We start from the raw sequence: 57,351 nt of genomic DNA, 5'->3' as shown, positions 1-57,351 counted from the left end.
ACCGGCACGGTCAAAGTCACCAGCAATCGCAAAGCCGTACAGCATCTGAGCGGCGGCACCGTGGAGGCCATTCTTGTTCGCGAAGGCGATGCAGTGAAAAAAGGCCAGGAGGTGGTCCGTCTCGACTCGCTGCGTGCCGTTGCCGAACAGGGTGCGGTCAGCGCCCAGTACATCGTCAGCAAGACGGTGGAAAACCGCCTGGAAGCGGAACGTGACGGCCGCGATGTAGTGAACTACGATCCCGAATTGCTCAAGCGCTTCGGGAATGACCACCGCCTGGTGGCCGCCATGAATCTGCAACAACGTCTGCTGGACACCCGGCGCGCCGGCCTCGCTGGCGAAATCAGCATCCTGCAGGAAAACCTCGCGGCGTCGGCGGTGCAGCTCAAGGGACTGCAGCAGGTCTATGGCTCCCGCGCCTCGCAGATCAACTTCCTCAACCAGGAACTAAAAGGCACCCGCGTGCTGGCGGCCGAAGGCTATGTGCCGCGCAACCGTCTGCTTGAACTCGAACGCAGCAATGCCGACCTCTCCGCCGGCCAGGCCGAGAACCTCAATAACATCGCTCGCATACGTAGCCAGACCACCGAAATCAAGCTGCGCATCCTGCAGCGCCAGCACGATTACCAGAAGGAAGTCGAATCGCAGCTCACCGACACCGCCAAGGAAAACACCACCCTGGCCGACCGCTTGCGTGCGCTGGACTATGAAGTGGCCCACACGGTGATTCGCTCGCCGATCGATGGCATCGTCCAGTCCCTGAGCATTGCGACCATCGGCGGGATCATTCAGCCCGGTTTCAAAATCATGGAAATCGTTCCGGACAACGAACCGCTGCAGGTCGACGCGATGATTCCCGTGCAGGCGATCGACAAGATGGTCCCCGGCCTGGCCGTAGACATTGCCTTCCCGGCCTTCAACCATGCCCAGACGCCGAACATACCCGGTCGCGTGAAAACCGTTTCCGCCGACCGCCTGCTCGACGAGGAAAGCAAGGAACCGTTCTACCTGGCTCAGGTAGAAGTCACGCCCGATGGCATGAGCCTTCTTGGCAGCAATCACATTCGTCCCGGCATGCCCGCCAGCGTCACCATCAAGACGGGCGAGCGCAACATGATGAGCTATCTACTCAAACCGATGCTCGAACGTGTCGACAGCTCCTTCAAGGAACAATGAAATGGACCGTCATTGCCTGATCTTCTGCCTGCTAGCGCTGTCCCTCCCGGCCAGCGCCATGGACCTCAAACAAGCCTGGGATCTGTTGCAGTACCAGGGCCCCGTCTATCGCGCCGCCGTGCATGAAAAAGAGGCCGGCCTGGAAAACCGCGCCATCGGCCAGGCCGGCCTGCTACCGCAGATCAGTGCCTCGGCCTACGACAACAAGGTCAATGGCACCCAGCGCCAGAGCGGCGTCGAAAGGGATCTCGACTACGACTCCAAGGGCGCTAACGTGCGCTTGCGCCAGCCGCTGTTCAACAAACAGAAAATGGCCGAGTACCGCCAAGGTAAACAGCGTGCCGACTACAGCGTCGCGGTGTTCGATGCCAAGAGTCAGGACGCCGCGGTACGCCTCGCCGAAAGCTATTTCGACGTGCTTTTGGCCAGCGAAACCATCGTCCTCGCCAAGTCCAAGCTGAGCGCCTTCGATGAGCAACTCGCCTCGGCGAAACGGCGCATGGAGCTGGGGGCCGGCACCGTCACCGACATCGACGAGTCGGTCGCTCGCCGCGACCTCGCCGCGGTTGAGCTGATCGAAGCGCAGGACAACCTGGTCAATGCGCGCCGCAAGCTTGAGGAGTACATCGGAGAAACCCCCGAATCCCTGACCACCTTGCGTCCGAGCTTCAATACGCCACCGCTGCTACCGAGCAACCTGCAGGACTGGTTGGTCAAAGCCCAGAGCGACAGCCCGCTGATCCATGCGCGCCGTCATAGCAGCGACCTCGCCGAAGAAGAAGTAAAGCGCGCCAGGGCCGGCCACTGGCCGACACTGGATTTCGTTGCCGGCTACACCGCGGGCGATAGCCAATCAATCTCCGAGCTCAATCAACGCAACCGCTACGGCTCAATCGGGCTGGAAGTAAACTTCCCGTTGTACAACGGTGGTGGCACCAGCGCGTTGACACGCCAGGCGAGTGCCAATAGCTATAAGGCCCTGGACGAACTCGACGCCACGCGCCAGGAAGTCATCTCAGGCACCACTCGTGAGTATCGCGGCGTACAGAGCGGCGCCACACGTATTCAAGCGCTGGAAAGGGCAGTGGAGTCCAACGAACGCTCGCTGACTTCGACACGCAAAGGCTTCAAAGAAGGAGGCACCAGCACCAACTCGGATGTCCTCAATGCCGAAGAGCTGCTCTTCGTTGCGCGCCACGATCTGTTCGAGGCCAAGCTGCGCTACTTGATGTCACGCCTGCGTCTGGCCTCTTCGGTGGGCAGTCTGGGCGACGACGATATCGACCACATCAACGACTACCTCGGCCCGGAACTGTTGGTCACCAACTGACTTTCCCAAACTCAGCATGAGACCCGGGAAGTCATTTCCGGGCTCTACCTGCAGACTCCCTCTCAACCCATCCTGGTGGGGAGGTGATATGCAAGGCGCTCAGGGTTACTACAATGACAACTACTTCCTTCCCTTCTTCTCTCGATTGAGTGATTTAGAAAAACAGAAGTATTACGCAAGATTCGAAGCTACAGATGAATGGATAGAAAGCCTGAATTTGACGTACGGCGATGAGTGAATCTGACGTGTTCAAGTCTGCTCCGCAGCCCAGCGGGAGCAAGCTCCCTCGCCACAGGAACGGTGTCAGTCTTGAGATTTGCGCGGCTAACAAGTGCTGAATACCAGACACAAAAAAGCCCACTGACCGTTACCGGGTCAGTGGGCTTTTCGATTACGCCTCTAGTTACAGAGCCATATCACGAGCAGCATTTGCCTTCGGCGCCTTAGGCGCTTCAGCCGGAGCAGCAGCCGGGGCCACCGCCGGACCCATCACCGGCGGCGGAGTCAGCTGCAACACCTTGGCGGTGTAAGCCCACTCCTGTGCAACCTTTTCAGGGCTGCCATTGAGCTGAGTGCCATAACTCGGCACGATCTGATGCAGCTTTTCCTGCCAGGCAGGCGTTGCAACCTTGTCCTTGAACACTTTCTGCAGCACGGTCAGCATGATCGGTGCAGCCGTCGAAGCGCCCGGCGATGCGCCCAGCAAACCAGCGATGGTGCCGTCTGCGGAAGCAACGATTTCAGTACCCAACTTCAGCACGCCACCGGCAGCTTCATCACGCTTGATGATTTGCACGCGCTGGCCGGCTTGCCACAGGCGCCAGTCTTCTGCCTTGGCGTTCGGGAAGTATTCTTTCAGGGCGTTGAGGCGGTCTTCGTCAGACAGCATCAGTTGACCAGCAAGGTACTCGACCAGCGGGTATTCCTTGATGCCGACTTTGGTCATCGGCCACACGTTGTGCGTGGTGGTGGTGGTCAGCAGGTCCAGGTACGAGCCTTCTTTCAGGAACTTGGTGCTGAAGGTCGCGAATGGGCCAAACAGGATGACGCGCTTGCCGTCCAGGACACGGGTGTCCAGGTGCGGAACCGACATTGGCGGTGCGCCAACGGAGGCTTTGCCGTAGGCCTTGGCCAAGTGTTGTTCGGCCAGGGTCGGGTTTTCGGTGACGAGGAACGAGCCGCCTACCGGGAAGCCTGCGTATTCCTTGGCTTCAGGAATGCCCGACTTCTGCAGCAGGTGCAGTGCACCGCCGCCCGCGCCAATGAACACGAACTTGGCGTCGGTTTCGGATTTGCTGCCGTCTTTCAGGTTTTTGTAGCTGACGCGCCAGCTGCCGTCGTCGTTCTTGGTGATGTCCTGCACTTCGCTGGACAGTTTCAAGTCGAATTTTGGCGTGGTTTGCAGGTGCGCAACAAACTGGCGGGTGATCTCGCCGAAGTTGACGTCGGTGCCGATCGGGCTCCAGGTGGCCGCGACTTTCTGGTTCGGGTCACGCCCTTCCATCATCAGCGGAACCCACTTCTTGATCACAGCCGGGTCTTCGGAGTACTGCATGCCGGCGAACAGCGGGCTCGCTTGCAGGGCTTCGTAACGCTTTTTCAGGAACTTGATGTTGTCATCGCCCCACACAAAGCTCATGTGCGGCGTGGAGTTGATGAACGAACGCGGGTTTTTCAGCACGCCTTGCTGAACTTGCCAGGCCCAGAACTGACGGGAGATCTGGAAGGCTTCGTTGATTTCAACGGCTTTCGGGATCTGAACGTTGCCCTTGTCGTCTTCCGGGGTGTAGTTCAGCTCGGCCAGCGCGGAGTGACCGGTACCGGCGTTGTTCCAGCCATTGGAGCTTTCCAGGGCGACGCCGTCGAGGCGCTCGATCATTTCCATCGAAGTGCCGGGTTCCAGCTCATTGAGCCAAACACCCAGGGTCGCGCTCATGATGCCGCCGCCGATCAGCAGCACATCGACTTTCTTTGCCTCTTCCGCGTGAACGGACGTGATCCCCATCGACAAAGCCAGCCCCAGCAGGGCCGTGTTCATTTTTTTAAACATGTGTAGCACCTATGATAAAACGCCATCCGCCCTTCCATCTTCACCTACGAGCCCCTGTTTACGGCATTCAGGCAGGATGTCGTGGGTTCTCGCACATGACGATTGGAGGGTGGGCACACAAGGCCGACGTGTCTCCATCGACCTCAGTTTATATGTCCCTACTGAACTGACTTTTTATCATTATTGGCTTCAGCTACTTGAGCGACAGTGATTCTGTTGGCGCGTCTCAAGGACGCGCAAACTGAATAGGTCAAAGCAAGTTAAGGCGAAGAATATCACGACCGGACAAACCCGCGCGTCTGTTCCCGACTTGATAGTCCGGGCACGGGCGTCGGGTCCACTATACTGATCCTGATTTTTCTCGATGAGCCGGTGAGGAGCAGTCATGAGCGACAAAGACGATTTGCGCAAATATTCCTCCCAAGTGGTCGACGGCGTGGAGCGCGCGCCCGGCCGCGCGATGCTGCGGGCCGTGGGTTTCACGGACGAGGACTTCAAAAAGCCGCAGATCGGCATCGCCTCCACATGGGCAATGGTCACGCCCTGCAACATGCACATCGACAAGCTGGCCATTGAAGCCGAAAAAGGCGCGAATGCTGCCGGCGCCAAGGGCGTCATTTTCAACACCATCACCATTTCCGACGGCATCGCCAACGGCACCGAAGGCATGAAGTACTCGCTGGTGTCGCGTGAAGTGATCGCCGATTCCATTGAAGTCGTGGCCGGCTGCGAAGGCTTTGACGGCCTGGTGACCGTGGGCGGTTGTGACAAGAACATGCCGGGCTGCCTGATCGGCATGGCGCGGCTGAATCGCCCGTCCATTTTCGTCTATGGCGGCACCATCCGGCCGGGCGCCGGCCACACCGATATCATCTCCGTGTTCGAGGCTGTGGGTCAGCACGCGCGCGGGGATATCAGCGAGATTCAGGTCAAACAAATCGAGGAAGTGGCGATTCCAGGCCCTGGTTCCTGCGGCGGCATGTACACGGCCAACACTATGGCTTCCGCGATTGAGGCGCTGGGCATGAGCCTGCCCGGTTCCAGCTCTCAGGACGCCGTCGGCAGCGACAAGGCTTCGGACAGTTTTCGCGCCGGTCAGCAGGTCATGGAGCTGCTCAAACGAGACATCAAACCGCGCGACATCATGACCCGCAAGGCCTTTGAAAATGCGATTCGGGTGGTGATCGCCCTCGCCGGCTCGACCAATGCCGTGCTGCACCTTCTGGCCATGGCGCATGCCGTGGATGTCGAGCTGACGCTGGATGATTTCGTCGAGCTGGGCAAGGTGTCCCCGGTGGTGGCCGACCTGCGCCCCAGCGGCAAATACATGATGAGTGAACTGGTGGCCATCGGCGGCATCCAGCCGCTGATGAAGCGCATGCTCGCCGCCGGCATGTTGCATGGCGATGCGCTGACGGTCACCGGCAAAACGCTGGCCGAAAACCTGGAAAACGTGCCCGACTACCCCGAGGGTCAGGACGTGATCCTGCCCTTCGACCAGCCGATCAAAAAAGACTCGCATTTGGTGGTGCTGCGCGGCAACCTTTCGCCCACCGGCGCCGTGGCCAAGATCACCGGCAAGGAAGGCCTGCGCTTCGAAGGCACGGCGCGTGTGTATCACGGCGAGGAAGGTGCACTGGCGGGCATTCTCAACGGCGAAGTCAAGGCCGGCGATGTGATCGTGATCCGCTACGAAGGCCCCAAGGGAGGGCCCGGCATGCGTGAAATGCTTTCGCCAACGTCGGCGGTCATGGGCAAGGGGTTGGGCAAGGACGTTGCGCTCATCACCGACGGCCGCTTCTCCGGCGGTTCACATGGGTTCGTGGTGGGGCATATCACGCCCGAAGCCTTTGATGGCGGACCGATCGCGCTGATCGAAGACGGCGACAAGATCACCATCGATGCCGAAACCCGGCAGATTACGGTCGATGTCTCCGACGCCGATCTGGCCGAGCGCAAAACCCGCTGGGCGCGCCCGGAATCCAAGTACAAACGCGGGGTGCTGGCCAAATACGCGAAGACCGTGTCCAGCGCCTCGGAAGGCGCCGTCACGGATAAATACCTCTAACGCCTCAAAGCCGAAACCGATCCACCGACTGCGAGAGTTTGCCCGCCAGGGTGGACAGTTCGTCAGTGGTGGTGGCGGTCCGGCCAATGACTTTGCTGTTGCCTTCGGACATGCCGGCAATCATTTCGACCTGATGGGCGATTTCATTGCTGGCCAGGCTCTGCTCACCGATGGTGCGGGTAATGTCATTGACCAGCTGAGTGGTGTTCAGCGTGGCGTCGAGGATTTCGCGGATGGCGCGCTCGACGTCGGCGGTCACGGCCATGCCCTTGTCGACCTGCGCCACACCCGCCTCCATGCTGGTCACCGCCTCGCGGGTGCTTTGCTGGATGCGTGAAACCATCGTGGCAATTTCCTGGGTTGAGGCGCTGGTGCGTCCCGCCAGGCTCCGTACCTCGTCGGCCACCACGGCAAAACCACGCCCTTGCTCACCGGCGCGAGCGGCTTCGATCGCGGCGTTGAGCGCCAGCAGGTTGGTTTGATCGGCGATGCCCTTGATCACCTGGATGATGCTGAAAATCCCCTCGGACTCCTTGTCCAGCGTGCGGATCACCTGGGCCGATTGCTGCGCCGAACGCGCAATACCGTCCATGTCGTTGACCACCTGATGGATCACCCGACCGCCATCCTTGGCCAGTGCCTCGGCCTGATTGGCCATGTTCAGCGCCCGCTCGGCATGCCGGGTAATTTCCTCGATGCTCGCGGTCATTTCGCTGGCTGCCGCCGCCATGGTGCTGGCTGCTACGCTTTGCTGCTGGCTGCTACCGGCCACTTCGTGACAGCCACTGCTCAATTGCTCGCTCATGCCACTCACGCCGTGGGCGTTGCTGCGCACGACTTCGATCATGCCGCGCAGGTCGCGCTGCATGGTCGCCAGGCTGCGAATCAGTGCGCTGGCTTCGTCCTTCTGAGTGGGCTCGACAATCGGTTCGCTCAGGTTGCCATGGGCGATGCTGTTGGCGATGCGGCTGGCGGTCTGCAACGGCCCCATGATGCTCAGAATCACCCAGCGGCCCTGGGCGAGCAGCAATAACAGGCTGGCAATGAGTACACTGCCAAGGGTGAAGTTGGCGTTGCTGATGACTTTTTGAGTGCCGGCGCTGGTCTGTTGGGTGTTGGTTTCGATCAGTTCACTGAGGGCGGCCATCTGGTCTTCCAGCTGGCTGAACGCAGTATTGAAGGTGCCCAGATCTTTTTGAGCAGCCTCCGGATTTTCCAGCGCCAGCCCGACAATCCGTTCGGCTGTGCTGATGTAGGTATCGAGGCTTGGCTTGATCTTGTTCAGGCCCGCTTTAAGGGTGTCGTTGACCGGCAGCTTGAGGTTTTCACCGAGCATGTCACGAAAATGCGCCGCATGTTCCTCGATGGAACTGCGCACCTCGGCTTTGCTGCTGGTGCTTTTGCCCAAGCCAACCACCATCGCGGACAGCACGTCGGCGCGTAACGCGTCGTGCATCATGTCGGCTTCAAGGTGATTACGCAGCGCGGTCATACTGACCTCGTTGTCATTCACCGCTGCAGCCATCTGGGTGTTTCCCAGATAACTGACCAGGCTCATGATCAACGCGGTGAGCAGGCCGGTGCCAATCAGCAGAATCAAACGTAATTTTATGGACACTCTGTGGATCCTCTCTCGGCACGTTTGTCAGTTGCGTAATGCCAACTGCGGATTGGTTTGCTGAAGAGGCTATCGGCTGGCGCGAGCGGTTATTTAAGCGAATTTCCATACGCGCATGTCTTTACGACATGCGGTATGTCTTGCTGGTTTTGATTGCGCCCAGATCAAGCAGCAGAGAAGAAGTATCGCGTGATGCACCCGCCAATCAACGTTGCAGACAGACCTCCACCCACCAGCCCCTCCACCGTTTTTGACGGACTCACCAGCGGCGCGACCTTGTGCTTGCTGAAGAGCTTCCCAAACACGTACTGCAACACGTCACTCAACTGGACGACGAACACCAGGTAGAACAGCAAAAGTGCGTTTTGCCCCGTGAATCCTTCCAGATCCAACAGCAACAGCGCTGGCGCATGGCTGATGCAGTAAATGCAGATCATCACGCCCCACTGGATCTTAGCGGTCCTTTCCAGGAAGGCGTCAACGTCCTGACTCAGCACCGCAATCGCCGGTAGCAGCAGGAACGAATACACCGGAATCAGCAGCGTGAACATCGAATACCAGTGAGTACCGATCAGCATGTATTGCAGCGGGATCAGGATGAAAAACGCCGAAAACAGGGCGTTATGGTCACCTAGCCTGGTCGGCGTCAGAGTGATGAACTCCCTGAGCGCGAACAGTGCACACGGAATGCAGGGTGCGTGGCGGTCATGTCTGCCGATTCAAACTGCAGCCAGTCGTAGAAAAGGCCAGCGAGCCTGATAACTCCTGGCCTTCTGCTCGAACAGATCAGGCTGATGGTTGACCGGATTGATACGTAAAAGTCCTTCTTCGACATCGCTCAAACCGTAAGGCGCATACACCTCACCTGTCACTACATCCAGACCGATACACGTCCCCGCTATCAAATACCGATCAATGCCACCCTTTGCCGACTGAAGCTTGGGATAAGCCCTGCCAAATCGCTGACCGTACCAAAGGTGAACCCTTGCCTGGTTCTTGATTTCGATGTTCACGTCGAGGTCGTGAAAGAGCTTCCGGGCTGCAATGATGACTTCGTTCTCGGCCTCCCACGACACGTCTTCATCAAAGTAGAAAACGTCGTAATCCTTGATGCCCCACGCGGCGGGAAGCCCGGCTTGATGATTCCAGACTGCCTGAAAAAGGCAGCCCGCCGTCAACAGGCATTGGCTCAGGCCAAGTGAAGGCAAGCGCCGGGCAATCTCGGCGTTTACCGGATTGGCCATCGCGATCTCAATCAACGTGTCAGCGGTTAACGTCATGCTATCTCCGTGTGGTGCATCAAATCCCGGGGGCTGACGATACATTAAAGCCGCGTGACGGAAGGCCGAACACTTGGGTTTCACTCAACTCGGCAGACCGCTACAGTGACGCGACCGACACCTGAGAAACGATGAACATGGATGGACTCCACCAAGGAAGTTGCCTCTGCGGCGCAGTAAAATATCGTGTGACCGCCGAGCTGAAAGCGGTTACCCATTGCCATTGCCATTGCAGCAAATGTCGCAAGGGCCACGGGGCAGCGTTCGCAACGTATGCAAGCGCGCCCAGGTCAGCGATTACGATCATCGCGGGCGAAACGCTGAAAACCTATCACTCGTCTGAAGGCGTCGCCCGACAGTTCTGTGGCGACTGCGGCTCTTCGCTGTTCTGGTCTGATTCCAAGGGCGCATTTTCGGAGTGGATGTCAGTGGCGATAGGCACGCTGGATACGCCGTTTTTGAGTGAGAAACAGAAACACGTATGCGTCGATTCAAAAGCACCGTGGTATGCAATCGAAGATCAGTGGCCAAGGACGGGGTGAGCGCTTCAACCAATCAGCTCAGGGGTTACCTGTGGGGCCTGAACACGACCAGGGTGTTGGGCATGGCTGATTGGAAGGAGTTGGACCGCCGTGTTGCTGAATCGTGGTTATGATCAATACGGCGAAGCTAAATTCACTGATGGGAGGGACCGTACTATGACGACGCGGACTGAAACTGCCATTCTGGCCGGTGGTTGCTTCTGGGGCATGCAGGATTTGCTGAGACGTTACCCCGGCGTGGTGTCCACGCGGGTAGGCTACTCGGGCGGTGATGTGCCCAACGCGACTTACCGCAACCATGGCACGCACGCGGAAGCGATCGAGATCGTGTTCGATCCGGACCAGATCACCTATCGTCAGATCCTCGAGTTTTTCTTCCAGATCCACGACCCGACGACGAAGAATCGTCAGGGTAACGATGTGGGTATGAGCTACCGCTCGGCGCTCTTCTATCTCGACGACGAACAAAAACTGGTGGCCGCGGACACCGTGGCCGACGCTGATGCATCCGGCCTCTGGCCCGACAAGGTCGTCACTGAAATCCTGGCCGCGGGCCCGTTCTGGGAAGCAGAGCCGGAACATCAGGACTACCTCGAACACTATCCCAGCGGCTACACCTGCCATTTCATTCGACCAGATTGGAAACTGCCCAAACGAGGGTGATGGTGAGGTCAAAAGCGGTCCCGCCGGCGGCTGTCGGCGAGATCGTTTCTGCCCCGGGTGATTTGTAACGCTCTGTATTTTCGTTGGCGATCTTACACAGCGATACATACCCCCCCGGATCAGGACACATACGCAGTACATGAAGGTGAAAAAGTGGGTGGCGTCGCAAACCTGATGTTCTCCGATGAACCCAGGCTAAAGAGCCCAACACCCAAGCAGGAGCCACCTCATGTTCAATGAAATCGATACCGTGCTTTATACCGGCAAGACCCACACGACCGGAGGCCGTAATGGCGAGTCGCGAAGCGACGATGGACGTTTGGACGTCAAGCTTTCCGCCCCGGGTTCGTCAGGGAGTGGCACCAATCCCGAACAGCTGCTGGCGGCAGGTTGGTCGGCGTGTTTCATCGGTGCAATGGGTAAGGCGGCCGCCGCATTAAAGGTGACCCTGCCGACCGACGTCGCCGTCGATGCCGAAGTGGACCTGGGCAAGACCGAAGACGCCTTCTTCCTGCAGGCGCGCCTCAATGTAAGCCTTCCGGGCCTGGACCCTGCTGTCGCACGGGCGGTGGTGGATGGCGCCCACCAGCGGTGCCCCTACTCCAAAGCGACCCGTGGCAACATCGACGTCACGATCAATCTGGTTTAACCAGAACACCCAGTGCGGCCTGCCTTCCCGGCAGGCTGTGCTGGCAATTGCTGCAAGCCGCTCAATCGTCCTCATGCAACTTGATACCGCGGGCGTGAAGCAGATGCGGGACCACCAACACCAGCAGCGTTAGCGCAAGGAACGAGGCTGCAATGGGTTGCGTCACAAACACCAGCCAGTCTCCCTCACTGATGGACAAGGCGTTGCGCAGCTGCTTCTCAGCCATCGGCCCGAGCAGCATGCCGACGATCACGGGCGCGACGGGAAAATCGAAACGACGCATCAATACCCCGCCCCAACCAATTGCCAGCATCAGCAACAGATCGAAGGAAGAATGGCGCATGCCGTACACGCCGATGGTGGCAAACACCAGAATGCCGGCGTTCAGGTACGGCCGGGGAATCTGCAGGAGCTTGACCCAAAGGCCCACCAACGGGAGGTTCAACACCAACAGGATCACGTTGCCGATATACAGCGAGGCCACCAGGGTCCAAACCAACTCCCCCGACGTCTGGAAGAGCATCGGACCCGGTTGCAGGTTGTAGTTCTGGAACGCGGCCAACAGAATCGCCGCAGTGGCGGACGTCGGTATGCCAAGCGTCAGCAGCGGTACCAAAGAACCCGTCGCGCTCGCGTTGTTGGCCGCCTCGGGACCGGCAACCCCCTCAATCGCGCCTTCGCCCTTGCTGCCAGCAAACTCTTTCGGGTATTTGCTCAGTTTGCGTTCCGCCGAATAGGACAGGAACGTCGGAATTTCAGCGCCACCGGCCGGAATCGAGCCAAATGGAAAACCGATCAACGTACCCCGTAGCCAGGCGGGAACCGATCGTTTCCAGTCAGAGCGCGTCATCCACAACGACGTCAAGCGGTGCTGACCGGTCGATTCTTCCTTTTGATAAAGCAAGCTGTACAAGGCCTCGCCTACCGCAAACAACCCGACCGCCACGAGCACGACTTCGATGCCATCAACCAACTCCGGCACCCCCAAGGTGTAGCGGGCAATGCCCGAGGTCGCATCCAGGCCGATCAAGCCGATGGTCAGCCCAATCCCGAGCGAGACAAAACCGCGCAGCATCGAAGCGCCGAGTACCGCAGACACCGTTGTGAAGGACAACACCAGAATCGCGAAATACTCGGCAGGACCAAACTTGAGCGCCAGCGTGGCAACAATAGGGGCAAACAACGTCAGGAACACCGTCGCGATGGTGCCGGCCACAAATGAGCCTATCGCGGCCGTTGCCAAGGCCGGTCCTGCCCGACCGTTGCGGGCCATGAGATTGCCTTCCAGGGCCGTGACCATGGAGGACGATTCACCGGGCGTATTGAGCAGGATCGAGGTGGTGGAGCCGCCAAACTGCGCGCCGTAATAGATACCGGCGAACATGATCAAGGCTCCCGTAGGATCGACCTTGGCGGTAATCGGCAGCAGCAGCGCAACGGTCAGCGCCGGTCCAATACCTGGCAGGACACCAATGGCGGTGCCGAGCAAACAGCCGATAAAGCCCCACATCAAATTGATCGGTGTCAGCGCAGCGGAAAAACCAATGGCCAGGTTCGCGAGAGTTTCCACCTTGTTTACCTCCTTCGGCCCGGGTCAGATCCAGGCGTTGACAAGGGGCGGCAGGGAAACCCCTAGCCCGGCGTTGAACAGCCAGTAAATCGGTAGGGTCAAGGCAATGCCGATGGCGAGGTCGCGCACCGGACGGCGACTGCCAAACCCCCGTGCCGAACAGGCGAACAGCAGCGCCGCCGCCAAGACGAACCCGATGAGGTTGATCAGCACGGCCACCCCCACAAGCCCCGCAGTTACCCAGGCCGCACCAAGTTTGCCGCCGGGTAGCGCTTTGGCCGATTCGTCGCTGTGGTCTGCCAACTCGTGGAAACCACCGGTGACTGCCTGATAACACAGCAACAGACCGACGCCCCCCAGGAACACCGCGACGGCGTACGGATAGACGTGGGCCCCCAGGATGACGAACCCCATTTCGGGAGGAAACCGAAATGCGCCGAACGCCAACACTGCGCTGATGGCAATCACTGCGGCGCCGATCGCCAGTTGTGTCGGCACTATTGCGCGAGGCTGGGTCATTTCGAAATCAGCCCGACTTCGACCAGCATCGCACGCAGCCGAACGTGCTCTTCGTCGACGAATTTGCCGAACTCATCGCCGGTCAGGATATTGGGTGACCATTTGTTGGTGTCGATATTTTCTTTCCAGACTTTGCTGTTGGTAGCGGCCACGACCGCATCGGTCACTGCTTTGCGCTGCTCAGGCGTGAGATTCGCGGCACCGTAAACACCACGCCAATTGCCGATTGTCACGTCGTAGCCTTTCTCCTTGAGGGTCGGTGCATCGATGCCTTCAATGCGTTCGGGCGCGCCGATGGCGAGTACACGAAACTGGCCGTTCCTGATGTATTGGCCAAGCTCGGCATAACCACCGGTGATCACCTTGATCTGCCCGCCCAAGGCCTGAGCAACGACTTCACCCCCACCCGCGAAGGCGACGTAATTCACCTTGTTGACCGGGACACCCATTTTTGCGGCCAATTCGGCAATGCCGATGTGATCGATCGACCCCTTGGAACCACCGCCCCAGGAAATACTGGTCGGCTTGTCTTTGAAGACTTTCAGCAAGTCCTCCAGGGTTTTGAACTCGGATTCCTTGCGGACGGCAATCACGTTGTATTCGGTAAACAGCCGGGCAATCGGCGTCACGTCCTTCAAGGTAATTTGCGGCTTGTTCTGTTCAATGGCAGCGACCATGATCGCGCCGACAACGAGCAGCGCATCCGGATCGCCCTTGGTGCTGTTGGCGAACTGCGCAAGCCCCAGCGTCCCCCCTGCTCCGCCCTTGTTCTCGAAGGTAGTGGATTTGGCCACCTTGGCCTCGATCAGGGCTTTGCCCAAGACCCTGGCGGTCTGGTCATAACCGCCACCCACAGAACCTGGGGCCATGAACTTGACGGTGTCCAGCGCAAAGGCCGGTGTCGCGAGCGCGGCGGCGGTAATGGCCGTAGCGATGCAGCGGCTGAATCGACGGAACAAAGCGGACATGAGTTGTCTCCCGATTGCATTGTTTTTATAGGTGCCGGGTGAACGTCGATCAGGGAGAAAACCCTGCTCAATGAACATTGGCCTGCGGATAAGCGTAGGCCATGGTTAGGGAGACGGCATTGAACGAATTCGCTATCGTCATTCGACTATAGAACCGGACCCGCTCGGAACCAGGAAGGTAAATACATGGCCAACACTCATGCCGATGACCGCAGCAGCGCGTGGTCGGTGTTTCTCATCTTCCTGCGCCTTGGGCTGACCTCATTCGGTGGGCCCATTGCGCACCTGGGCTACTTCCGCGATGAGTTCGTCACACGACGGCGCTGGCTGACTGAGCGCAGCTATGCGGATCTGGTCGCGCTCTGTCAATTTCTGCCAGGGCCGGCAAGCAGTCAGGTCGGCATCGCGCTAGGCCTGTCTCGGGCGGGATACCGCGGGGCGCTGGCCGCCTGGACGGGCTTCACGCTGCCTTCGGCCGTTGCCCTGATCCTGTTTGCACTGGGCATTTCCCAATACGGCGCTGCCCTCGCGCCCGGCGCACTGCATGGCCTCAAAGTGGTGGCCGTCGCGGTGGTTGCGCAAGCGGTCTGGGGCATGGCGCGCAACCTGTGCACGGACGTGCTGCGAGTCTCCATCATGGTGATGGCGGCCTGCGTCGCCCTGCTTGAACCGTCCGCCTGGGGACAGGTCAGCGTGATTGCCGCCGCGGGCTTAGCCGGCCTTCTGTTGTTCAAACCCGATCAGAGTGCCGAGCACGATCCACTGCCGATCACGATCAGCCCCCGGGCCGGGGCGTTGTGGTTGTCGCTGTTCCTGGCATTGCTGGTTGGCCTGCCGCTCTTGACCGAACTGCTGCCCAATCAAACCGTGGCGATGGTGGATGCCTTCTACCGGTCCGGCTCACTGGTGTTCGGTGGGGGGCACGTCGTTTTGCCACTGCTGCAAGCTGAGGTGGTGCCGTCCGGCTGGGTCAGCAACGAAACCTTCTTGGCCGGGTATGGCGCCGCGCAGGCCGTACCCGGCCCCTTGTTCACGTTCGCCGCGTTCCTCGGCGCGTCGATGAACCTCGCCCCGTCGGGCTGGATCGGCGGCATAATTTGCTTGCTGGCGATCTTCACGCCGTCCTTTCTGTTGATCGTGGGAGCCTTGCCTTTTTGGGAACGGTTGCGCCGCAGTTTGCGCACACGGGCCGCACTGGCCGGCGTGAATGCAGCGGTGGTCGGCCTGCTGTTGGCCGCGCTGTATCAGCCTGTCTGGACCAGCGCCATTTTCAAGCCGCAAGACTTCGGTTTGGCACTGGTCGCCCTGGTTGCACTGATGTTCTGGAAACTCCCACCGTGGCTGGTGGTTGTCGGCTGCGGGGTCGCGGGGTGGCTGTTGAGTGTCATGTTGTGAGTAACGATCTATTCTAAAAAACCTCAGTGGTTAAAAGTACGTCAGGACTCACGCTGATCAATGATCGGCAACAGGAGACTTGTCATGAAAGGCATGCTCGGCAGCATTGGATTGTCACTGTTACTGGCTGCAACGGCGGCGTTCGCGCATCACGGCTGGAGTGAATACGACTCCAGCAATACCCTGCAGTTGAACGGCACGATAGAAGAATCCGGTTACTCCCATCCGCACGGCTTCGTGCGTCTCAAAACACAAGACAAAACCTGGAACGTCGTCCTGGCACCGCCCTCGCGCATGGAGAACCGCGGCCTTTCCCGGGACATGCTGAGTGTGGGTAACACGGCCAGCGTGGTCGGCTATCAGAATCGAAACAAACCCGATGAAATGCGCGCCGAACGCATCACCGTCGGCGACAAAACCACAGAGTTGCGGTGATGCAGGCCATCGATGCCAGCGCAGGATCGAGTCCGGACAGCTGGCTGGACTGGGTGGGCGACTCGCAGCTTGGCGCGGCAATGCGCGGCGACCTGTGGCTGTATCCGATGGTCGAGGTGGTTCACATCATTGGATTTGTAGTGCTTGTCGGCTCTGTCGTGATGTTCGATCTGCGGGTGCTCGGGCTGTCGAAAGAAATTGCGGTGACGGCCCTGGCTCGCCACCTCCTGACCTGGTCCATCCTGGCCCTGCTGTTGATCGTGCCCGCCGGGCTGATGATGTTTTCAGCCCATCCCCATGACTTCGCATCGAATGACATCTTCATCTTGAAGCTATGCCTGATCGCTACTGCGGGGCTCAATGCTGCTCTGTTCCACATCGGGGTATACCGCTCGGTCACCCAGTGGAACACGGGCACTGCGACGCCTGGAATCGCAAAAATCCAGGCGCTGCTTTCGATTGGGTTATGGGTCAGCGTGGTGATGTGCGGTCGGCTATTGGCGTACACCTGATCATCAGGTATTGGTTTTCAACTTGGTCCACAGGCGAGTAGTCAACCGTGCGATGGCCGCGGGGAGTTCCTCTACGGTAAACAACTTGTCCAGCACACGTGTCGGCGGGTAAATCGCCAGATCCTGCTTCACGGCCGGAACAACATACTGATCCGCCGCAAGGTTGGGGTTGGCGTAATGGATGCTGTTGCTGATGTTGGCAATGACCTGCGGCGTCAGCAGGTAGTTCATGTAGGCGTAGCCATTCTTCTCGTGCGGCGCACTCTTGGGCATGACCACCATGTCGAACCACAGGGTGGAACCTTCGTCAGGGATCGAATAGGCGATGTCGATACCGTTGTTGGCTTCCTTGGCGGTGGCGGCCGCTTGCACGACGTCGCCATTGAAACCGATCACGGCGCAGACATTGCCGTTCGCCAGGTCGCTGATGTACTTGGAGGCGTGGAAATACTGGACGTAAGGCCTGATTTTGAGCAGCGCCTGCTCGGCTTTCGGTGCAACGCCCGAACCATTGCAGCCGGCCACCGCAAACACACCTTCGTCGACCTTGGCGAAATACGGTTGCCCGGTGCGCGAAGCGCTCAAGTGCCCGGTCCAGGTGTATTGAATGTCCTGCTCGTTCAAGAACGGGAAACGTCGTTGCAAGCCGAGCACATGGTGTTTGCGACGATGCAAAAGCTCACTGTTGGATAAATCCCGAGAACGGTATTCCGCCGTGTTGCGGATCATCACGCGGCGGTCCGGGGTCAGTCGCACCGTGGCACCCAGTGGCCGGGTGGACAGCACGCCCCAAGGCTCAACGGCGCCGATCGACTTGAACTCCGCATCGCTGAGTGGTCGTGTGAGGCTGGCGCTGAGTTCCATCGGGAACGTCCCGCTGTCCTCTATCCCTGAGCGCGGGATGAACGCGTTCAGGCACACCAGGACTTGCCTGGCCTCGATGCTTCCATCGGTGCCATTGGCGCGAATACGCCCTTTGCCCAACCGCTCCAGGCCGGTGATATCGGTGTCCTCAAAGAGGGTTACCGTGTCCGGCAGCGTATCCAGCAGGCCCTTGACGTATTTCGCGGGTTGCAGCAGTGCGTTGCCATTGCCGCACCAGATCGCGGCCCGATAATGCTCGGTGCCCAGTTTTTTGCTCAGCGGTTCACCTTCCAGAAAGTGCGCAGAGGCGCCGACAGCGCGTAGTGTTGCCAGTTTCGCCGCGACATCGGTCAACTTGCCGGGATCGTTGACGGCGAATAAGTAGCCCGATTCCCTGAATTCACATTCGATGCCCAGACGAGCGATGCGTCGGCGCACTTCGTCACTGGCGGCACGGGAAATCAAGGTATCAACTTCAAAACCGGCAAACCCCGGGTTGCCGATCAGCTCATCCTTGACCGGATGTTCGTGACCCACCACGAAGCCTGAATTGCGCGCCGAAGCCCCCTGTGCGGCCCGTTGTCTGTCGACAATCACGATCCGCGCCTGAGGGTGCATTTCAGCAAGTGTGTGAGCGGCACACAGCCCGGTGATACCGGCACCGACAATCAGCCAATCGGCTTTTTGCGTGCCTTTGAGAGCATCGCGAGCGGGTGAACTTCCCGCCTGCGCAATCCAGCCACATACATTGGTCATGCATCACCTCATCTGCCCGTCGTTCTGCAAGCACCGCACATGACGTCATCGCATGGGTATTTCCGGCTGGCGCTGGCTAGAGCTAAAATCTATAAGGCCTGTAGTGATACAACCAACGTTATAAAATCATCGAGCTATTCAGAAAACGCATGGATAAAATTCACCACGCTCCTTCTCTCCAGGCCTTGCAGGCGCTGGTCGAGGTCGCAGGCTCGGGCAGCTTCACGCAAGCGGCGCAAAAGCTGTGTCTGACCCAAAGCGCAGTGAGCCGAAAAATCCAGCAGTTGGAGAGCCACTTCGACTTGCCGATGTTCGTGAGGAATAGCCGTAGTGTTCGACTCACACCGGAAGGCGAACAGGTGCTTGGGACCGCTCGAAGTATTCTGGCGCAACTGAAAACACTGGAAGATCGGCTGGCACCGCAGAAACGCCCTTTTCGGATACGCATGCATGTGTCGCTGGCGGTTCGATGGTTGCTGCCAAAGTTGAGCGAGTTTTATCGAAGTCATCCGCAGGTTTCGCTGTCGATCGAAACCGTGGCCACGGAAGTGGTGGAGCCAGCCATCGACAGCGACGCCTACATTCTCTATCTGCCCGAGCCGTCCAGCGATTCTGACTGCCTGACCTTGTTCGAGGAAGCGCTGGTGCCGGTGTGCGCCCCCGGCCTGGGCAGCACTACCCAGCCGTTGGAGTCGGTGGCAGATCTGGTGCGTTTCCCGCTGCTGCATCGCTCGGCGGACAAGCATGACTGGGTCCAGTGGCTGCAAGCCAACGGTGGCAAGTCGCTGGAGGACTACCGCCACATCCCCTTCAACCTCGACGAGTTGGCGCTCGATGCCGCGGCGCGAGGGCTGGGGGTCGCCATGACTGACCTGACCCTGGCAGGCGAATCACTTGAGCGAGGCGCGCTCGTCGTTCCGTTCGGCCACCCCTTGAAGACCCGCGGCATTTACGCGTTGAACCTGCAACCTTCCGCCGCCGCTCATCCAGCCTGCTCGCTGATCATGCAGTGGTTCGCCCAACAGGCCGAACAGCAAGCCAGAGAAGTTTGACCACTAGGTTCCGCGCCCCAACCCTTCTGTCGCATTGGCAAAAGCCGCGCTCGCCGCTTGAACCAGCTTGCGCCATTCAACGCTGCTGATGAGTCCGGTGCGTTCCATCTCATCGGCGGCCTTGAGCAGTTCGTCGTACTGCTCTTCAGCATCCATCCGGATTTCGGGCTCTTTCAGGAGCTGATACCAGGCCGCCAGGGCTTCCCTCTTTTGATCATCACTCATGCTCAAACTCCCAAAGACAGTCTTCGTTTGGAAGTTTTCTCATGGGTGGCCGTTCCTCGATTCCGACGTACGGCAGTCATACAAACACGCGAGCCGTGCATTACAAACTTGTCATTGAGTTGTCAGCGTAGCCAGCACCCTCACTTCCTCTGCCTGATCGCCGGGTCATCCGAAAGTCAACTCATTGGTTTACGTCGCGGCCCGAGCACCGGACGCTGGCGAGGACTTCGTCGCGCTGTCGGCCAAAACCCGCGAACGCTCGGCCCACTCCAATGGCCTGGGCCTGTCGATCGTGGCGACAATCATGCAGCTGAAGCATTACGTGCTTTGAGCTGTTCTTAGCTGCGCGGCAATTGGATGAGTAAGGTCGGATTAGGGTGGGATGCGGTACTTACCGGCACCCACTGATCGTTCCCACTCCGCGTGGGACCGATCAGAGCGCGATTCAGGTACAGCCACACTTGTGGCGAGGGGCTTGCTCCGGGTTTTTTACCTTTTCTGCGCTTTCGACCTGTTCAGGTGGATCTAAAATCTACTTCATCTGAAATGGCAAAAAACACCACCCCCCTTGAGCAGTTTTGGCATAGGCCAATAACGTTGCCGACTCTAGACTCGCCCTACAATAAACGTACTGAAACACAATCGAATCCAGGACTGTTCCAGGGGAATCCGCATGAATCCATCCGACATTTTTGTTATCAGCGCCGTCCGCTCGGCCATCGGCAGCTTTGGCGGTTCGCTCAAAGATGTGCCGCCCATTCAATTGGCGACTGACGTTTGCCGCGCCGCCATTGAACGATCAGGGCTGGCACCTGAACACATCGGTCACGTGGTGATGGGTCATGTGATCCCGACGGAAGCACGTGACGCCTACATTTCTCGTGCCGTGGCGATGAATGCCGGCCTGCCGAAAGAGACGCCCGCCTTCAACGTCAACCGCCTCTGCGGTTCTGGTTTGCAGGCCATTGTCAGCGCCGCGCAAAGTTTGATGTTGGGTGATGCAGGTGCTGCATTGGCCGGTGGCGTCGAGTCCATGAGCCGCGGCGCTTATCTGTTGCCGCAGGCACGCTGGGGCGCACGGATGGGTGATATGCAAGCCATCGACTACATGCTCGGTGCTCTGCACGATCCGTTTGCCGGTTTCCATATGGGGATCACCGCGGAAAATATCGCCGAACGCTATGGCATCACTCGCCAGGCCCAGGATGAACTGGCGCAGGTCAGCCAACAACGGGCTGCCCGGGCAATTGCCGAAGGCCGGTTCATCGGGCAGATCGTGCCGATCGAGGTCCCGTCCCGAAAAGGTACCGTGACATTTGCGACGGACGAGCATGTCCGTGCAGATGTCAGTGCCGAGCAATTGGGCAAGATGAAACCTGCATTCAAAAAAGACGGCAGCGTCACCGCCGGCAACGCGTCGGGACTGAATGATGGTGCCGGGGCACTGATCATGGCCACAGGTCAGATGGTTCGCGGGCAAGGCCTCAAGCCCATCGCCCGACTGGTTGGTTATGCCCATGCCGGTGTCGAGCCTGAACTGATGGGGCTGGGTCCGATTCCGGCCACCCGGCTGGTACTCAAACGCGCGGGTCTGACAGTCGCCGATCTGGATGTGATCGAGTCGAACGAGGCTTTCGCCGCTCAGGCGTGTGCCGTGGCGCAGGAACTGGGCTTCGACCCGGAGAAGGTCAATCCGAACGGTTCGGGGATTTCGCTGGGCCACCCGGTCGGCGCGACCGGCGCGATCATTGCCACCAAAGCCATTCATGAACTGCACCGTGTTCAGGGTCGCTATGCCTTGGCGACGATGTGCATCGGCGGCGGCCAAGGCATCGCCGTGTTGTTCGAACGCGTCTGATCGACCCAAACGCTGACGGCGCCCATTGCGGGCGCCGTCTCGATCGCTGCGCGTCCAGCCTCTCTGCGAACAATCCCGACTACTGACAGAGCACTGATGGCAGACGCCGCGTGTTGTCTTTTCAAGCGTTAGCGACAGTCTTGAACTCAGGCGTCAAGCCCCATCAGCTCGACGTTGCGCAGAAGGTTGACTGAAACCGTGTCGATTGAGTGATTGATTGCGCAGTGGTGCTAAAGTCATAGCACGTCACCATATTCTCCCAAGTCTGCTAATTTCGATGGTGAAGGGGCTTATAAAAAGTATGAGTAGCTTGCCGGTGACGCTAACGCTATCAAGCGTGGGCAATGTGAACTGATTCTCGTCATCATTGAGCGCGAGGGAAAGCAAATGAGGTCTGAAAATGATTTTTGAGCCCAACAGCACCCGTTCCGTACTCCAGCGAAGAAGCAGTACCAGTATCGTCATTCAGGCAGGTCTCGATTGCATTGCGGTAACCGGTGTTGCGTGGTTTTTGATCAACTATCATATCGGCTTCATAACGCAGGACTACGTGATCCTGCTCCTGCTGCTGCTTGGGGCGTTGGCCGTCGTGTACGACCACTATGCTATTTACCGCAGCAACGTTGTATTTACCGTCAAAGCCTTCAAGCTTTTAAAGGCGTGGACTGCAACATTTGGTTTTCTCGTTGCCATGGCCTTTCTAACCAAACAAAGCGAGCAGTACTCGCGATTGTTGGTTGGGGAGTTATTTGTTATTGGATATTTTGCTCAGTTGCTTTTGCACCTGGCGACACGCGAAATGCAGAAGAAGTTTTTGGCGCATTCGACGCAGTTGGAAAACGCTCTTATTATTGGCTCGGGTGAACTGGCCAGCTATCTTCACAAGAAAATCAGCAATAATCCCTGGCTCGGTGAACGCATCGTCGGATGTGTGTTGATTGGCGCAGACGATGATCGGGGAAAGGAAGTTGTGGAAGGCGCGCAACGCCTGTCGATACTGGGTGATATCTCCGACCTTGATGAGTTAGTCATCAAACACGCCATTCGTACCGTCTATTTTGTGACGCCTCTGGGTGGCTCAGAGGTTATCCAGGATGTTTATTTAAGGCTGTTCGATAAACACATCTCTGTTAACTGGGTGCCTGACATCTTCTCGTTGCGCCTGATCAACCACAGTGTTCGTGAAATTGCCGGCATTCCCGTGCTGACCTTGTCTGAAACTCCGCTGATGGGGATGCGTCTGTTTCTGAAGAACCTTGAGGACAAAGTCCTGGCTTTTCTCATCTTGCTTTTTGCGGCACCCGTGCTGGCGGTTGTTGCCATTGCGATTAAGATCGATAACCCCGGCCCCGTGTTCTTTCGTCAGCAACGTATGGGGTGGAGTGGAGAGGTTTTCCGTATCTGGAAATTTAGAAGCATGGTCGTCCATCAGCCGTCAGACGGCATCGTCAAGCAGGCACAAAAGAATGATCCGCGCTTGACCAGGGTGGGAGCCTTTATTCGGCGGACCAGCCTTGATGAGCTGCCGCAGTTGTTCAACGTTTTGATGGGAGAAATGTCTCTGGTGGGACCTCGCCCGCACGCTATTCAACACGATGTACAGTACTCGCCCGACGTCTCGGGCTACTTTGCGCGTCACAACATCAAACCGGGCATCACAGGCCTGGCTCAGGTACGTGGACATCGAGGTGAAACGAGGGATATAGAGCAGATGATCCGGCGGGTTGACTCGGACATCGAATACATCAACAACTGGTCGCTGTGGCTCGATTTCGTCATTCTTGTACGGACTGTGTTTGCCTTCTCCGGCAAGCATGCTTACTAGCCCGACATTACCCAGAAAGCTGTCATGACGGGAATAGATCCAGCGTACGCTCAACCTCATCGGGGTCGATACTAAAGCCATTGCCCTCTTGCGTACCGACCACAAAACCAAAATTTTGCTGATCGCGATCCGTTAGATATTTGAAAAAACAGAGGAATCGATTAGGGGGCTGTAACACCAACAGCGAACCACCTGGCTGGAGCACATTAACGCCGTGTATAAGATGACACGAAGATTTGGCATTACCTTTGTAAAGAGCGCCATCAATTAACCCCACTTTGATTGGCCGCCACTGGTCAATGCATTAAATTCCGACATTATACAGAAACAGCGTTCGTGGCCAAACACCTAAGCCGTACTTCTCTACATCAGCAACCTATTCAGGTGGATACAATAGTTTCCAGGACAGGGGGTAACGTCAGATGCGTGTAGCGGCTGCGCAAGGTGTCGAGAAGCACCTCTCTAGGCTTTCTGGAACAATGAAGATATATTTTGAATAGTCCACCAAAACCCATTTCACGATATCGACCCGCAACCTCCTCATCACTCGGTCCGTCCGGCAACCCAAGATGAAGTGTCAGCTTTTTGCCTTCGACAGCAAATAGAGGTGTCTCCCAAAGAAATTGGGCTGCGCCCACCTTGGGCAGTCGAACAAATAAATAGCCGTGGTTGCCCAGCGTATCTACATCACCGCCACGCCGTCTTTTCCACTCGAGAAGTCCGTCGTCCGGGCGTGCCAGGCAAGTTCCGATATCATAATAGTCAAAACCATTTTCTATCGCCCACTCAAGCGCCATGAACGTGGTAATCGAGTTAATCTCACGTAACTTCTTAGCATCTGAAAATACAACATTTGGATAACCGAAACGGACCGTGCTCCAGTAGCGTTTTCCTGCCCGGGTAATTACGCACCCAAGATGGCATGCAACAATTTCATCCTCCAACAGAACTAGATCGAGCCGCCCGACATTTTTTGCCACCCTTTGAACCTCATGCGATTCAATTTGAGAGGCGGCTGCCCCATGCCTTGCGCTGGCATAGGGCTTAAGCATTTCCCGATCTGCGATTTCAATTTCGTCATCGTTCAAGGCCTGTTTCATACGATAGCGCAGCCGATTCTTGCGCAGATTTCGACGTAACTCGGTATTGTATCTGGCGGTAATATCCTCAATTGACCTGCTCAGCGGCACGACAGCACTCAGGTATTGAGGCACATACAATGCTCCCAAGGTCGGCATTTCACTGACCCACACCGTCCGGTCTGAGTTATCCAACTTCAACGGGCTATCAACCGCTTGAGATTCAGCGCCCAGTAGAACCTTCACAAATTCCCGCTGTGTTTTCCTGCCCACATAGAGAATGTCATAGGTGCTGTCTTCTCGCAGTTTGAACCTGGCAACTTCCCAGCGCCAAAAACATGCCCTCCCAAGTATATCTCGCAGCCAGGCGACAGCTTTCCTTAGCTCAAAGCGAATTGAAGGAGATATTAACTTACGTATGAATGCTGTTATGTATTTTTTCATGTGGTTATCAGCACAATTCAAGGAAGGGCCATTTGAGTTTACAAATCAATAACCTAATTACTTGAAATGAAAGCTCGACAGCTGAGTACCCGTCAAGGCGATAATTCCAACCTGAGTAAAGGTGCAACGCCGGATTTTTTCAAGATACTTCAGCCGTGTTTTTTAAGGCGCCAGCCAGGCGTCAAATACCTGTAACGTCAGGAATCCCTGTAGATCAATGTGCGCAACAAGAACATCGGATTACCCACCACATAGCGACTGAATAATCGCTTTGGTTCACCTATTAGCCTGAACACCCACTCACAACCGAGACGACGCACCCATTGCGGAGCACGCGTCACCTTGCCGCCGAGAAAATCCAGAATCGCCCCTCCGCACACGACCAGACATGGCACGCCGTTGGCGGCTAACATGGCAGCAACAGCTTCTTGCTTGGGCATGCCCATCCCCAGCACCACCAATTCTGGCTGCAACTGCCGGGCAAGGTTTATGTAGGCATCCACCTCAGCAAAACCATGGTGAGCAGAGACGACATTTACCGCAAATATCGCTTCGCTACGCTGCACCGCATTGGCGAGAAAGGGCTCTTCAGTACCCCAGAAAGCCACGCGCCGGCCCTTGAACGCTGCCAGTAATTTCGGGATGAAATCTGTGCCATTCATATTCAGCCCCGGCTCTAAGCCGAATCGACGAAACAGGATCGCCATGCCAGAGCCATCCCGTAATAACACGTCAGCAGCCGACAGCGCGTTGTAGTAATCAGGGTTACCCGCCACCAAGTTCATGGCATGGGCATTGACGAATCCAAGCACCGTCGTCGACTCAGTCTTGGATAAAGCATCAATCAATCGTTGTTCATCACCCACATCACTGACCACCCTGAGTTTCTGGATAATCGTTCGCCAGTTGTGCCGCCAAGCCAAAGCACGCATTAACTGTCATCTCGCTTCGAACGCACCCATTCAACTTGGCGCTTAAGCACAAAGCCTATGTACAGGGGGATTTTCTTCAACGCGTAGAACGGCGCATACAACAAAGCCGAAAAAGAGATGATCCCGCGACCAAATTGGCTCCATGCCAACAAGATAGTCACGCTCAATATTGCCAGCCCCACAGAAGCTATCAATGCTGGCGCCAAAGCTCCACCGAACATAAATACTAGCCATGACAGGGTATAGAACGCGCCCAATACCAAAGTCAGTAACGCCAACGGAGGGACCCATAAATCCACCGTCATAGCCAGCAGGCTCCAGTTACGCCGGGTAATCGACTCCACTACAAGCTTTGGCGCATCACCAAGAATGACCCCCAGATGACCATGCTCCCAGCGCGTACGCTGGGCAGTTAAGCCTTCATCGCTACGCGGAAAATAACTGGTCACCAGAGCATCGGGGCAAAACAAAGGCGGCTTGCCGCTTCGACAGAAATCCAGGCCCATCTTCAAATCTTCAACGATGTGGCCACTGGCTAAATTGATCAAAGTCAGATCCCGCCAGACGAAAGCCATTCCCGTACCCATTAACTGACAGGGCAAACCAAGCCGGGTCCAACCCTGCGGCCGTACCCGATTCTTCACACACCAGGCAAACTCGGCAAGCCGCACTTTTAGCCCCGAACCTGCTGGAGCAAGCATCAAATTAAGGGCTTGCGCCGGCCGCCCTGAGTCGATGCAACAAATGGCCAAACGCTCAATAGAACCCTCAGCCACCTGGCAATCCGCATCGATAATAATCATGACGTCCGGCGCATCGCTCGCCAAATGACGCACCCCACAGTCCAGCGCATAACCCTTGCCACGTTGCTGATCATTGCTTCGCTCCACCACCTCGGCGCCCGCCGTGCGGGCCAGCGCGGCCGTGTCATCAGAACAGTTATCCGCCACCACCAATAGGCGATCACCCAAAAGCAACTGCGGCCGAATGCTATTTAACGTCGCGACTATGATCGAGGATTCATTGTTTGCCGGTATCAACACCGCCACCCGCGGTCGCGATCCTTGCGCCGACGATCGCGACCGTGCAGGCAGACAGGCCATCAGCACCTGCACAAACAGCACCAACACCGGCAGGACGATGAGTATCAGCAGTGAGCTGAACAGCCAACTAAGTAACGTGATCATGCTTGCGCCCTAAACAAATTAGCCAACTTGGCCGCTTCGGTATCGATGTCGTGGCGCTCCAGCACTCTCTGATAAGCCGCCTCGCCCATCCGCTGCAACACCTCGACAGGTTGCGCGAGGCAGTCCGCCAGCGCCGCCGCCAACTCATCCACCGCTCCAGCGGGAAACAACCAACCGTTCTCACCCTGACGCACTAACTCGGGAATGCCCGCCACATAACTCGTCAGTACGGGTCGGCGTAACGCCATGGCTTCCATGATGACCACCGGCAAGCCCTCGGCGAAGCTCGGCAACACCAAGGCCCGCGCCGCAAGAATTTCCGCCCGCACCTGTTCGCTGCTGATCCAGCCGGTAATTCGCACCCGCGCCTGCAAGCCATGCCGTGCAATCAGGGCTTCGATTTGCGCACGCATTTCCCCATCGCCGGCCAGTACTATCTCGAACTCCACGTTTTGCGCTGCCAGGATGCGGGCGGCCTCAAGCAACAACAATTGGCCCTTCTGTTCACACAAACGACCTACGCAAACCAACCGCGGCGCGGATGGCACGGCAACGGCCGGCACATCGTGAAACGCCCGCTCCAGCCCACAGTGCACCACCTTTACCCTTGGCCAGTGCGCATGAGCTACCCAGCGATATAGCTGGCTGCGCCCATAAGAACTGATCGCCGCGACAAAAGCCGCGCGCCGGACTTTCTCGCCCAAATGAATGAACTGTGGTTTGTCGAACTCTTCCGGGCCGTGCACGGTAAAGCTGTACGCTGGCCCGCCGAGTGCATTGGCCAGCATCACCACCTCGGTTGAGTTAGTGCCGAAATGCGCGTGCACATGCTCGGCGCCGAACGCCTGCAACCAAGACAGCACGCGACATGCCTCAAACAAATAGACCAAATGGTACGGCCAGGGGCGATCGGCACGCCGGCCCATGCGTAGCGCCAGCCACAGCGCCGAAAAAAAGCGTCGCGGCTGGGCGCGCAGCACCTGCAGCGCAGGCACTAACAGGCCTTTGACTCCGCCCTGCAGCACATAACACGTTTTACTGCGTTCGGACACGTCCTCGGCATCCACCAACTCGGCATCCCAGCCACGCAAAGCAATGCGCTGCACCACAAAGCCCTGACGCTCTAACGCCATAATCTCGCGACGAATGAAGCTATGGCTGACCTTCGGGTATTGATTGATGAAATAAGCGATACGCATAGAAACCAGATTTAGTTGTCGTAGCGGTGGATTATTACTGCAGGTAATCCCACAGCAGTACAGGTACCAGGAACATCAACTCGCAACACGGTGGCTGCTATAACTGCCTATCAACACGCTGTCTATCTTTCTAAACGTATCATCTAGAAGTTCGTAACGTCTGCGGTACATCGCGCGTTTTTTTGAAGGAATACTTTCAAGCGCCTTTTTTGACAGGACCATGGGAATCTCAAAAAAATCTTCGCGCTCTGACGGAGTCGCTCCATGCTCCAGCCAGATCAAGTCATAATTGGCCGCAAGCTCTTTAGCTTTTTCAGCGCCGAAGTACGGATGACGATGATGACGATACCCATCCCCTACCGCATAAATCCTCCCAACACCAATATTGATTGCAATATATTTAATCACTTCAATCAGAAAACTTCTTGGCCGAAGACCTTCAAAATCTTTTGTCAGGTCCCTATAAATACTCAAGGACCGATCACTCTCCACGCCTTTGTGTATTCCTTGAACTGCACCGATAAAAATACACAACTCAGTGTCGGTGCGACACAAGGTGAATGCTATTGATGCAATACGCAAATCGCCCTGAAACAGGTTCAGCACCAGCTCCCCTTCACGCATAAACCATACCGGACGATCCAGAACCAAGGAACAACCCGCAGCGAACGCCGACAAATCACTCAACATCAAACTGTCATTTCGCCCCAACAGCAACAGCTGCGGGCAGCTTTTGGTGACGACTTCGTAATGCGAGGCTAATACGCTAAGTTTACTCTGAGAACTCCAGCTTCTACTGATGTATGGCCAATGGACCACACCTACACAATCCCCGCCCAACTTCTCAACACCGGACTTCCCCAGAGCGTTCGACATGCGCCAGAAAAACAATTTTAGTTCAGACCAGTTTTTTACAATTAAAATCATCATTTTAAACTTATTATTTAACGCTCTTAACGAGTACCCTGCATGTAAAAACAATACGCTTTTTAATATCACCCAATTATTCATCGCAGTCTCACTTGTATTCGATCAACGCCGTCTTGCCGGCGCCGAATCTGTTCAAAAGAAACTTGACTTGCCCGAGCATCTCGGGAAATTTCCCCAGCACGAGAAAGAAAGCCCGCAGCCAGTTTTCGCGCGTGGATCTATCGCCCCTGCGGGCCAAGCGCACGACCTGCAATGGATAGACCAGCAGCAGAAGCAGCCCAAACCACCCCAACATCAAACTCGCGATAACAGTCGCCAGAGGGACACCCAATCCCCAGAACCAGGCACGGCGCGACTCACGTAACCAATGCTGCTCCGGTGCCGCCCCATGCAAAAATGCGCCCTCGGCAAAGGCGTAACCACCGCGCAGGGTACGCTGCCACCATTGGCCGAACCGGGTCATGGTGGCATCGTGCAAAGTCATTTCCTCACCCAGACGCCAGACCTTCCATCCATTCCCACGCAGACGTACACACAATTCAGGCTCTTCCCCGGCAATGAGATCCGGTCGAAACCCGGTCGCTTCGGCGAAGGCGTCAGCCCGCATCAGCGCATCGCCACCACATGCCTTGGCCTCACCTACCGGCGTATCCCATTCGAGATCACACAGTAAGTTGTAAATCGAGTGCTGTGGAAAACGTTCGCGGCGCCGTCCACAGACCACCGCGACGTCAGGATGAGTATCAAGAAAGGCCTGTGCCTGGGGCAGCCAGCCACCGACAACCTCGCAATCACCATCGACAAACTGCACATAACGCATCGCTGGCAATAAGCGTTGCACACAGGCGAATCCTTCATTGCGCGCGCGCGCAGCCGTAAAGGGAATCGTCATATCCAACTCGACCACGGCGACCCCAAGCGCCAGGGCAATCTGCACTGAACCATCCGTTGATCCAGAGTCGACATAAACGACCTTCTGCGCCGCACCGACCAGTGAAGCCAGGCAACGTTCCAGACGTGGGCCTTCATTGCGACCGATAACAACGACACCCATACCGATAGCCATGGCGTTCACTCAGCGACGCAATTGAAGTAATCCATCGGGTGGTTCATGAGCATTCCCTCGCTTCTGCGTGCTTCCTTTTCTTGATAGTCGCAGGCACACCCACTGCCACCGAGTCGTCCGGTACATCGGTCAGCACCACAGCATTGGCACCAATCACGACATTGTTACCAATGCGGATATTGCCCAGCACCTTGGCCCCTGCACCGATATCAACATTGTTACCCATCACCGGGGCAATCGGCTCATTCACATTCTTAAGGCCCACGACGACGCCATTGCGAATACGGCAATCATCGCCAAACTGCGCATAGCCACTGATCACGATTCCGCCGAAATGATCGATGACGAAGTTGCGCCCGATCACAACCTCACACGGCAGCTCGATTCCCGTGACGATCTGCACCAGTTTGAAGAGCACTTTGTATATAAAAGAGAGCAATTTACGCAACAGCGCTGGGCGCACACCGTAGCGCCAGCGCCCAAAGCGATAAACCACCATCACCCAAAACCCCTGAGCCCCCCAATCTCCCGCGTAGGCACGCAAGTCAGCACGTATGTTTTCGAACATAAATTGCTCTACCGTGTGGGTTGGCTAGCGAATTTGGTATCACGCAGCAACGCCCAGGTCACACGAGCATGCTGCCAACACGCGCCTATAGCGGCCCAGCCGTGGCCTTTCAATAGCGCCTTGAGCGCCAAAATCAGATCACCCAGACTCACCAGTACCATATGTAAGGCCAAACCCACTAGGCCGTGGTGCTTGCGGAAGTACAAAAGCTCACTTTCGATTTGTAATGTGGGTAGCTGGTGACAAACCGCATTAAGTTTGTCAACAGACTTGGCACTTTCACCGCCGATATGCACCACCGTGGTATGCGGGTAGTAAACCACCTTCCAGCCCGCCTGCTTGACGCGTTTGCAGTGATCTATCTCCTCGAAGTAAAGGAAGTAGCGCGGATCGAACAAGCCAACCTGGTCGATGACTTCACGACGGATCAGGTAATAGCACCCAGGCACCCAGTCGCACTCACGCACCGAAGCATGATCCCAGGCCATGTCGTCCACCCTCTTCACCACAGGGAAAAAGCGCTCAAGCCCTGTGCGCGAGAGGAAGACATTCAATGGCGTCGGAAAATAGCGGCAGGAGGCTTGCAAATCTCCCTCTCGTCCAACCAACCGAACGCCCAGGACACCACAATCAGGATGAGCCTCCATGTAGTCGAGGGTCTTGCTCAGCGTATCCGCAGCAACGAAGGCATCGGTATTGAGGAGCAACGCATACTTGCCCTGCAGGTGTTCAACCAATTGATTGTTGGCACGCCCAAAGCCAACATTATTTTCATTGGCCAGTTGCAACGCTTCTGGACAAATAGTTGCCAGACACTCCAGCGAATTATCGGCAGAGGCATTGTCCACCACCAAATAGCGTGTGCGACCCACACTATTAGACTGGCGTAACGCATTAAACATCGGTTGCAACAGAGCCGCTGTATTGTAATTGACTACCAACACATCAAGGGGAGCACTAACCATTGGGCTGCTCGCCAAAAAAATGTTGCACTCTCATTGCTTTAAGTTTCGGTTCTAATTCCGGATCGAATAGTCCGCTGCGTTGCCTGATGAGGTCAATCCACGGGTAAGTGGCGCAACGTTCTTCGACTTTCGCCAACAGATCTTCCAGCGTACAAATAACCTTGGCTGGATTACCCCCAACCACTACCCCAGGCGGAACATCTTTCACCACTACTGCACCGGCTGCAACAATTGAATCCGGACCAATAGTCACACGTGGCATGATGATAGCGCCATAACCGATAAAACAATTATCACGTATGTCGATAGGGCCAACAGAGTCAAGTTTTGTACCAAAGCGCACATCGAGCAAGCCGACTATGCCATCGTGGCCGAACAGTGTGCAATCAGATAAAGCTATATTATTTCCGAGTCGTACTAGCGTAGGGTCAGTTATGTTGCACCCAAGATTGATCCATACGTTTTTACCGACGGAGTGCAGAGATCCCCATCGAGCCAGGTGTTTAGCCCATTCATGCCCATCCGGTTTACAGAATTTTTTATAGAGTGAGGTTCCACGCCCCGTTGTTTTGGCAATATGAGCAATCGTGCGCTTTAGTAGACCAATCATCCTGTCAGCCTCAATAATTCAGCGATATACATCTGTGCCAAGGTTAGATACACCCTGATTCTTGATTACCACTACCCTAAGCGTAGACGCCTCCCTGAAATTCAACACTCAAAAAATCCACAAATCCTCCCACTCAGGAATACCTGCCCACCACGGGCCCCATTTGATGGTTAAGATAGTCCGCCAGCCTCAGAGCAAGTTGCAAAAGAGGCATCGTAGGATTACAGGCACCGCCCGTAGCGAAAACACTGCTGCCCGCAACGTAAAGATTCTCGATACCGAACACTTTGCAGTTCTCGTCGACCACGCCAAACTCAGGCGAAATCGCCATCCGTGTGGTCCCCATATGATGAGCATGGGGATTGACCTTCAGTGGCAAATCGACGTCATACACGCACTCTTCCAACTTGACAAAGCCCAGCCCTGTGTCAGCAAAACACTTCGCCACTTCGAGCCCGATGGACTTGACGGTATTTCTGTCTTCGGGGCTTAGTTCCCAGTGAACGTTTACCTTTCTCATCCCTAACGCATCTCGCTCGTCGAGCAACGAGATGCGACTATTGGGGTTGGGAAACTGCTCGATCAGCGTGCCGAGCACCCCATCCCCAGGGCAATCGAACTTGGCAATAAATTCAACCTTGTGCTCCGCACCCACTTCGCAGACGAGGTTCTCGAAAAAGCTCTTGATGGCAGCCAATCGCCCATAGGTTTTCACTTCAGCTACAAACGAGGCCGTCACATTCCCTTTACCCGACCCGTGCTCCATCACGAATGCATCGGTCGTGAAGTACTGTCGAGCATCTGTACCCTGCCCGTCTTTCAGGATGAAGGTTCCCATTTCGACGTTCAGGTGCTCCATGAAGCATCTACCGACAAAACCATCCTTGCTGACGATACCGCCAGCTGCCAGGGACTCACTGTTGAGCAGGTGCCTGGCATTCTCGATCGCGCCTGTCGCCAGAATGAATTGTTTTGCCGCGACTCGCTCTCGATGCAACTCGTAGTCCGAGACGACTATCGTTGCTATGCGGCCGGTCTTGCTGTCGAACTCAAGATCGACGCAATTGCAATTGATGAAGACATCCAGCCCTTCGGTCTCATTAAGTGCCTTGGCATATTTCTGTGCAAACCGCGTCGGCGGGCTTAGCAGGAAACGATCAGCGTCAAATTCGGTGCCGTCCAAAGTCGCATTGATAGCCTTGAATCCGGAGTGCGGCGCAAGATCTACAATTTCCATGGCCGCCGACAGATTGCGCTCGATCTCGGCAAACGCGATGGGCCAACCGGGCACGTGCACCGGAGGGCCTACGGTGAAGTCCGACTGTTCGAATGGACGGCATCGCCCGGCCCAGTGATTGGAGGTACCGCCAAGAAAGCGCAGGCGTGTTTCCTCAGCGTACACCTCGAGGCCTGACGATGAGACCTTGTAGAGATTCTGCGAGGTCGGTGAATACTCGTGCCCACCGCCCTCGACAAGCACCACACGCCGACCATTCCCGGCTAAACGCAAGGCCAGCGTAATGCCGGCTGGCCCCCCACCGATGATGCAGACGTCATAGTGGTCGCGGAGCTCTTTCTGCGATTGGTAGTCTTTGATCATGCTTGTGTTTGCCGAAAATGCTGGGCAGGCAGCACCCATCCGTTGATTACAACAAACTCGGATTTAGCAGCAGAAGGCCGGGCAACGGCTTCGGAAAATCCGAACATGAGCCCCCCAAAACTCAACAGAGCAAAAGCCTGGAGGAAGCCTCTGCGATCCATCACAGAGGTATTCAAATCAGTTTCTCTCATGATTCAAAGCTCCACGACATCGAGATTACGCTGGAAATTTCAACTGCACATCAAGGTCACATTTTTTTGGCGGCCGCCATCAACACCTCAATGGCGACGCTGTGCCACAGCTTTGGAAACATCAAGAGAAGTAGATCAAATCAAAGCCAGTTAGCAATACTCGTCAACAACTCCCCACACAAAGCCCCCACCGCCAGCATTGGCAGTACCACCACTTCACGCTTGAGATTGAACAGCCCCAGACGACGATTGACATAAAAAACCAGGATAAGCGTAGGAAACGTATACAGGGCAGCACCCCAAATCGCATATTTGACCCCGCCAATCGCCAGCAGCAGAGGCAGCAGCACCCACAACGAGACCACGCGAATAATGTTATCCATGGCCTGGTATTTTGTGTGCCCCAAGGCAATCCAGACCTGATGCGCCAGCATGTAGCGCATTGTGAAAAAAGAGAGTGAAAGAATGGCCATCATGTTCCCGGCCTGGGCGTAACGCTCATCGTACAAAACGCTGATGAGCAGTGGACTGCCAGTAACGAACAGTCCACATAAAAACAGACAGGCAAGATCGATCATCAATTTCAAGCGGTAGTACAAAGCCTGGAGCCGTACGGGGTCATTAGTTCTTGAGGCCTCACTGAAGGCCGGCAAGGCCACGGCCCCGAATATCTTTTGCAACCCAAGCTGAACAGCTCCCAAGATCAGCACGGCAATGGAGTAAACGCCCAGTTCGCTGGTCGTCATGCTGCCGCCGAACCAGATACGATCACCGTACATGGCCAATACGCCCACTGCCGACGACAACAGTATCCAACGGCCGAAGCCGACTAATTCCTTGAGCGCAGAACGTTCCCACTGCAGACGGTTAGGTGGGCCCTCGAACCAGAAGTGCCCCAGCAGAGTGCTGACCATCGCTGAGACCAGACCCGCAGCCACCAGTGACCAGATGGACCTGGTGAAGTAACCGATGCCCAGCATCACCAACAGCCCGGTGAGCTGGGACGCAAACTCGGTGAGTACCACTTTCTTTTGCTGGAAAGCGCGCACTGCCAGGTCGATTTTCGTCGACTGAAAACCAGTGATGATTGCCGAGAAACTGGTCACGGCCAACACCAGCGGCAACTCGGGTGCGGCGTAGGTGGAATTGACCGACCACAGATTGTGGGTCTGTGCAAACCAGGCGAGGGCCGCGAGGAGAAGTGTCGAAGCAAAAAGGATAAAGCCGCGCACGATCTGCACGGTCCAGATGGTATTGAGAAACACCGGATCGTCGCCACGCGGGCTCTGAATAATGTTCTGGCGCAAGCCGACGTCGGAAAGCAAGTGCAGAACCAGCGAAACGGTGATGGCGATCATCATGATGCCGAACATCTCCGGCATCAGCAGACGGGCCATTATCAGGTTGCCGCCCAAGCGAAAGGCTTGAGACGTAACCAGCGCCCCGAGATTCCATGCCCCAGCAGAGATCGCTCGCTTACGAAGGCCCAACGATGGCGACAAATCAACTAACGACATAACATCATCCCAGGACTCAATGGCTCAAAAGGAACTATAGTCGCGTTTGGCCATTCCACTAGCCGTCGCTCATCAATCAATAAGTCCAATCATCCATGCCTGAGCACTTCCGAGCGTTAATCGTCATTCTGGTCCTTGCTGGCGTCGTCTTTGCCATGGCACGTCGACCAGCAGCAGACCTGATTCCCGACCGTAATTTCACTCGTCGGCGCAATCTGTGGTTCGTATTGACGCTACTGGCCTTTGTTTCGCACAGTTTCTGGGTGTACGCAGGCATTGCCGCGATCGTTTTGACCTTCGCACGAAATAGCGAACGCAATCCCGTGGCGCTATTTTTCCTACTGCTGTTTCTCATCCCGCCGTCCCCAGTGGAGATTCCTGGCTTCGGCCTGATCAACTATTTTTTTGCCCTTAACCATGTTCGTCTGCTGGCACTGTGTGTGTTGCTACCGGCTTTTTTCGCTCTGCGCAGGCGAGCAGACACGGTCCCTTTCGGGCGCACCTGGCCTGACAAGCTGTTAGCCGCCAACATGCTGTTGACGAGTCTGCTTTACCTGCGCGAAACCACGGTCACCGACACTTTGCGCCAAACGCTCTACCTGTTCATCGAAGTTTTTTTGCCTTACTACGTTGCCAGCCGGGCGCTGAAGAACCTCAGCGACTTCAAGGACGCTCTGTTCGGTTTTGTACTCGCCGCCATGGTGCTGTCGCTTATAGGTCTCTTCGAATATGCCAAGCACTGGCAGCTGTACAGCGCGGTGGTCAACGCCATGGGCATGCAATGGGATCCCGGCTACTTGAGCCGTGGTGGCTCATTGCGCGCCAGCGCCACTACCGGCCAGGCCATTGCGCTGGGCTTCGTCATCAGCGTGGCCATCGGCTTTTACCTGTACTTGCAGGAAAATGTACGTAGCAAATTGCAGCGCAGCCTCGGCGCGCTGTTGCTCGCCGGTGGTCTGTACGTGCCGCTGTCGCGTGGACCCTGGGTCGGTGCAGCCGCCATGATCGTCGTGTTCATCGGCACCGGCCGTAAAGCGGTCAAACGCCTGATGCTGCTGGCGGCCGCCGGGGTGCTCGCCCTTCCCCTGCTGGCCATTGTGCCGGGCGGGCAAAAAGTGCTTGATCTGCTACCGTTCATCGGCACGGTGGAAGTAGAGAACATCACCTACCGGCAGCGCTTGATTGATAACGCAGTGATCGTTATCCAGCGCAACCCTTGGCTGGGTTCTTTCGATTACCGCAGCACACCGGAAATGCAGTCCTTGACTCAGGGCCAGGGGATCATCGATATCGTGAACACCTATATCGGCGTAGCGCTGTCGTTCGGTTTGATTGGTTTGACGCTTTTCGTGGTTTTTTTCGTCAGCGTTCTGCAGGGCATCCGCAAGGGCATGCGTTCGTTCCCCAACAAAGACGATGAGGCACGCCGACTCGGACGTGCACTTCTGGCGACATTGGCCGGGATCCTGGTCACCATCGTTACCGTCAGCAGCATCTCGGTGATCCCCGTGGTGTATTGGTCGGTGGCTGGGCTGGGAGTTGCCTATGCTCAGATGGCGCGCAGGCTCAAGCACACCTCAACTGCAGTCACTGCGAGTGCCAACCTTCAACTCAGGTAATGCCAATGACCACTCTGTTTCGCCGCACTCCTATGCAGCTCCTGGTTCTCCTGTGCCTTGTTGTTTGGCCGTTCAGGACCTGGGCGTCGGAATGGGTCGTCAGTGTGGATGAGCGCAATGGCCTGCCAATGCTGGTGCGTGGTGGCAGTCCGGTAGTTGCTACGACATTCTCGTTCTTTGGGAGGAACTGGGACTGGACGTATTTGCAGACCGAATTCAAGGTAAGCACCCCTTATCGATACTCCCTTGCAGGCAAAAACAAAGCGCTGGATTTCGACTTGACTGCGCAGATTCAGAAGCAAGACGAGCATAAGTTGACCTGGAACTTTACCCTGGATGCACACAGCATGAAGTGGGGCGTGTCAGGTGGCGGCATCGTCTTCACGTTCGACCCCGCCCTTTTCGCTGGAGAAATGGGCGAGCCCACTTTGCTACCCGACAACCGCGGCTGGTCCTGGGGGAATGCACAAGGGCGACGCATCGAAATGCGCTTCGAGCCCGCACTGGCGAGTGTGTACTTTGAATCGGGCGATAAATCCGAGGTGCGTGCTTTTTTCTACAAAAACACGATCAAACCTGGCCGCCAAGATTTCACAGCCACCTTGAGCGTTTCTGGCGATGTGGCGGTCGGCCCAACCAATACCGAGCGCTTCGGGCTATCGGACCCAAAGAGCTGGCCGACTGACAAGCTCGACTGGAAAACCTCGCCGGTCGACCTGTCCTTTCTCAACGCTCAGGAAAAACCTGCAGGCAAGCGCGGCTTCATCAAAGCCTCCGGCGAGCAATTGCTATTTGCGGACAACACTGCGGCGCGTTTCTGGGGCACCAACCTTTCGGCCTACACGCTGTTCCTCACGCCAGACGATGCAATCAAGCAGCAGGCCAAACGCCTGTCGGCACTGGGCTTCAATCTCGTTCGACTGCACCACCATGACTCGCCATGGGTCTTCCCGAACATCTTTGGCGACGGCAGGGTCACGCGTAACACTCAGCAACTGAGCCCGGAATCGCTGAAAAAAATCGACTGGTGGATCAAGTGCCTGAAAGACGAAGGCATTTATGTGTGGCTCGATATGCACGTCCAGCGAGTCTTTACTGAAAACGACAACATTTATGGCTTCGATGAATTGCCAAAAGAAGAGCAAAATTTTGCCTATCTCAAGGGCTATTCCTATGTGAATCTCACCATTCAGAAAGCCATGAAGCGCTTTACCGAAGCCTACATGACCCATGTAAACAGCTACACCGGTCTCGCCTACAAAGACGACCCGGCGATCGCCGCCGTCCTGATTACCAACGAAAACGACGTCACCCGCCACTTTGGCAACGCCCTATTGCCAGACAAGAACGTACCAAAGCACAACAAAATCTACATGGCCGAGGCCGAGGCCTTTGCCAAGCAGCACAATCTATCTGCAGACCAGACCTGGCGCGCCTGGGAGCCAGGCCCCTCCAAGTTGTTCCTTAATGATCTGGAGCGACGTTTCAACGTCGACATGATTCAACACCTGCGTGGAATAGGCGTGAAGGTCCCCATCGCCACGACCAGTAGCTGGGGCGGCGATAGCCTGAACTCCCTGCCGGCCCTTACCGCCGGCGACGTAATCGACGTCCATAGCTACGGGGGCTCGGGACAGATAGAGAAAAACCCGCTCTACAGCGACGGCATAGTGAACTGGATTGCCGCCGGCCAGGTCACCGGCAAACCCTTGACCGTCACCGAGTGGAACAATGAGCCCTTCCCGACACCAGACCGTCACTCGCTGCCACTCTATATCGCCGGCACCGCCCGCCACCAAGGCTGGGATGCACTGATGCAATATGCCTACAGCCAGGAGCCACTGGGGGGCGAAGGGATGAGTGCCGACAACTGGCACGCCTATAACGACCCTGCAATGCTGGCCACTCTGCCCGCCGCCGCCTTGCTTTATCGCCGTGCAGACGTTCGCGAAGCAACAACGACCTACGTCTTCGCGCCGACGCCAAGCACCCTGTTCAACCAAATGATCACACCGGCCAACTCTGCTCTACTGCGCACAGCCATAGAGAAAGGCAAGCTGGAAATCGCGATGCCACAGACGCCGGAATTGCCTTGGTTGCAACAGAGCGTTATCCCAAGCAATGCACAGGAATTTCATGACCCTCACCAGTCGCTGCTGGACGCCAATGCCAGCGAGTCCACGACAGACACGGGTGAGCTAAAGCGCAACTGGAAACAAGGCATCTACACCATCAATACACCGCGTACCCAGGCCGCTACCGGCTGGATCGGCGGTGAGTCGATCAGCATTGGCAACATTCAGGTTCAAGTGAAGACCGCCAACGCCAGTGTGGTGGTGCAGAGTCTGGACGACGCGCCTGTGGGCCGATCGCAGGATTTACTGATTTCGTTAGGCACCCGTGCCATCCCCCAAGACGACAAAAAAATACCTTTTTACGTTGAGCCACTCGAGGGCACGCTAACCATCCAGGCGCCGCAAGGCTTGACACTGTTCACCCACGGCATTCTGGGACAAATGAAGAAGCTGCCCGCGACCTACCTTGATGGCCGCTATACAATCAAGTTCGACGGCTTGCAGGCGTCGAACTGGTTGTTTTTGAAAAAAGGCGTCACGCAAGCACAGCCTTAGGCGACGCGCAGCCGCCCCCTGCCAATACAGCATCATCACGCACGCCGGCGAGCCAATAACCAGCTCGAGGGTTGCTTAATAGGTGTCAAAATCAAACGATGGAACATAGCCTGCACCGAGCATGTGTGGACATTTCGACGATACAAAATCTTCACTTAATAAATCATCCGAACTTTTGTACTTACTCGTGAAAACCCCTGTGAGATTTAAAAGAGTATGTGGCAAGGATGATATGCTGATTTTCTGACTTTCTCTTTCCTTCAGCTTTAAAAGCTTGAGCGATTGCTGGCTTGAAACATTATCGGATGCCCAGATAAATGCCGAAACCGGGAGGTCATATTTATTGCCTATTCCATGACCCAGGAGCCCTCGACTGTCATCCATCATGTTTTCACCATGATCCGATGAATAAAACAAGACAGATGGTTTTTTGCTTGACTTCAACTGATCAATAATTGTGCTTAATAGCCAGTCCGTATACAAAATAGTATTATTATATTCTGCGGTAATTTTGTCTTTGAAGCTGTTTGTTGACGGCTTGAATTTATCGAAATGTTCTGGGTATCGGCGCGAATACTCGAAATGACTACCCTTGACATGAATAAATATGGCTTTCTTTTCTGTATCGCTTTTCTTTAGTATTTTTTCATATTCTGAAATCAATGCTCCATCATAGCTTCTCTCAAAATATTGACGGTATTGTGCCTCTGCAGCTATTTGTGGAATTATTCCGCCAAAACTATCAACTTCCTGTACAGACAACCAATAGGTCATGTACCCGGCTGCGCGATATATACTCACCAATGATTTGGTTGACGCAATGGCGTCCCAATCCGATATAGGCTCAAGGCTCAGCATTGAAGGAACCGCGAACGAGGTATATGGGGCTGTCGTGCAGATATTATTAAACTTGAAAATCCCCGCCTGCTTACCGAGATTCGGGGTTGTTTCCTTGTTATAACCGTAGAGGGACCAGTTGTGCGGCCGTGATGACTCACCGATCACAAAAACAATGGTTTCTATATTTGATTGATTCGACATGCTGGTTATTTCTACATTAGATTCTTGACGGCGCTTGATAAGTTTTTCCGTCCCCAAATACAAGTCTGCAGTCAGGCCAATTTGCGATAAATAGCCTATTGGCGTGCTTTGATCTTTTGCAAGGAGATCCATGACCGCAGATTTCCCGAAAGAATTAAGCTTGACGGTTTTATAAAAATACGCCCCATATCCCACTAGCAAGGCGCTAACAACCAGAACAAAAATACCTTTGTTTTTATACAATTCGCGCTTATGCAGGCCTATTAATCCAGCCCCATAGCAAAATATGAAAATCACCAAAACGATACTGATGGACCGCCAGTAGGTCGGTAGAAACTCGCTTGCCTCCTGATGGTTTGTCAAGCCAATAAACATATAGGCAGCTGTTAATCTCGAGTTGAAATTTAAAACCAGAAAGAGATCAACAGTTGCTGCCAAATAGAACGGCAGTAGAATGATGTGAACCTTGAATTGATTGGATGAAATAAATCTAATTGCCAAAAGCCATAACACCGACATGCCAAGGGTGTAAAAGACCAATAAATCAATTTTAGAGTATTGATAGTTTGTTAGCGTTCTAACAATCAACGGTGATAGCAGGTATGACCACAATACTAAATTTGGCCATTCTGCTTTGAATATTTTTAATGAGTAATCGATAATTTTGGCGGAGTTTTTCATTTTATAATTATTCTCGCAGGATACCCATATGCTTCCTCAAGGGTAGCTCCAATTGGCGCGCTCGCTGTATCTTGTTCAAAATATTCTCTCCTTTGGCGTTCCAAACGTAGCGAGTCTCGGCTATTAATGGTCAGGCGGATCGCACTGACGTTGCAACCTGTGCTTGCACAGCAATAGTGTCCAGGAAATCGGAGATCAGGATGAAATTTTTGGTGGTGGGTGGCGCGGGTTATATCGGTTCGCACATGGTTAAACAGCTACTGCGTGCAGGTCACGAAGTGGTGGTGGCAGACAATTTTTCCACAGGCCATCGCAGCGCCTTGGCGGGCGGAAAATTGGTCGAGCTAGACATAGCCGACGCGCAAGCCCTGGGCGTCTTGTTTGCCTCACAACACTTTGATGCCGTGTTTCACTTCGCCTCCTTTATACAGGTGGGCGAATCCGTAACTGAACCTGCCAAGTATTACCAAAACAACTTGGCCGCCACCCTGACCCTGCTACAAGCCATGGTTCGTGCAAGAGTTAGAAACTTCATTTTTTCCTCGACCGCCGCTGTCTACGGTGACCCGGTGTACGTACCGATCGACGAGGAGCATCCCAAGGCCGCGATCAACCCTTATGGACGCAGCAAGTGGATGGTGGAGCAGATGCTTGAAGATTTCGACCGCGCATATGGACTGAAATCGGTCTGCCTGCGCTACTTCAACGCCGCCGGAGCAGACCCAGAAGGACAGTTAGGTGAACGCCATGAACCGGAAACCCACCTGCTGCCCCTGATCCTGCAAGCAGCCTCCGGACGCCGCGCAACCATCACCGTCTATGGCCGTGATTACGACACGCCTGACGGCACTTGCATTCGCGACTACGTCCACGTTGTCGACCTTGTTGCTGCTCACGCACTTGCCGTGGACTATCTACTGGCCGGAGGTGCAAGCACGGCGTTTAACCTCGGTAACGGTCAAGGGTTCTCAGTACAGCAAGTGATAGATACCGCGCGCAACGTGACTGGCCGGGATATCTCTGTCTGCGAAGCGCCACGCCGCGCTGGCGATCCACCACGCCTTGTGGCCGATCCCCGCAGGGCCACCAAATTACTTGGCTGGCAACCGCAATTTGGCTCACTTGAACAGATAGTGGCGCACGCCTGGAGTTGGGAGCAGAAGTACCCTTGGCAATGAAAGTCGGCGCTTGCCAATAGCGCCGATCTCCTGAGGGTGATGCTCTAGTAGTAAGAGCGGTTTTCGGGCTCGGCTTTGTTTAACACCGTACCAATCAGATTGGCTGTCCCAAGATGGTGCAGGCTTTCCTCGATCTCTTTCTTGCTGTTCAATCCATTAGCGACCACGAGCAGAACGCAGTCGAACTTGGGCAGGACGTTAATCACATCATCCGAACTCAACAACGGCGGCAAGTCGAAAATCACGATGCGTGAGTTGTAGCGCTCGCGCAGATCAGCAATCAAATGGCTCACTGCGGGCGATGACAGCACCTCGGTGGAAAGAGGAATCGGCTCACGCGTCGGCAGGACCACAAAGCGCGGCAAGGTCGGATTGACCAGTACATCTTGCAGATCAGCTTCATCTGCCAACAATTCATTAAGCGATTTATGCATCGGCAGACCCAGATACTCACCCACCTTCGGACGACGCAAGTCGAAGTCCACCAGCAACGCCGTCTTGGTCGTGTGATGCGCGATACTCATTGCCAGGTTTATAGCCAATACCGTCTTGCCTGCCTCCGGAGTCGGCGAGGTGATGGCGAGCGTGCGCCAGCCATTTTCTTCCATGATTTTTAGAACTTGTGTACGCAGTAGATCGAAAGCCCCGCCCATATTCGAATTCTTGTTGTAAGCCACAATGCGGTTGCGCTCAAGGTGCTCTGGCCGCAAAGGTACAACCTTGGTTTGCACATAACTGAGCGCATTCAGACCTGTGGACTGCGCGGTCGGTGTCATGGCTTTTGACGAGGTCTGTTGCTCGGCTTTTTCGGTATCGGGGTTGATTATTTCCATGGCTATACTCCTTATGCAAACCGGCCCAGAGCTTTAAACATCAGAAGATCCAGAGGCATGTAGAGGAAGTGCAGGAGCACCAGAAAGATCGCGATTATCACGACTCCACATACGATCAATAGCGTTCGCCACTTTCTGCGGCGTGCCAGTTCAGCCTTGGTGTGGATATAGGGAATGGAAACCAATACGCGCCTACCCAGCACGCTGGCCAAGGCCTGGGCACCGCGCACACGCTGACTCATCATCTCGAGGAGCATCACCAGTGCGCCAGCACCCACCGGGGCAAGCAGGAAGCCCATGGCAATCACTTTTTTGCGGTTCGGCCGTACCGGCTTTTCGGGAATCAGCGGTAACTCCAGAACAACAAAACGCTCGGCTTTGTTTTCCTGCTCCAGGCTTTCGGAAATTTTCGCACTCATTTCCTTGGTGCGAATCTCCTCATATTTTTTACGAGCGTTATCATGGTCACGCATCACCGTGACCATGGCGCGCTCGACTTGCGGCGTCTCAAGAATTTGCGCCTCGTAGTCGGCTATTTTTCTGAGTATTGCCTGCTTTTGATCGGCCAGCGACTTGATACGGGCTTCTGCTCCGGAGATCCGCGCCTGGGCCTTGGCAACGTCCAGACTGACCGAAGCCGCTGTACCACCAGCACCCACACCTTTGCCAGCCTGAAGTGCAGCAATTTTGCGTTTGACGGCACGCACGTCGGGGTGGGCTTGCGTATACAGCGACAGCAACCTGGTGTACTCGGCTTTGAGGCTACCCAGATCCTGTGGTTTATCAACTGCCGCACCGGATCCAGGCTTGGTCGCTAGCCCGGCATTCGCGGCGGAAAGCTCCAACTCATTGAAGCGCAAGTCCTCACGGGCAGTTTTGTAGTCACGGTCGACCTCTTTAAGCTCGGTTTCGGCGCGCGTCAACATATTCATGCGCAGCTCCTGATGCTCGGGCAGCGCGTTGCTGTGTGCCTGCTTGAAGTCCGCCAACCGGTTTTCCAGGGCTTCCAGTTCCACCCTGAGCTTGTCCGCCTCCTGCGTCAGAAACTCTGTGGTTTCACTGGCGCGTTCGGTGCGCTGCTTGATGTTTTCATCCAGAAACAGCGTTACCAGCTCGTTGGCAACTTTGTTCGCAATCTCTGGCTGCCTGTGCTCAAAGCCAAGACGGAAAGCAATCGTCACCTCTCCGCGCCCCTTAATGACAGCACTGACCAGGGAGACTGTAATCGCATTGCGCATTTCATCGATCTTCTCGGTAACGCTCAGTTGCCGGCTTTGCGAAGCAAAAAGATTGTATTTGTCGATGATCCCTTCCAGATGCTCACGGGTCATCACGCGCTGACGAATGACTTCGATGCGCTCATCGGCAAAGGTATTGTTGTTGGCCGCCACCAGGTCGGGCGAAATCTGCTGAGACTCCACCAGAATCGTGCCGGATGACTCATAGGTAGGCGGGAGAGATATCGCGACCGCTATGCAAACGCCGAGTATGACCACGAAACTCAGGATCAACAGCAGCGCATGATGCTTGATGATAGCAATGTAGTCGTTGACCGACATTTCATATTCAGAGGCCATATTTCTCACACACCTGAATTTCAGAGACCGGGATAACTATAAGTCACCGTCAACCCGACGACGTTTGCAGTGGCATCCGGCAAGCCATCTTGCTGGCGTTGTTTGTATGTGTAGGATAGGCGCGCAATCCAAAAAGGCGAGAGTTCTTGGCTAAACCAGGCACTGTAATTTTGCAGGGTATTAGGCGTCTGGCCTTTGGCGTCTTGCCAGGAGGCATCGAAACCGAGGCGTCGGGTCTCGTCGACGGCATAACTCCATGTACCCCTCAGGGCATCAACCTCGACGAAACCACCGTCCCCGCTGGCGAGAGTGCTACGACTGGCGTCGATGCTGGTATCAATACGCTCACCGGCATATTGCAACGCAACACCGCCCTGGCCTTTGGGGCCGCTACCTGTGCCGGACACTTGATTGAGACCCGCGTAGACTGTCCCCTTAAACCGCTCGGAGAGTTGGAAATTCAAGCCCGCCGTGGGGGTGTAGCTGTTTGAGGAACCCACCGCAGCCCCCTCCTCCGGCTCATAGCGCCTCACGCTAAAACGGGTGAACAGCTCGACCTGCTCACTCCATGCATAGTTCCAGCTAAAGCGGGTCGCCAGCTCGTCATAGTCGGTCAGTGAATCAACATCGTAAGTGACATGAGTGTAGTCAGTCTCGTTAACCAGGGTACTTCGCTCGCTGAGAGCAGTGCTCCAGTTGCCGCCCAGCAAATACATCTTTTGCGTGCCATCGGAGGCAACTACGCCGGTTTCCTGAACCACCGTGGAAAGCGTAGAGTTTTCTTCGTATCTCGCCGTCAGCCCAAAAGCACCCGTTTCGGTCTCGCGCTGCCACCCTAACTTTAATCTGGGGTCTTCACGGTCCGAAACGATGGACGTATCCGACGAGCGCACGATATTTAACCCGAGACCGAACTGGAACTCATCCCGCCCGGAAGTACCCACGAGGCTGTAATCGGGGGCGATGATGGTACGGGTCACCCCCTTCTCACCACTCGTAAGAAGCGTAGGGTTGCTGTCGTACTCGACCGTCGAAGGTACCGCTATTGCTGATTGCCACGTCGCAGCATAGGCCATGTGCGAATACGACAAAGCCAGGATTGCCGTAGCAACCCCGGTCGTTTGAAATCCAGTCAAAGTAATCCCTAGTGCATCGCGCAAGGCTATGGCACGACCAGCGTATCGCCGGCCTTAAGTGGAAAATTGGTAGACATGTCATCCCCTGACATCAACTCGCTGTAGTTGACGTGCAGGATCTCTTGTTTAGCCCCATTAGGTCGCACGACCTTGATTTCATCCTTGTCGGCGAATTTGTCGAGCCCACCCGACAGGCTCAATGCTTGCAGCACAGTAGTGAGACCTGACATCGGCACTGTGCCGGGTTTCACCACTTTGCCTTGCACGTAGACTAGATTGCCTGCGGGGTTCGTGATGACAACGCTCACCTGCGGATCGGGTATGAACTTTTCAAGTTTGGTCGCTATTTTCTGCTCGGCTGCTGTGGAATCAAGCCCTTCCACATCGACTTTCCCTGCCAGCGGGAAGGTAATGCTGCCATCGGGAAGTACGCGCAACTCCTTACTCAGCTTGTCTTCACCCCAAACGGATACAGAGAGTAAATCACCCGGATTCAACAGGTAAACCGGGGTTTTTTCGACGGCACTGGAAAGGCTGGGCCAAACGGCCAGCGTGCAGAGCACAGGTATCAATGAACGGAACATCGGAATCCCTCCGCCTAAGTAGCCATGCAAGGAGTTTAGAACAAAAAACCGAGCCAAATCACTCTATCCTAAATTCACCCCAAAGAAACGACTAAACAACAATCACCTGGAGCGTCTGGGCGGCCAATTCCGCCAACGCAACTCACCCGCGACCAGCAGGGCACCCATGACAGCAGAAAAACGTTATTTAACAATAGCTTGGATTAAACAAACCGCCCCCATTGCTTACCGCGCCAAAGTTAACTACATCATGCCAGCTGGAGCTGACTCAGCTGAAACACTGCGAACCTATTATCGCTGCCGATGCCAGCACAACTAACCGACATCAATAATTACCAACTAAGCATCGTTGCAAGACAGGCAAACATCCGCAAAAAATGCCCCCCCTATACCTTCCGCCGGTTGGCGACCACAATAAAACCAAACAACGCGGAGGAAAATAACCAGGCTGCTGCCTGAAGCGGTACGGCATTCGGCTGATTGATATAAGAATCAGATCCACCCGCCAACTCTTTATCCACTAACTGGTCACTGGTAACCGCCGCCATTAAACCGTCGCACGAAAAAGTATTGACAGTATTACCTGCCCCCGAACCAGAACCCATCATGCTGTTAGGCTGGTCATCATCCAAGATAGCGACGATCGAAGAAGCCAACCGCAGGCCACTTCCAACTGTTAACGGCGCGCCACTCGGGTGCTCTTCGAGAGCCTTGCCAAGTTGAGAGCCTACCCCTTCGCAAGCTTTACTTATGCGACTAATTTCATTGGGCAAACTGGTCGCCTGAACACTAGCAACGGCCGCACCATTGAGGATCACAGAAAACAACACGAATTTAATGACAAGTGTTGGGCGCATAACACCGCCTCCTTGCGTAGGGGGGTTATTCTTCTGTCGGTTGAAGGAATCTGTATCGGCTAAAATTAGCGTATGTGCACATCGCCATTACGTCAATAGCTCGTCACCATAATAAATCAAAATTTAATTTTACGGAGGATGGCGTCAGAATAACGACACGACAAGCACGTCAGTCATGAGAATCTATTAGTATGAAATAGCTTCTCGCTTGGGCATTAGCCCGCAACAGGACGCTCGCCTCCGACCCGGCGCAGCGCCCTGTACCGGGCGACGAAGCACTGTCGGCAACGTTCTGAAAGTACCCGGTGGGTGAGCGTTTTTGGTGCGGGTTCCCGGCATGTCGCAGTCCGCGACAAACAATGCGCAACTGGCCTTCCAGCGCCGAAGAAGTCTCGGCGCTGCGCCAGGAAACCCTGCTCGATTTCCCTGGCACCCGCGCCGAGCTGATCAAGGCAATGCGCGTAAAAGGCATCGCGATTGAAGACGGGATGAATGACTGACTTACTTCGGTTGCGCCACCGTGCGCAAATAAGGCTTCACCGTCTTGAAGCCATCCGGGTATTTCTTCTTTGCGTCCTCGTCGGAGACCGACGTAGGAATGATCACGTCCTGACCCGGACGCCAGTTCACCGGGGTAGCGACAGTGTGCTTGGCGTTTAGCTGAATAGCGTCGAGCAGCCGTAACACTTCATCGAAGTTGCGCCCGGCACTCATCGGGTAGACCAGCATCGCCTTGATCTTTTTGTCCGGGCCGACAATAAACACCGACCGCACCGTGGCGTTGTCCACGGCAGTACGAGCGCCCCCACTGGCATTCGGGTGAATCATGTCGTAGAGCTTGGCCACCACCAGGTTCTCGTCACCAATCATGGGGTAGTTGACCGCATGACCCTGTGTCTCTTCGATGTCTTTGGCCCAGGTCTGATGGTTACCGACGGGGTCGACGCTGAGGCCGACAATCTTGGTGTTGCGTTTGTCGAACTCCGGCTTGAGCCCGGCCATGTAACCGAGCTCAGTGGTGCAGACAGGGGTGAAGTCTTTCGGATGCGAGAACAGGATGGCCCACTTGTCGCCGATCCATTCGTGGAAATGGAGCGTGCCTTCGGTGGTTTCGGCGGTGAAATCCGGTGCTTCGTCGCCAATACGAATGGTCATGTGCGTTCTCCTCGCGGTGAAGGGTGGGAAACTCTCGGAACGATCCAGTATAGGAGACCTTCAAGACTTCGCTCTGCATCCCGCCGAAGAGACGCGCGCCGATTTTTACGAGACCAAACCTTCATCAGAAAATGCTGCCTATACTGCAATCCGGGGTCGATACCGCCTGTCGGCAGTGCTTAACGTGCGATTTTTTCCTAATTCTGCGAGCTCCCCAATCCAACCGCCCTGATTGTCTGCTCTGAGGACCTGACAGATGAATGTGATTGACTATTTTGATGGAGCAAGAATCATCAATATCCCGTCAAGAAAGGATCGCCGTATAGAAACAGTAGAAGAATTCGCTCGCTACGGCTTTCACATTGATGATGAAAAAATAGGCTTTTTTGAAGCTGTTACGCCCAGTGAGAGAAATGGCTTTCCGAGCGTCGGGGCCAGAGGCTGCTTTTTGAGTCATCTGGGGGTGCTGGAAGAGGCAATGCGCCTGAAGTTGAAAAATATCTTGATCATGGAGGACGACATACAGTTTTCCAGACACATTCCTCAATATGGGAGACAGGCCATCGAGTCTCTGAAAGGAATGGAGTGGGACATCGTCTATTTTGGGCATCCGTTTGAAGGAAATTCAAACTTGCCCGATTGGAAAGTAGTCGACCGACCCATACATTTGTCCCATTTCTATGCTGTAAACGGGAAAAGCATTGGAAAATTGAGGGATTTTTTATTACAGATTCTGGAGCGGCCGCCGGGACATCCTGACGGAGGTCCGATGCATTATGACGCTGCTCTCAATACGCTTATTCACAAGAATAAAGAGATTCTGGCTTACTATTTCACCTGGAATTTTGGCTATCAAAGGCCCTCGCGGACGGACCTGCACGAACTTTCCATCTTTGACAGGACGCCTCTCCTGCGGCCGGTAATGGATATGCTCAGGAGGTTAAAGGCAAAAAAACTGAGAAGAACTCGATAGTTTTCTGTTACTTCTTTCCCCTTAGGGAAGGTCTGATGTATTTACCCAGCCCGGCACGGCGCAGGAGCCGTGTCCGGGTGATGGTAGCGGACCGCACCTCGTCATTTGCGCGCCAACTTATACCGGACACATTCCTCATAAAAACTCTCGCGCAGGGCTGCGGGCTTCATCCGCGAATGACTGTCATAGGTCTGCTCGGTAATGCCCATCGCCATCATGTGCATCCACGGTTTGCTGAACTTGTAGGTATGTAACTTCTGCCGTGCTGCATACAGTGAAACCCCGGACAGTTTGAGTTCCTGGGCTCTCGCCGCGGTACCTGCGCCCCAGCTGCAAAGGTAACGATCGTTCGATGCCAGTTCTTTGGCCTGGACAGAGGCAGCAACGCTCGCCAAGCCTAACGAAATCAGCGCAACCATCACATTCCGCATTTGCATTCGATCCCAACTAACTGAAAATAAATTGATTTTGGTCAAAAGTTTCAGACTTTGGGGCCAGCAAAATGCCTTAAGTGAGCTATAGCCTGTTTTCTCAGTGCCTTGCGGACATTTCTTGCGGCATTTCAATCCTTTGCTATAGCTAACACTTCTCAATGCATCCAGTGAGGCAACGGAATGTCAGTCGCAAAGAAAATGACGGTGGGCCAGCTGACGATGTTGACAGCCGTCAACATGTTGGGCTCAGGCATTGTGCTGCTACCCACAAAACTCGCCGAAGTCGGCGGTATTTCCATTCTTTCCTGGCTAATCACAGCCACCGGCTCCCTGGCGCTGGCCTATGCTTTTGCGCGCTGCGGGATGCTCAGCCGAAAGACCGGGGGCATGGGCGGCTATGCCGAGTACACCTTCGGCAAGGCGGGCAACTACATCACGAACTACACCTATGGGCTCTCGCTGTTGATTGCCAATGTGGCGATCAGTATTACGGCGGTCGGCTATATCCAGGAACTGTTCCACATCAAGCTTGATTCACTGCAAGTGGGTCTGGCGACCATCGCTCTGTTGTGGATCACCACGTTCGCCAACTTCGGCGGCGCGCGAATTACCGGCCGGATCGGTGCGATCACGGTTTGGGGGGTGATTGCGCCGGTGGTGCTGGTGTCCACCATTGGCTGGTACTGGTTCGACAGCAGTGTCTACGCCGCCGGTTGGAACCCGCACAACATGGGCTGGTTCGAAGCCGCAGGCGCTTCGGTGGCGATCACCTTGTGGGCATTCCTGGGTCTTGAGTCCGCGTGCGCCAACACCGATGCTGTAGAAAATCCGGAGAAGAACGTACCCATTGCGGTACTTGGCGGCACCCTCGGCGCGGCGGTGATCTACATCGTCTCCACCAACGTCATCGCCGGTATCGTCGATAACCCTGAACTGGCCTCCTCCACTGCACCGTTCGGGCTGGTCTTTGCCAAGATGTTCACCCCTATGGTCGGCGACATTGTGATGGCCGCGATGGTACTGGCGTGCATCGGTTCGCTGCTGGGCTGGCAATTCACCATCGCTCAGGTCTACAAAAGCTCCGCGGACACCGGCTATTTCCTGTCGATCTTTGCCAAGTCCAACAAGGCCGGAACACCCATTGTCGGCATGCTGGTGCTGCTGGCAGTGCAGACGGCGCTGGCTTTTCTCACCATCAGCCCTGACCTGAGCAAGCAGTTCGACACTCTCGTCAACCTCGCGGTGGTCACCAACCTGGTGCCCTACATCCTCTCCATGGCCGCGTTGATGACCATTCAAAAGGTCTCCAACGTTCCGGCGGGCACGGCGCTGATAACCAACATCATTGCGTGGGTGGCGGCGGCTTACAGCTACCTGGCGCTGTACAGCTCGGGCGCGCAGGCACTGATGCTCGGCGGCGTGGCAACGATCTTTGGTTACACGCTGTTTGGCTTCGTCAACAACCGCCTGATCCGCCTCGAAGCGCTCAACAACAGCGTACCGACACAGACCGTCAGCGCTCAGCACATCACGGGCGAGCCGGTGCCGGTCAATAACTTGCAAGCAGTCACAGTGGAGGCTCAATCATGACGGAATATAGACATACGCTCGGGATGCTTACGCTGTTGGTCAGCAGCCCGCCGGACAAACGCACCGTCTTTGGTCGCGCCCTGCATCAGTTGATCAACGATGTGGAAGAACGCGCCGTCAGGGTGCTGGCGTCGGAAACCTTGAGCGACGCCACGTCGATCCTGTGTTCGGACCCGGCCATTCAATGCGTGCTGCTCAGCTGGGAAATGGACAAAAGCGAAGGCCACGAGGAATGCATCAAATTGCTGGTCCGCCTGCGTGAGCGCAACACGCGGGTGCCGGTGTTTTTGATCAGCGACCGCAGCACCGCGTCGAGCATTCCATTGGTGGTCATGCAGCACGCCGACGACTTCATCTGGTTGCCCGAGGACACCAGCCGCTTCCTCAGCGGACGCATCCTGGCGGCCATCGAACGTTATCGCCAAGCCGCACTCCCTCCCATGTTCGGTGCGCTGGTGAAGTTTGCCCGGACTTATGAGTACTCGTGGCACACCCCCGGCCATGCCGGTGGCACAGCGTTTCTAAAGAGTACGGCGGGGCGCGCCTTCTACGAGTTTTTTGGCGAGAACCTGCTGCGTTCGGACCTGTCGATTTCGGTCGGTGAACTCGGTTCGCTGCTCGATCACAGCGGCCCCATTGGCCAGGGCGAGCGCTACGCCGCCAAAGTGTTCGGGGCCCACCGCACCTACTACGTCACCAACGGTTCGTCGATGTCCAACCGCGTCATCCTTATGGCCAGCGTCACGCGCAATCAGATCGCCCTGTGCGACCGCAACTGCCACAAGTCCGCCGAGCATGCGATGACCCTGTCCGGTGCGATTCCGACCTATCTGGTGCCGACCCGCAACCGCTACGGCATCATCGGCCCGATCCTGCCGCAAACCCTGAGCAGCGACGGCGTGAAAGCCGCTATCGCCAGCAACCCGCTGGTCAAGCAAGGCATCGACCCGACACCCGTCCACGCCATCATCACCAACTCCACCTACGACGGCCTGACCTACAACGTCACCCGCGTCGAAGAGCTGCTGGGCCAGAGCGTCGACCGCCTGCATTTCGATGAAGCCTGGTACGGTTATGCGCGTTTCAACCCGTTGTATCGCGAGCGCTTCGCCATGCACGGCAATCCGGACGATCACGATGACTCGAAGCCGACCGTGTTCGCCACCCAGTCGACCCACAAGTTGCTGGCCGCCCTGTCCCAGGCCTCGATGATTCACGTGCGTAACGGCCGCAACCCGATCGAACACGGGCGCTTCAACGAGTCGTACATGATGCACGCCTCGACTTCACCGAACTACGCGATCATGGCTTCCTGCGACGTCAGCTCGGCAATGATGGAAGCGCCCAGCGGGCAAATCCTCACCTCCGAATCGATCGAAGAAGCCATCAGTTTTCGCCAGGTCGTCTCGCGCATGCACAACGAGATGTTGAGCAAGGATGACTGGTTCTTCACCTGCTGGCAGCCGCCGACCGTGCAGGTTGGCGCGGCCACCGTGCCGTTCCATGAAGTCGACCCGGTGCTGTTGAAGACTGAGCCGAATTGCTGGGTACTGCATCCCAACGCGGTATGGCACGGCTTCGGTGACATCGAAGAAGGCTACTGCATGCTCGACCCGATCAAGGTCTCGGTGCTCAGCCCCGGCATGGGCGACGACGGCAACCTGCTCGACTCTGGTATCCCGGCCTGTGTACTCACGGCCTACCTGGGACGTCAGGGCATCGTGGTCGAGAAAACCACCGACTTCACCATCCTGTTCCTGTTCTCCATCGGCATCACCAAAGGCAAATGGGGCACCTTGCTCAATGCCCTGCTCGACTTCAAACGCGACTATGACGACAACGTCGAACTGGAACTGTGCCTGCCGGATCTGCTGGCCGCCAACCAGACTCGTTACGCCGGCATGGGCCTCAAGGACCTGGCCGACGAAATCTTCGCTGCCATGAAGAAACACAAAACCACCGCCAACATGGCCCAGGCGTTCGGCACACTGCCGAAAGCCGAATTCAGCCCGGTGGAGGCCTACGAAAAACTGGTCAGAAACGACATCGAACGGGTGACACTCGAAGAAGCCGCCGGACGTATCGCCGCGACCGGGATCGTGCCGTATCCACCGGGCATTCCATTGCTGATGCCGGGTGAAAACGCCGGGCCTGCGGATGGGCCGTTGCTGGCCTATCTCAAGGCGCTGGAAGCCTTCGACAAATCCTTCCCGGGTTTCACCCATGACACCCATGGGATCGAAAGCGAGGGCGGGGTTTATAGCTTGCTGGTGTTGAAATGAGCTAGCGCCTGTACGTGCTGCGAAGTAAAAAAACGGGCGCCCTGAAGGCGCCCGTTTTGTGTGTCTTCTCCTAAGGTGGCACGGCGACTTTCATGATCATGGGTGACATCTGCACTCGCCGTTGCCCGTTCTGCGATGTGGGCCATGGCCGTCCAGAACCGCTGGATGTCGACGAACCGATGAACCTCGCTATGGGCGCGAAATCCGCGCGACCGGGGTCGGATTTCGAGTGGTCGCTGGATCTGCTGCTGAAGTTCAAGTTATTGGTCCCGCGTGTCCTGACCAAATCAGGCCTGATGCTGGGTCTTGGCGAGACCGACGAGGAAGTGATCGAACTCATGCAGCGGATGCGTGAACACGGTGTCGACATGCTCACCCTCGGCCAGTACCTGCAACCGTCGCGCAGCCACTGCCGCTCCAGACAATCAGATAAGGTATCGAGCCGTGTTCGCTGCCAGTAAGGGAGTCGCTTGGGATCAACGCCGCACGTTCAATGCTCAACACCGAATTGATCTGACGACGGCACAAGGGATCGAGCAGAATTTGAAATGAACGAAGCAGACTTTGCCAGCCCGCCCGGTGGCGGCCGCTCGCTGAGCGGGACCGCCGGACAAGTCCGCAGATTCAGCCCTTGGCCGCCATCGCGGTGACTTCCACGCGCATGCCTTCGACCGCCAGGGCGGCCACGCCAACGGCGGCGCGAACCGGCCATGGCTTGGCGAAGAAGCGCTGGTAGACCTCGTTGAAAGCGGCGCGATCGGCCATGTCGGTGAGGTAGATGGTCAGATGCAGAACCCGGTCCATGGAACTGCCGGCGTGCTCCAGCGCAACCTTGAGCGCCTGCAGCGTGCACTCGCTCTGCTCGATGATGCCGCCCAGCTCCAGACTGCCGTCGGCGCGGGTGGGGATCTGAGTGGAGACCAGCAGGCCGCCGAAACCGGCAACGTCGGAGGAGATGGATTCCGGATCAGGGTCGGGGAGGAAGGTGATGTCGTGGTTTGCCATGGGGATCTCTTGCTTGAGGTAGTAGAGGGGCTGTCGAGTATACGCTCCGCTATTTAGTGTTTAGGGCTGAGATAAACCCCAACGCGAACGAAAACGCGATACCCCGGGCCGCCCCCTTCAAAGGCAAGCCCACAGATGCGGTGAGCAGATACAACCAGCGCCGAGTAACCTGTGACGAGGGCGCTTGTCGGACCGCCGCACCGTCCCGCTGGGCCGCGCAGCGACCCCCAAAAAGGAACAACCGCCCAACCCAACGTCAGTTACCCACTCACGACAGCAGAACGCACCTATTCAGGTGGATCGATCAGATCCAGCAATCGGTTTGCCGTGATTTCAGCCACCATGACGCTGTTGGAAATGCCCAACAGGGAATAGCGCGAGCAACCATCCAAGAGGTCCACCAACTCGTGAACCATCACATCGACCGAGGCCAGCGTCTCGACCAAAAAAACCGCCAGGGTTTCGGCCGTGGCCTCTGGGTCCACGGAAAACAGGGTGCTGCGTGTTCGCGCGGTGGCTTTGATGTCGGCAATCGACGGGAAGTGGTAATCGAGAGCTCGCTCGGCGGCTTCGTTGAGTTTGTTTGAATCGGGTTCGTACGGGGACACCGGATCGGTGTCCGGCGGGTTTGGTGTGACCTTGAACATGGTAAATCCTCGTTTACTGATGGAGCTGCCACGTTCGTTTCCAAGCGAAGAGGTGGCAGCTGTACGCAGGTTGGAAAACCAGGGTAAACGAGCCCGGCAGACCCAGAAGGTCTCCCACGCACAGCCGCCATAACGGAATGCACATAGTGCGAAAAAGTACGTTATGAAGAGTGCCTTAGTGTCGTTTACCCGTCGAGTTTCCAAGCCCGACCGCTGAATTATCAGCGACACAGAAACGATAGAACCAAGGCCCACGACACACAAGCCGGCGGATTCTGGCGTAGTCGTAGGCAACGGCGCAAGGTCTTGTAGCTTTCAGGAAGTAACCTTGAGGGCGCTTAAACAAACCACATCCGGCGATGTTTAAAAGTGGGCGTGCACGTCAGATAGTGGGAGTCATCGATACTGGCTAAAGAATGGATGTTCGCCCGCATAGAGTCAAAGTGCCATCCGTTGCTTCGCCGATCCTCGACTGTCACCCTGCGGCCGTTCATCAAGGATCGGAACAAGGAATCAAGGATTGAGTGGCTACGTACCCAACCCGCCCAAGGGCTACCGCAACAGCGGCGTCGAACCCGTTGATATTAGCGCTCAGCAGTGGGCGCAATACAAAGACCTCCCACCCAAGCCAGACGCAAAGCCCAACCCCCTAGGCTGTGTGTTTGCCAAAAGCTGTAACCTGCCGGACGGCGAAATCAATCACACCAATCCAGCAGGGTTCGTCCCCGTTGAGGAACTGGCGGACTACGGGTGTGGGCCGTGCTGGCCACTGGGGCCGCAATCACCGCCGAATGCACCTCACTCCAACTGGGTAGGTGGCTCAACAACCGGTGGCGCCATTGCCCAGCGGCTGGGCGGCTCTCTTGCCGACAACCAGCGGACTCCCTCCGGCAAATCATCACCCTTTAGGTAGAAACGATGGTAGCGGCAAGGCGTTTCACCACACCGGTGGCGGCTCGGCCTCCGGCGGCCAACCCGATGACGGCACAGAGTCTGCCAAAGGTTGGCGAGGCGTTGGCGGTTCCGGCAAAGCAGTAATCGGCGCTGATCTACCCAAACGCATTTTCGTGCGCTGGCAGTCCATCGTGGAGCCGCAGACCTATAAAGTCTGGGTGGACATCCCCGAGCAAGCCAGACAGCTAATGCGCTCATCAATCATGCAACGTTGCCCGCAACCCCCGGCACAAGAGGCGCGATACATGGCCGCTATTTACATGGGCCTAGCCCCCGGCGGCGTCATACAGGTATGGGTCAGAGACTCATGCCACCGTCCCGTCGAGGTGGCGCATGCCCAAGCAGAGGTTGAGCCTTTAGGCCCCAGCCAAGGCAAAAATGAAGGCCGTTATGCTTACCCTGTGAGTGAAAAATCCAAGCGCTACATCGAACAATTCGCAATACCTTACGGCAGCTGGTGAGTGCCCAAACTGTCTTGCTCTGGAGAATCGCAGCGAGGTCGCTGTACTTGGGCGCCCCTGCTCACAGAAAA

Annotated in this window: 49 protein-coding genes and 8 pseudogenes (1 of these 57 only partly in view); 23 read left to right on the top strand and 34 right to left on the bottom strand. The window is 56.0% G+C overall.

Features of this window, described 5'->3' with window-relative positions:
• Together ACYZT7_RS13445 and ACYZT7_RS13440 are read left to right on the top strand one after the other, a co-directional pair.
• Positions 1-1,176, top strand: the 3' portion of a protein-coding gene (locus tag ACYZT7_RS13445) for an HlyD family type I secretion periplasmic adaptor subunit (RefSeq protein WP_462041386.1). 165 nt of this gene lie to the left of the window's left edge; only the last 1,176 of its 1,341 coding nucleotides appear in the window; its start codon lies off the left edge, out of view; the stop codon is at positions 1,174-1,176.
• A gap of 1 nt (position 1,177) precedes the next feature.
• Complete coding sequence (locus tag ACYZT7_RS13440) at positions 1,178-2,506, top strand: TolC family outer membrane protein (protein ID WP_462041385.1); 1,329 nt, start codon at positions 1,178-1,180, stop codon at positions 2,504-2,506.
• Positions 2,507-2,909: 403 nt separating this feature from the next.
• Here ACYZT7_RS13440 and mqo read toward each other — a convergent pair whose 3' ends face one another.
• On the bottom strand, positions 2,910-4,556 hold the full coding sequence (gene mqo / locus ACYZT7_RS13435) for a malate dehydrogenase (quinone) (RefSeq protein ID WP_462041384.1): 1,647 nt from the start codon (positions 4,554-4,556) through the stop codon (positions 2,910-2,912).
• Positions 4,557-4,941: 385 nt separating this feature from the next.
• On the opposite strand from mqo, the gene ilvD reads away from it, so the two are divergent.
• Complete coding sequence (gene ilvD / locus ACYZT7_RS13430) at positions 4,942-6,624, top strand: dihydroxy-acid dehydratase (RefSeq protein ID WP_462041383.1); 1,683 nt, start codon at positions 4,942-4,944, stop codon at positions 6,622-6,624.
• A gap of 4 nt (positions 6,625-6,628) precedes the next feature.
• On the opposite strand, the gene ACYZT7_RS13425 is transcribed toward ilvD, so the two are convergent.
• The 4 genes and pseudogenes from ACYZT7_RS13425 to ACYZT7_RS13410 all read right to left on the bottom strand — a co-directional run bounded on the left by ACYZT7_RS13425 (position 6,629) and on the right by ACYZT7_RS13410 (position 9,522).
• Positions 6,629-7,354: a methyl-accepting chemotaxis protein gene (locus tag ACYZT7_RS13425; protein WP_462041786.1), complete on the bottom strand. Its 726-nt coding sequence runs from the start codon at positions 7,352-7,354 to the stop codon at positions 6,629-6,631.
• A 132-nt stretch (positions 7,355-7,486) separates the two neighbouring features.
• Positions 7,487-8,242 (bottom strand): annotated as a pseudogene (locus ACYZT7_RS13420) (MCP four helix bundle domain-containing protein); the annotation flags it as partial.
• A gap of 191 nt (positions 8,243-8,433) precedes the next feature.
• A pseudogene (locus tag ACYZT7_RS13415) lies at positions 8,434-8,922 on the bottom strand (phosphatidate cytidylyltransferase); the annotation flags it as partial.
• A 39-nt stretch (positions 8,923-8,961) separates the two neighbouring features.
• A complete protein-coding gene (locus ACYZT7_RS13410) occupies positions 8,962-9,522 on the bottom strand; it encodes a nucleotidyltransferase family protein (RefSeq protein ID WP_462041785.1) in 561 nt (186 codons plus the stop codon).
• Between the two features lie 137 nt (positions 9,523-9,659).
• On the opposite strand from ACYZT7_RS13410, the gene ACYZT7_RS13405 reads away from it, so the two are divergent.
• The 3 genes from ACYZT7_RS13405 to ACYZT7_RS13395 all read left to right on the top strand — a co-directional run bounded on the left by ACYZT7_RS13405 (position 9,660) and on the right by ACYZT7_RS13395 (position 11,376).
• Entirely contained in the window at positions 9,660-10,064 is a 405-nt protein-coding gene (locus ACYZT7_RS13405; protein WP_462041784.1) for a GFA family protein, read from the top strand.
• Between the two features lie 156 nt (positions 10,065-10,220).
• A complete protein-coding gene (gene msrA / locus ACYZT7_RS13400) occupies positions 10,221-10,727 on the top strand; it encodes a peptide-methionine (S)-S-oxide reductase MsrA (protein ID WP_462041382.1) in 507 nt (168 codons plus the stop codon).
• A 229-nt stretch (positions 10,728-10,956) separates the two neighbouring features.
• Positions 10,957-11,376, top strand: coding sequence for an organic hydroperoxide resistance protein (locus tag ACYZT7_RS13395; RefSeq protein ID WP_462041381.1), 420 nt, complete (start codon positions 10,957-10,959; stop codon positions 11,374-11,376).
• 61 nt (positions 11,377-11,437) lie between these two features.
• On the opposite strand, the gene ACYZT7_RS13390 is transcribed toward ACYZT7_RS13395, so the two are convergent.
• From ACYZT7_RS13390 to ACYZT7_RS13380, 3 genes are read right to left on the bottom strand one after another with little or no spacing between them, the layout of a single operon-like run.
• The gene (locus ACYZT7_RS13390; protein WP_462041380.1) at positions 11,438-12,946 is read right to left on the bottom strand and encodes a tripartite tricarboxylate transporter permease; all 1,509 of its coding nucleotides are present in this window, start codon (positions 12,944-12,946) and stop codon (positions 11,438-11,440) included.
• A 24-nt stretch (positions 12,947-12,970) separates the two neighbouring features.
• Positions 12,971-13,465 carry a tripartite tricarboxylate transporter TctB family protein gene (locus ACYZT7_RS13385; protein ID WP_462041379.1) on the bottom strand — a complete coding sequence of 165 codons (495 nt, stop codon included), beginning with the start codon at positions 13,463-13,465 and terminating at the stop codon, positions 12,971-12,973.
• Positions 13,462-14,433 carry a tripartite tricarboxylate transporter substrate binding protein gene (locus ACYZT7_RS13380; protein ID WP_462041378.1) on the bottom strand — a complete coding sequence of 324 codons (972 nt, stop codon included), beginning with the start codon at positions 14,431-14,433 and terminating at the stop codon, positions 13,462-13,464. Before ACYZT7_RS13380 ends, ACYZT7_RS13385 begins: the two co-directional genes overlap by 4 nt.
• Positions 14,434-14,619: 186 nt before the next feature.
• On the opposite strand from ACYZT7_RS13380, the gene chrA reads away from it, so the two are divergent.
• The 3 genes from chrA to ACYZT7_RS13365 all read left to right on the top strand — a co-directional run bounded on the left by chrA (position 14,620) and on the right by ACYZT7_RS13365 (position 16,775).
• Positions 14,620-15,828: a chromate efflux transporter gene (gene chrA, locus ACYZT7_RS13375; protein WP_462041377.1), complete on the top strand. Its 1,209-nt coding sequence runs from the start codon at positions 14,620-14,622 to the stop codon at positions 15,826-15,828.
• 84 nt (positions 15,829-15,912) lie between these two features.
• Positions 15,913-16,263 (top strand): DUF6152 family protein, encoded by a 351-nt coding sequence (locus tag ACYZT7_RS13370; protein WP_462041376.1) that lies wholly within the window; start codon positions 15,913-15,915, stop codon positions 16,261-16,263.
• Positions 16,263-16,775 carry a DUF6644 family protein gene (locus ACYZT7_RS13365; protein WP_462041375.1) on the top strand — a complete coding sequence of 171 codons (513 nt, stop codon included), beginning with the start codon at positions 16,263-16,265 and terminating at the stop codon, positions 16,773-16,775. The genes ACYZT7_RS13370 and ACYZT7_RS13365 overlap by 1 nt, the downstream gene beginning before the upstream one ends.
• Positions 16,776-16,778: 3 nt before the next feature.
• Here ACYZT7_RS13365 and ACYZT7_RS13360 read toward each other — a convergent pair whose 3' ends face one another.
• Positions 16,779-17,300 (bottom strand): extracellular solute-binding protein, encoded by a 522-nt coding sequence (locus ACYZT7_RS13360; RefSeq protein WP_462041783.1) that lies wholly within the window; start codon positions 17,298-17,300, stop codon positions 16,779-16,781.
• Positions 17,286-18,395 (bottom strand): annotated as a pseudogene (locus tag ACYZT7_RS13355) (NAD(P)/FAD-dependent oxidoreductase); the annotation flags it as partial. The gene ACYZT7_RS13360 and the pseudogene ACYZT7_RS13355, both read right to left, overlap by 15 nt.
• A 149-nt stretch (positions 18,396-18,544) precedes the next feature.
• On the opposite strand from ACYZT7_RS13355, the gene ACYZT7_RS13350 reads away from it, so the two are divergent.
• Positions 18,545-19,447 (top strand): LysR substrate-binding domain-containing protein, encoded by a 903-nt coding sequence (locus ACYZT7_RS13350; protein ID WP_462041374.1) that lies wholly within the window; start codon positions 18,545-18,547, stop codon positions 19,445-19,447.
• A 3-nt stretch (positions 19,448-19,450) separates the two neighbouring features.
• Here the strand turns inward: ACYZT7_RS13350 and ACYZT7_RS13345 are convergent, their stop codons facing one another.
• Entirely contained in the window at positions 19,451-19,672 is a 222-nt protein-coding gene (locus tag ACYZT7_RS13345; protein ID WP_462041373.1) for a hypothetical protein, read from the bottom strand.
• Positions 19,673-19,838: 166 nt separating this feature from the next.
• On the opposite strand from ACYZT7_RS13345, the pseudogene ACYZT7_RS13340 reads away from it, so the two are divergent.
• The 3 genes and pseudogenes from ACYZT7_RS13340 to ACYZT7_RS13330 form a co-directional block, all read left to right on the top strand.
• Positions 19,839-19,919, top strand: a pseudogene (locus ACYZT7_RS13340) (alpha/beta hydrolase); the annotation flags it as partial.
• A 426-nt stretch (positions 19,920-20,345) separates the two neighbouring features.
• Complete coding sequence (locus ACYZT7_RS13335) at positions 20,346-21,530, top strand: acetyl-CoA C-acyltransferase family protein (RefSeq protein WP_462041372.1); 1,185 nt, start codon at positions 20,346-20,348, stop codon at positions 21,528-21,530.
• A 400-nt stretch (positions 21,531-21,930) separates the two neighbouring features.
• The gene (locus tag ACYZT7_RS13330) at positions 21,931-23,355 is read left to right on the top strand and encodes an undecaprenyl-phosphate glucose phosphotransferase (RefSeq protein WP_462041371.1); all 1,425 of its coding nucleotides are present in this window, start codon (positions 21,931-21,933) and stop codon (positions 23,353-23,355) included.
• Between the two features lie 22 nt (positions 23,356-23,377).
• Here ACYZT7_RS13330 and ACYZT7_RS13325 read toward each other — a convergent pair.
• From ACYZT7_RS13325 to ACYZT7_RS13265, 13 genes and pseudogenes are all read right to left on the bottom strand, one after another.
• A pseudogene (locus ACYZT7_RS13325) lies at positions 23,378-23,578 on the bottom strand (hypothetical protein); the annotation flags it as partial.
• 157 nt (positions 23,579-23,735) lie between these two features.
• A complete protein-coding gene (locus ACYZT7_RS13320) occupies positions 23,736-24,878 on the bottom strand; it encodes a hypothetical protein (protein ID WP_462041370.1) in 1,143 nt (380 codons plus the stop codon).
• Between the two features lie 197 nt (positions 24,879-25,075).
• Positions 25,076-25,810 (bottom strand): WecB/TagA/CpsF family glycosyltransferase, encoded by a 735-nt coding sequence (locus tag ACYZT7_RS13315; protein WP_462041369.1) that lies wholly within the window; start codon positions 25,808-25,810, stop codon positions 25,076-25,078.
• Positions 25,810-26,997 (bottom strand): glycosyltransferase family 2 protein, encoded by a 1,188-nt coding sequence (locus tag ACYZT7_RS13310; RefSeq protein ID WP_462041368.1) that lies wholly within the window; start codon positions 26,995-26,997, stop codon positions 25,810-25,812. The genes ACYZT7_RS13315 and ACYZT7_RS13310 overlap by 1 nt, the downstream gene beginning before the upstream one ends.
• Positions 26,994-28,196 carry a glycosyltransferase gene (locus ACYZT7_RS13305; RefSeq protein WP_462041367.1) on the bottom strand — a complete coding sequence of 401 codons (1,203 nt, stop codon included), beginning with the start codon at positions 28,194-28,196 and terminating at the stop codon, positions 26,994-26,996. The genes ACYZT7_RS13310 and ACYZT7_RS13305 overlap by 4 nt, the downstream gene beginning before the upstream one ends.
• A 75-nt stretch (positions 28,197-28,271) precedes the next feature.
• On the bottom strand, positions 28,272-29,207 hold the full coding sequence (locus tag ACYZT7_RS13300; protein ID WP_462041366.1) for a DUF535 family protein: 936 nt from the start codon (positions 29,205-29,207) through the stop codon (positions 28,272-28,274).
• A 7-nt stretch (positions 29,208-29,214) separates the two neighbouring features.
• Entirely contained in the window at positions 29,215-30,192 is a 978-nt protein-coding gene (locus ACYZT7_RS13295; protein WP_462041365.1) for a glycosyltransferase family 2 protein, read from the bottom strand.
• Between the two features lie 43 nt (positions 30,193-30,235).
• Positions 30,236-30,760, bottom strand: a complete 525-nt coding sequence (locus tag ACYZT7_RS13290; protein WP_462041364.1) for a serine O-acetyltransferase — start codon at positions 30,758-30,760, stop codon at positions 30,236-30,238.
• An 8-nt stretch (positions 30,761-30,768) separates the two neighbouring features.
• Positions 30,769-31,725, bottom strand: coding sequence for a glycosyltransferase family 2 protein (locus ACYZT7_RS13285; RefSeq protein ID WP_462041363.1), 957 nt, complete (start codon positions 31,723-31,725; stop codon positions 30,769-30,771).
• Positions 31,718-32,335: an acyltransferase gene (locus tag ACYZT7_RS13280; protein WP_462041362.1), complete on the bottom strand. Its 618-nt coding sequence runs from the start codon at positions 32,333-32,335 to the stop codon at positions 31,718-31,720. The genes ACYZT7_RS13285 and ACYZT7_RS13280 overlap by 8 nt, the downstream gene beginning before the upstream one ends.
• A 133-nt stretch (positions 32,336-32,468) precedes the next feature.
• Positions 32,469-33,935: an FAD-dependent oxidoreductase gene (locus ACYZT7_RS13275; protein WP_462041361.1), complete on the bottom strand. Its 1,467-nt coding sequence runs from the start codon at positions 33,933-33,935 to the stop codon at positions 32,469-32,471.
• Positions 33,932-34,126 (bottom strand): hypothetical protein, encoded by a 195-nt coding sequence (locus ACYZT7_RS13270; RefSeq protein ID WP_462041360.1) that lies wholly within the window; start codon positions 34,124-34,126, stop codon positions 33,932-33,934. The genes ACYZT7_RS13275 and ACYZT7_RS13270 overlap by 4 nt, the downstream gene beginning before the upstream one ends.
• 140 nt (positions 34,127-34,266) lie before the next feature.
• Positions 34,267-35,643, bottom strand: coding sequence for an oligosaccharide flippase family protein (locus tag ACYZT7_RS13265; RefSeq protein ID WP_462041359.1), 1,377 nt, complete (start codon positions 35,641-35,643; stop codon positions 34,267-34,269).
• A 95-nt stretch (positions 35,644-35,738) separates the two neighbouring features.
• Here ACYZT7_RS13265 and ACYZT7_RS13260 point away from each other — a divergent pair, with 95 nt between their 5' ends.
• A complete protein-coding gene (locus ACYZT7_RS13260) occupies positions 35,739-37,262 on the top strand; it encodes an O-antigen ligase family protein (protein ID WP_462041358.1) in 1,524 nt (507 codons plus the stop codon).
• Positions 37,263-37,267: 5 nt separating this feature from the next.
• On the top strand, positions 37,268-39,892 hold the full coding sequence (locus ACYZT7_RS13255) for a glycosyl hydrolase family 5 (protein ID WP_462041357.1): 2,625 nt from the start codon (positions 37,268-37,270) through the stop codon (positions 39,890-39,892).
• Between the two features lie 75 nt (positions 39,893-39,967).
• Here ACYZT7_RS13255 and ACYZT7_RS13250 read toward each other — a convergent pair whose 3' ends face one another.
• Entirely contained in the window at positions 39,968-41,614 is a 1,647-nt protein-coding gene (locus ACYZT7_RS13250; protein WP_462041356.1) for a phosphoethanolamine transferase, read from the bottom strand.
• A gap of 200 nt (positions 41,615-41,814) precedes the next feature.
• Here ACYZT7_RS13250 and galE point away from each other — a divergent pair, with 200 nt between their 5' ends.
• A complete protein-coding gene (gene galE, locus ACYZT7_RS13245) occupies positions 41,815-42,792 on the top strand; it encodes a UDP-glucose 4-epimerase GalE (RefSeq protein ID WP_462041355.1) in 978 nt (325 codons plus the stop codon).
• A 44-nt stretch (positions 42,793-42,836) separates the two neighbouring features.
• Here galE and ACYZT7_RS13240 read toward each other — a convergent pair whose 3' ends face one another.
• The 5 genes from ACYZT7_RS13240 to ACYZT7_RS13220 all read right to left on the bottom strand — a co-directional run bounded on the left by ACYZT7_RS13240 (position 42,837) and on the right by ACYZT7_RS13220 (position 47,779).
• On the bottom strand, positions 42,837-43,568 hold the full coding sequence (locus tag ACYZT7_RS13240) for a CpsD/CapB family tyrosine-protein kinase (RefSeq protein ID WP_461971090.1): 732 nt from the start codon (positions 43,566-43,568) through the stop codon (positions 42,837-42,839).
• A 68-nt stretch (positions 43,569-43,636) separates the two neighbouring features.
• Complete coding sequence (locus ACYZT7_RS13235; protein WP_462041354.1) at positions 43,637-45,202, bottom strand: GumC family protein; 1,566 nt, start codon at positions 45,200-45,202, stop codon at positions 43,637-43,639.
• A gap of 20 nt (positions 45,203-45,222) precedes the next feature.
• Entirely contained in the window at positions 45,223-46,278 is a 1,056-nt protein-coding gene (locus ACYZT7_RS13230) for a hypothetical protein (protein ID WP_462041782.1), read from the bottom strand.
• A gap of 86 nt (positions 46,279-46,364) precedes the next feature.
• Positions 46,365-46,922, bottom strand: a complete 558-nt coding sequence (locus ACYZT7_RS13225) for a polysaccharide biosynthesis/export family protein (RefSeq protein ID WP_462041353.1) — start codon at positions 46,920-46,922, stop codon at positions 46,365-46,367.
• Positions 46,923-47,308: 386 nt separating this feature from the next.
• Positions 47,309-47,779 (bottom strand): hypothetical protein, encoded by a 471-nt coding sequence (locus ACYZT7_RS13220; RefSeq protein WP_462041352.1) that lies wholly within the window; start codon positions 47,777-47,779, stop codon positions 47,309-47,311.
• Positions 47,780-48,059: 280 nt separating this feature from the next.
• Between ACYZT7_RS13220 and ACYZT7_RS13215 the strand changes: the two are divergent.
• Positions 48,060-48,279: pseudogene (locus ACYZT7_RS13215) on the top strand (cytochrome C); the annotation flags it as partial.
• 1 nt (position 48,280) lies between these two features.
• On the opposite strand, the gene ACYZT7_RS13210 reads toward ACYZT7_RS13215, so the two are convergent.
• Positions 48,281-48,934, bottom strand: coding sequence for a peroxiredoxin (locus ACYZT7_RS13210; protein ID WP_282376053.1), 654 nt, complete (start codon positions 48,932-48,934; stop codon positions 48,281-48,283).
• A 256-nt stretch (positions 48,935-49,190) separates the two neighbouring features.
• On the opposite strand from ACYZT7_RS13210, the gene ACYZT7_RS13205 reads away from it, so the two are divergent.
• The gene (locus ACYZT7_RS13205) at positions 49,191-49,907 is read left to right on the top strand and encodes a glycosyltransferase family 25 protein (RefSeq protein ID WP_462041351.1); all 717 of its coding nucleotides are present in this window, start codon (positions 49,191-49,193) and stop codon (positions 49,905-49,907) included.
• Between the two features lie 101 nt (positions 49,908-50,008).
• Here the strand turns inward: ACYZT7_RS13205 and ACYZT7_RS13200 are convergent, their stop codons facing one another.
• Entirely contained in the window at positions 50,009-50,338 is a 330-nt protein-coding gene (locus ACYZT7_RS13200; RefSeq protein ID WP_347806046.1) for a hypothetical protein, read from the bottom strand.
• A 183-nt stretch (positions 50,339-50,521) separates the two neighbouring features.
• Between ACYZT7_RS13200 and potE the strand changes: the two genes are divergently transcribed.
• The 3 genes and pseudogenes from potE to ACYZT7_RS13185 all read left to right on the top strand — a co-directional run.
• On the top strand, positions 50,522-51,931 hold the full coding sequence (potE, locus tag ACYZT7_RS13195) for a putrescine-ornithine antiporter (RefSeq protein ID WP_462041350.1): 1,410 nt from the start codon (positions 50,522-50,524) through the stop codon (positions 51,929-51,931).
• Positions 51,928-54,213, top strand: a complete 2,286-nt coding sequence (locus ACYZT7_RS13190; RefSeq protein ID WP_462041349.1) for an Orn/Lys/Arg family decarboxylase — start codon at positions 51,928-51,930, stop codon at positions 54,211-54,213. Before potE ends, ACYZT7_RS13190 begins: the two co-directional genes overlap by 4 nt.
• 74 nt (positions 54,214-54,287) lie before the next feature.
• Positions 54,288-54,623 (top strand): annotated as a pseudogene (locus tag ACYZT7_RS13185) (lipoyl synthase); the annotation flags it as partial.
• A gap of 214 nt (positions 54,624-54,837) precedes the next feature.
• Here the strand turns inward: ACYZT7_RS13185 and ACYZT7_RS13180 are convergent.
• Complete coding sequence (locus ACYZT7_RS13180; protein ID WP_462041348.1) at positions 54,838-55,218, bottom strand: RidA family protein; 381 nt, start codon at positions 55,216-55,218, stop codon at positions 54,838-54,840.
• A gap of 287 nt (positions 55,219-55,505) precedes the next feature.
• Entirely contained in the window at positions 55,506-55,865 is a 360-nt protein-coding gene (locus tag ACYZT7_RS13175; protein ID WP_462041347.1) for a DUF6124 family protein, read from the bottom strand.
• 520 nt (positions 55,866-56,385) lie between these two features.
• Here ACYZT7_RS13175 and ACYZT7_RS13170 point away from each other — a divergent pair.
• Together ACYZT7_RS13170 and ACYZT7_RS13165 are read left to right on the top strand one after the other, a co-directional pair.
• A pseudogene (locus ACYZT7_RS13170) lies at positions 56,386-56,733 on the top strand (S-type pyocin domain-containing protein); the annotation flags it as partial.
• A complete protein-coding gene (locus ACYZT7_RS13165; protein ID WP_462041346.1) occupies positions 56,729-57,280 on the top strand; it encodes a DUF2931 family protein in 552 nt (183 codons plus the stop codon). The pseudogene ACYZT7_RS13170 and the gene ACYZT7_RS13165, both read left to right, overlap by 5 nt.
• Positions 57,281-57,351: the final 71 nt, after the last annotated feature.

Source organism: Pseudomonas sp. RT4P38 (assembly GCF_054897765.1).
The sequence above is the reverse complement of the archived record's forward strand: the minus strand, read 5'-3'. Positions and strand labels throughout refer to the sequence as shown.

Excerpts from the sequence above, each read along its gene's own strand:
- ACYZT7_RS13235 (WP_462041354.1), bottom strand. The coding sequence starts at position 45,202 with ATGGCCTCTGAATATGAAATGTCGGTCAACGACTACATTGCTATCATC.
- ACYZT7_RS13180 (WP_462041348.1), bottom strand. The coding sequence starts at position 55,218 with ATGGCAAACCACGACATCACCTTCCTCCCCGACCCTGATCCGGAATCC.
- ACYZT7_RS13320 (WP_462041370.1), bottom strand. The coding sequence starts at position 24,878 with ATGAAAAAATACATAACAGCATTCATACGTAAGTTAATATCTCCTTCA.
- ACYZT7_RS13395 (WP_462041381.1), top strand. The coding sequence starts at position 10,957 with ATGTTCAATGAAATCGATACCGTGCTTTATACCGGCAAGACCCACACG.
- ACYZT7_RS13350 (WP_462041374.1), top strand. The coding sequence starts at position 18,545 with ATGGATAAAATTCACCACGCTCCTTCTCTCCAGGCCTTGCAGGCGCTG.
- ACYZT7_RS13385 (WP_462041379.1), bottom strand. The coding sequence starts at position 13,465 with ATGACCCAGCCTCGCGCAATAGTGCCGACACAACTGGCGATCGGCGCC.
- ACYZT7_RS13225 (WP_462041353.1), bottom strand. The coding sequence starts at position 46,922 with ATGTTCCGTTCATTGATACCTGTGCTCTGCACGCTGGCCGTTTGGCCC.
- ACYZT7_RS13345 (WP_462041373.1), bottom strand. The coding sequence starts at position 19,672 with ATGAGTGATGATCAAAAGAGGGAAGCCCTGGCGGCCTGGTATCAGCTC.
- ACYZT7_RS13370 (WP_462041376.1), top strand. The coding sequence starts at position 15,913 with ATGAAAGGCATGCTCGGCAGCATTGGATTGTCACTGTTACTGGCTGCA.
- ACYZT7_RS13190 (WP_462041349.1), top strand. The coding sequence starts at position 51,928 with ATGACGGAATATAGACATACGCTCGGGATGCTTACGCTGTTGGTCAGC.
- ACYZT7_RS13260 (WP_462041358.1), top strand. The coding sequence starts at position 35,739 with ATGCCTGAGCACTTCCGAGCGTTAATCGTCATTCTGGTCCTTGCTGGC.
- msrA (WP_462041382.1), top strand. The coding sequence starts at position 10,221 with ATGACGACGCGGACTGAAACTGCCATTCTGGCCGGTGGTTGCTTCTGG.
- ACYZT7_RS13285 (WP_462041363.1), bottom strand. The coding sequence starts at position 31,725 with ATGGTTAGTGCTCCCCTTGATGTGTTGGTAGTCAATTACAATACAGCG.
- ACYZT7_RS13335 (WP_462041372.1), top strand. The coding sequence starts at position 20,346 with ATGAATCCATCCGACATTTTTGTTATCAGCGCCGTCCGCTCGGCCATC.
- ACYZT7_RS13315 (WP_462041369.1), bottom strand. The coding sequence starts at position 25,810 with ATGCGTGCTTTGGCTTGGCGGCACAACTGGCGAACGATTATCCAGAAA.
- ACYZT7_RS13405 (WP_462041784.1), top strand. The coding sequence starts at position 9,660 with ATGGATGGACTCCACCAAGGAAGTTGCCTCTGCGGCGCAGTAAAATAT.
- ACYZT7_RS13305 (WP_462041367.1), bottom strand. The coding sequence starts at position 28,196 with ATGCGTATCGCTTATTTCATCAATCAATACCCGAAGGTCAGCCATAGC.
- ACYZT7_RS13290 (WP_462041364.1), bottom strand. The coding sequence starts at position 30,760 with ATGTTCGAAAACATACGTGCTGACTTGCGTGCCTACGCGGGAGATTGG.
- ACYZT7_RS13205 (WP_462041351.1), top strand. The coding sequence starts at position 49,191 with ATGAATGTGATTGACTATTTTGATGGAGCAAGAATCATCAATATCCCG.
- ACYZT7_RS13310 (WP_462041368.1), bottom strand. The coding sequence starts at position 26,997 with ATGATCACGTTACTTAGTTGGCTGTTCAGCTCACTGCTGATACTCATC.
- ACYZT7_RS13410 (WP_462041785.1), bottom strand. The coding sequence starts at position 9,522 with ATGACGTTAACCGCTGACACGTTGATTGAGATCGCGATGGCCAATCCG.
- ACYZT7_RS13440 (WP_462041385.1), top strand. The coding sequence starts at position 1,178 with ATGGACCGTCATTGCCTGATCTTCTGCCTGCTAGCGCTGTCCCTCCCG.
- ACYZT7_RS13380 (WP_462041378.1), bottom strand. The coding sequence starts at position 14,433 with ATGTCCGCTTTGTTCCGTCGATTCAGCCGCTGCATCGCTACGGCCATT.
- ACYZT7_RS13270 (WP_462041360.1), bottom strand. The coding sequence starts at position 34,126 with ATGAGAGAAACTGATTTGAATACCTCTGTGATGGATCGCAGAGGCTTC.
- ACYZT7_RS13265 (WP_462041359.1), bottom strand. The coding sequence starts at position 35,643 with ATGTCGTTAGTTGATTTGTCGCCATCGTTGGGCCTTCGTAAGCGAGCG.
- ilvD (WP_462041383.1), top strand. The coding sequence starts at position 4,942 with ATGAGCGACAAAGACGATTTGCGCAAATATTCCTCCCAAGTGGTCGAC.
- ACYZT7_RS13425 (WP_462041786.1), bottom strand. The coding sequence starts at position 7,354 with ATGGCGGCGGCAGCCAGCGAAATGACCGCGAGCATCGAGGAAATTACC.
- galE (WP_462041355.1), top strand. The coding sequence starts at position 41,815 with ATGAAATTTTTGGTGGTGGGTGGCGCGGGTTATATCGGTTCGCACATG.
- ACYZT7_RS13365 (WP_462041375.1), top strand. The coding sequence starts at position 16,263 with ATGCAGGCCATCGATGCCAGCGCAGGATCGAGTCCGGACAGCTGGCTG.
- ACYZT7_RS13275 (WP_462041361.1), bottom strand. The coding sequence starts at position 33,935 with ATGATCAAAGACTACCAATCGCAGAAAGAGCTCCGCGACCACTATGAC.
- mqo (WP_462041384.1), bottom strand. The coding sequence starts at position 4,556 with ATGTTTAAAAAAATGAACACGGCCCTGCTGGGGCTGGCTTTGTCGATG.
- ACYZT7_RS13240 (WP_461971090.1), bottom strand. The coding sequence starts at position 43,568 with ATGACACCGACCGCGCAGTCCACAGGTCTGAATGCGCTCAGTTATGTG.
- ACYZT7_RS13330 (WP_462041371.1), top strand. The coding sequence starts at position 21,931 with ATGATTTTTGAGCCCAACAGCACCCGTTCCGTACTCCAGCGAAGAAGC.
- ACYZT7_RS13220 (WP_462041352.1), bottom strand. The coding sequence starts at position 47,779 with ATGCGCCCAACACTTGTCATTAAATTCGTGTTGTTTTCTGTGATCCTC.
- potE (WP_462041350.1), top strand. The coding sequence starts at position 50,522 with ATGTCAGTCGCAAAGAAAATGACGGTGGGCCAGCTGACGATGTTGACA.
- ACYZT7_RS13200 (WP_347806046.1), bottom strand. The coding sequence starts at position 50,338 with ATGCGGAATGTGATGGTTGCGCTGATTTCGTTAGGCTTGGCGAGCGTT.
- ACYZT7_RS13230 (WP_462041782.1), bottom strand. The coding sequence starts at position 46,278 with ATGGCCTATGCTGCGACGTGGCAATCAGCAATAGCGGTACCTTCGACG.
- ACYZT7_RS13295 (WP_462041365.1), bottom strand. The coding sequence starts at position 30,192 with ATGGCTATCGGTATGGGTGTCGTTGTTATCGGTCGCAATGAAGGCCCA.
- ACYZT7_RS13300 (WP_462041366.1), bottom strand. The coding sequence starts at position 29,207 with ATGAATAATTGGGTGATATTAAAAAGCGTATTGTTTTTACATGCAGGG.
- ACYZT7_RS13280 (WP_462041362.1), bottom strand. The coding sequence starts at position 32,335 with ATGATTGGTCTACTAAAGCGCACGATTGCTCATATTGCCAAAACAACG.
- ACYZT7_RS13255 (WP_462041357.1), top strand. The coding sequence starts at position 37,268 with ATGACCACTCTGTTTCGCCGCACTCCTATGCAGCTCCTGGTTCTCCTG.
- chrA (WP_462041377.1), top strand. The coding sequence starts at position 14,620 with ATGGCCAACACTCATGCCGATGACCGCAGCAGCGCGTGGTCGGTGTTT.
- ACYZT7_RS13210 (WP_282376053.1), bottom strand. The coding sequence starts at position 48,934 with ATGACCATTCGTATTGGCGACGAAGCACCGGATTTCACCGCCGAAACC.
- ACYZT7_RS13175 (WP_462041347.1), bottom strand. The coding sequence starts at position 55,865 with ATGTTCAAGGTCACACCAAACCCGCCGGACACCGATCCGGTGTCCCCG.
- ACYZT7_RS13250 (WP_462041356.1), bottom strand. The coding sequence starts at position 41,614 with ATGAAAAACTCCGCCAAAATTATCGATTACTCATTAAAAATATTCAAA.